Source organism: Mucilaginibacter flavus, from assembly GCF_030409315.1.
GTDB classification, from domain to species: Bacteria; Bacteroidota; Bacteroidia; order Sphingobacteriales; family Sphingobacteriaceae; genus Mucilaginibacter; species Mucilaginibacter flavus.
The window spans coordinates 230,686-288,356 of record NZ_JAUFPS010000026.1 but is presented as its reverse complement, the minus strand read 5'-3'; the positions used below and the strand labels follow the sequence as shown (position 1 = coordinate 288,356).

The 57,671-nt window shown below is 42.0% G+C and carries 42 protein-coding genes and 1 tRNA gene (2 of these 43 only partly in view); 18 read left to right on the top strand and 25 right to left on the bottom strand.

The window, feature by feature from the left end:
• The 10 genes from QWZ17_RS11050 to QWZ17_RS11005 form a co-directional block, all read left to right on the top strand.
• A protein-coding gene (locus QWZ17_RS11050) for a SusC/RagA family TonB-linked outer membrane protein (protein WP_290305262.1) crosses the window boundary here: on the top strand, positions 1–2,110 show its 3' portion. It extends 1,289 nt beyond the left edge of the window; only the last 2,110 of its 3,399 coding nucleotides appear in the window; its start codon lies off the left edge, out of view; it ends in the stop codon at positions 2,108–2,110.
• 2 nt (positions 2,111–2,112) lie between these two features.
• Positions 2,113–3,483 (top strand): RagB/SusD family nutrient uptake outer membrane protein, encoded by a 1,371-nt coding sequence (locus tag QWZ17_RS11045; RefSeq protein WP_290305261.1) that lies wholly within the window; start codon positions 2,113–2,115, stop codon positions 3,481–3,483.
• 59 nt (positions 3,484–3,542) lie between these two features.
• The gene (locus tag QWZ17_RS11040) at positions 3,543–4,469 is read left to right on the top strand and encodes a glycerophosphodiester phosphodiesterase family protein (protein ID WP_290305260.1); all 927 of its coding nucleotides are present in this window, start codon (positions 3,543–3,545) and stop codon (positions 4,467–4,469) included.
• Positions 4,470–4,891: 422 nt separating this feature from the next.
• Entirely contained in the window at positions 4,892–5,296 is a 405-nt protein-coding gene (locus QWZ17_RS11035) for a winged helix-turn-helix transcriptional regulator (protein ID WP_290305259.1), read from the top strand.
• A gap of 333 nt (positions 5,297–5,629) precedes the next feature.
• Positions 5,630–6,226 (top strand): RNA polymerase sigma factor, encoded by a 597-nt coding sequence (locus tag QWZ17_RS11030; RefSeq protein ID WP_290305258.1) that lies wholly within the window; start codon positions 5,630–5,632, stop codon positions 6,224–6,226.
• 104 nt (positions 6,227–6,330) lie between these two features.
• Positions 6,331–7,515 (top strand): FecR family protein, encoded by a 1,185-nt coding sequence (locus QWZ17_RS11025; RefSeq protein ID WP_290305257.1) that lies wholly within the window; start codon positions 6,331–6,333, stop codon positions 7,513–7,515.
• 253 nt (positions 7,516–7,768) lie between these two features.
• The gene (locus QWZ17_RS11020) at positions 7,769–11,173 is read left to right on the top strand and encodes a SusC/RagA family TonB-linked outer membrane protein (RefSeq protein WP_290305256.1); all 3,405 of its coding nucleotides are present in this window, start codon (positions 7,769–7,771) and stop codon (positions 11,171–11,173) included.
• 12 nt (positions 11,174–11,185) lie between these two features.
• The gene (locus tag QWZ17_RS11015; protein WP_290305255.1) at positions 11,186–12,592 is read left to right on the top strand and encodes a RagB/SusD family nutrient uptake outer membrane protein; all 1,407 of its coding nucleotides are present in this window, start codon (positions 11,186–11,188) and stop codon (positions 12,590–12,592) included.
• An 84-nt stretch (positions 12,593–12,676) separates the two neighbouring features.
• Complete coding sequence (locus tag QWZ17_RS11010) at positions 12,677–13,924, top strand: ComEC/Rec2 family competence protein (RefSeq protein ID WP_290305254.1); 1,248 nt, start codon at positions 12,677–12,679, stop codon at positions 13,922–13,924.
• Between the two features lie 11 nt (positions 13,925–13,935).
• Complete coding sequence (locus QWZ17_RS11005; RefSeq protein WP_290305253.1) at positions 13,936–14,850, top strand: glycerophosphodiester phosphodiesterase family protein; 915 nt, start codon at positions 13,936–13,938, stop codon at positions 14,848–14,850.
• Here QWZ17_RS11005 and QWZ17_RS11000 read toward each other — a convergent pair.
• Positions 14,786–15,286: a hypothetical protein gene (locus QWZ17_RS11000; protein ID WP_290305252.1), complete on the bottom strand. Its 501-nt coding sequence runs from the start codon at positions 15,284–15,286 to the stop codon at positions 14,786–14,788. The genes QWZ17_RS11005 and QWZ17_RS11000 overlap by 65 nt on opposite strands.
• A gap of 346 nt (positions 15,287–15,632) precedes the next feature.
• On the opposite strand from QWZ17_RS11000, the gene QWZ17_RS29645 reads away from it, so the two are divergent.
• Positions 15,633–15,899: a transposase gene (locus QWZ17_RS29645; RefSeq protein WP_353959484.1), complete on the top strand. Its 267-nt coding sequence runs from the start codon at positions 15,633–15,635 to the stop codon at positions 15,897–15,899.
• A gap of 631 nt (positions 15,900–16,530) precedes the next feature.
• Here QWZ17_RS29645 and QWZ17_RS10995 read toward each other — a convergent pair.
• The 7 genes from QWZ17_RS10995 to QWZ17_RS10965 all read right to left on the bottom strand — a co-directional run bounded on the left by QWZ17_RS10995 (position 16,531) and on the right by QWZ17_RS10965 (position 27,778).
• On the bottom strand, positions 16,531–17,028 hold the full coding sequence (locus QWZ17_RS10995) for a hypothetical protein (protein WP_290305251.1): 498 nt from the start codon (positions 17,026–17,028) through the stop codon (positions 16,531–16,533).
• Positions 17,029–17,031: 3 nt separating this feature from the next.
• A complete protein-coding gene (locus QWZ17_RS10990; protein ID WP_290305250.1) occupies positions 17,032–20,757 on the bottom strand; it encodes a DUF6443 domain-containing protein in 3,726 nt (1,241 codons plus the stop codon).
• A 27-nt stretch (positions 20,758–20,784) separates the two neighbouring features.
• Positions 20,785–24,207 (bottom strand): DUF5977 domain-containing protein, encoded by a 3,423-nt coding sequence (locus QWZ17_RS10985; RefSeq protein WP_290305249.1) that lies wholly within the window; start codon positions 24,205–24,207, stop codon positions 20,785–20,787.
• A gap of 80 nt (positions 24,208–24,287) precedes the next feature.
• Positions 24,288–25,202: a hypothetical protein gene (locus tag QWZ17_RS10980; RefSeq protein ID WP_290305248.1), complete on the bottom strand. Its 915-nt coding sequence runs from the start codon at positions 25,200–25,202 to the stop codon at positions 24,288–24,290.
• Between the two features lie 42 nt (positions 25,203–25,244).
• A complete protein-coding gene (locus QWZ17_RS10975) occupies positions 25,245–26,162 on the bottom strand; it encodes a hypothetical protein (RefSeq protein ID WP_290305247.1) in 918 nt (305 codons plus the stop codon).
• 4 nt (positions 26,163–26,166) lie between these two features.
• Complete coding sequence (locus QWZ17_RS10970; RefSeq protein WP_290305246.1) at positions 26,167–27,075, bottom strand: hypothetical protein; 909 nt, start codon at positions 27,073–27,075, stop codon at positions 26,167–26,169.
• Positions 27,076–27,091: 16 nt separating this feature from the next.
• On the bottom strand, positions 27,092–27,778 hold the full coding sequence (locus QWZ17_RS10965) for a hypothetical protein (protein ID WP_290305245.1): 687 nt from the start codon (positions 27,776–27,778) through the stop codon (positions 27,092–27,094).
• 1,227 nt (positions 27,779–29,005) lie between these two features.
• Between QWZ17_RS10965 and QWZ17_RS29640 the strand changes: the two genes are divergently transcribed.
• On the top strand, positions 29,006–29,422 hold the full coding sequence (locus tag QWZ17_RS29640; RefSeq protein WP_353959483.1) for an RNA polymerase sigma factor: 417 nt from the start codon (positions 29,006–29,008) through the stop codon (positions 29,420–29,422).
• Here the strand turns inward: QWZ17_RS29640 and QWZ17_RS10960 are convergent.
• The 3 genes from QWZ17_RS10960 to QWZ17_RS10950 form a co-directional block, all read right to left on the bottom strand.
• The gene (locus QWZ17_RS10960) at positions 29,350–30,576 is read right to left on the bottom strand and encodes a site-specific integrase (RefSeq protein ID WP_290305244.1); all 1,227 of its coding nucleotides are present in this window, start codon (positions 30,574–30,576) and stop codon (positions 29,350–29,352) included. The genes QWZ17_RS29640 and QWZ17_RS10960 overlap by 73 nt on opposite strands.
• 276 nt (positions 30,577–30,852) lie before the next feature.
• Positions 30,853–30,929: transfer RNA gene (locus QWZ17_RS10955), tRNA-Arg, on the bottom strand.
• A gap of 276 nt (positions 30,930–31,205) precedes the next feature.
• A complete protein-coding gene (locus tag QWZ17_RS10950; RefSeq protein ID WP_290305282.1) occupies positions 31,206–31,910 on the bottom strand; it encodes a DUF4184 family protein in 705 nt (234 codons plus the stop codon).
• Positions 31,911–32,173: 263 nt separating this feature from the next.
• Here QWZ17_RS10950 and QWZ17_RS10945 point away from each other — a divergent pair, with 263 nt between their 5' ends.
• Entirely contained in the window at positions 32,174–33,103 is a 930-nt protein-coding gene (locus QWZ17_RS10945; protein WP_290305243.1) for a Nif3-like dinuclear metal center hexameric protein, read from the top strand.
• 322 nt (positions 33,104–33,425) lie between these two features.
• The gene (locus QWZ17_RS10940; RefSeq protein WP_290305242.1) at positions 33,426–34,286 is read left to right on the top strand and encodes an N-acetylglucosamine kinase; all 861 of its coding nucleotides are present in this window, start codon (positions 33,426–33,428) and stop codon (positions 34,284–34,286) included.
• Between the two features lie 212 nt (positions 34,287–34,498).
• Here QWZ17_RS10940 and QWZ17_RS10935 read toward each other — a convergent pair whose 3' ends face one another.
• Entirely contained in the window at positions 34,499–35,191 is a 693-nt protein-coding gene (locus tag QWZ17_RS10935; RefSeq protein ID WP_435404578.1) for an NUDIX hydrolase, read from the bottom strand.
• A 128-nt stretch (positions 35,192–35,319) separates the two neighbouring features.
• Between QWZ17_RS10935 and pfkA the strand changes: the two genes are divergently transcribed.
• From pfkA to gap, 3 genes are read left to right on the top strand one after another with little or no spacing between them, the layout of a single operon-like run.
• Positions 35,320–36,306: a 6-phosphofructokinase gene (gene pfkA, locus QWZ17_RS10930; protein ID WP_290305240.1), complete on the top strand. Its 987-nt coding sequence runs from the start codon at positions 35,320–35,322 to the stop codon at positions 36,304–36,306.
• 3 nt (positions 36,307–36,309) lie between these two features.
• On the top strand, positions 36,310–37,158 hold the full coding sequence (locus QWZ17_RS10925) for a hypothetical protein (protein WP_290305239.1): 849 nt from the start codon (positions 36,310–36,312) through the stop codon (positions 37,156–37,158).
• 6 nt (positions 37,159–37,164) lie between these two features.
• Positions 37,165–38,160 (top strand): type I glyceraldehyde-3-phosphate dehydrogenase, encoded by a 996-nt coding sequence (gap, locus tag QWZ17_RS10920; RefSeq protein WP_290305238.1) that lies wholly within the window; start codon positions 37,165–37,167, stop codon positions 38,158–38,160.
• A 117-nt stretch (positions 38,161–38,277) separates the two neighbouring features.
• Here gap and QWZ17_RS10915 read toward each other — a convergent pair whose 3' ends face one another.
• Positions 38,278–38,565: a hypothetical protein gene (locus QWZ17_RS10915; protein ID WP_290305237.1), complete on the bottom strand. Its 288-nt coding sequence runs from the start codon at positions 38,563–38,565 to the stop codon at positions 38,278–38,280.
• 467 nt (positions 38,566–39,032) lie between these two features.
• Positions 39,033–39,653 carry a hypothetical protein gene (locus tag QWZ17_RS10910; protein ID WP_290305236.1) on the bottom strand — a complete coding sequence of 207 codons (621 nt, stop codon included), beginning with the start codon at positions 39,651–39,653 and terminating at the stop codon, positions 39,033–39,035.
• A gap of 391 nt (positions 39,654–40,044) precedes the next feature.
• Between QWZ17_RS10910 and QWZ17_RS10905 the strand changes: the two genes are divergently transcribed.
• Positions 40,045–41,280, top strand: coding sequence for a hypothetical protein (locus QWZ17_RS10905; RefSeq protein ID WP_290305235.1), 1,236 nt, complete (start codon positions 40,045–40,047; stop codon positions 41,278–41,280).
• Between the two features lie 509 nt (positions 41,281–41,789).
• Here QWZ17_RS10905 and QWZ17_RS10900 read toward each other — a convergent pair.
• The 11 genes from QWZ17_RS10900 to QWZ17_RS10850 all read right to left on the bottom strand — a co-directional run.
• Positions 41,790–42,230, bottom strand: a complete 441-nt coding sequence (locus QWZ17_RS10900) for a type II toxin-antitoxin system VapC family toxin (protein ID WP_290305234.1) — start codon at positions 42,228–42,230, stop codon at positions 41,790–41,792.
• 322 nt (positions 42,231–42,552) lie between these two features.
• Positions 42,553–43,641, bottom strand: a complete 1,089-nt coding sequence (locus tag QWZ17_RS10895) for an AAA family ATPase (protein WP_290305233.1) — start codon at positions 43,639–43,641, stop codon at positions 42,553–42,555.
• Between the two features lie 396 nt (positions 43,642–44,037).
• Positions 44,038–44,349 carry a DUF3784 domain-containing protein gene (locus tag QWZ17_RS10890; protein WP_290305232.1) on the bottom strand — a complete coding sequence of 104 codons (312 nt, stop codon included), beginning with the start codon at positions 44,347–44,349 and terminating at the stop codon, positions 44,038–44,040.
• 9 nt (positions 44,350–44,358) lie between these two features.
• On the bottom strand, positions 44,359–44,550 hold the full coding sequence (locus tag QWZ17_RS10885; RefSeq protein WP_290305231.1) for a hypothetical protein: 192 nt from the start codon (positions 44,548–44,550) through the stop codon (positions 44,359–44,361).
• 87 nt (positions 44,551–44,637) lie between these two features.
• Positions 44,638–46,860 (bottom strand): 1,4-alpha-glucan branching protein GlgB, encoded by a 2,223-nt coding sequence (gene glgB / locus QWZ17_RS10880; protein ID WP_290305230.1) that lies wholly within the window; start codon positions 46,858–46,860, stop codon positions 44,638–44,640.
• A 228-nt stretch (positions 46,861–47,088) separates the two neighbouring features.
• Complete coding sequence (locus QWZ17_RS10875; protein WP_290305229.1) at positions 47,089–49,563, bottom strand: glycoside hydrolase family 31 protein; 2,475 nt, start codon at positions 49,561–49,563, stop codon at positions 47,089–47,091.
• Positions 49,564–49,674: 111 nt separating this feature from the next.
• Positions 49,675–51,036 (bottom strand): MFS transporter, encoded by a 1,362-nt coding sequence (locus QWZ17_RS10870; RefSeq protein WP_290305228.1) that lies wholly within the window; start codon positions 51,034–51,036, stop codon positions 49,675–49,677.
• A gap of 216 nt (positions 51,037–51,252) precedes the next feature.
• Positions 51,253–53,061, bottom strand: coding sequence for an alpha-amylase family glycosyl hydrolase (locus tag QWZ17_RS10865; protein ID WP_290305227.1), 1,809 nt, complete (start codon positions 53,059–53,061; stop codon positions 51,253–51,255).
• Between the two features lie 270 nt (positions 53,062–53,331).
• Positions 53,332–55,641 (bottom strand): glycoside hydrolase family 65 protein, encoded by a 2,310-nt coding sequence (locus QWZ17_RS10860; RefSeq protein ID WP_290305226.1) that lies wholly within the window; start codon positions 55,639–55,641, stop codon positions 53,332–53,334.
• Positions 55,642–55,726: 85 nt separating this feature from the next.
• Positions 55,727–56,374 carry a beta-phosphoglucomutase gene (pgmB, locus tag QWZ17_RS10855; protein ID WP_290305225.1) on the bottom strand — a complete coding sequence of 216 codons (648 nt, stop codon included), beginning with the start codon at positions 56,372–56,374 and terminating at the stop codon, positions 55,727–55,729.
• 45 nt (positions 56,375–56,419) lie between these two features.
• Positions 56,420–57,671: the 3' portion of a glycoside hydrolase family 13 protein gene (locus tag QWZ17_RS10850; protein ID WP_290305224.1), read on the bottom strand. Its footprint extends 611 nt past the window's final position; only the last 1,252 of its 1,863 coding nucleotides appear in the window; the start codon falls outside the window, past its right edge; it ends in the stop codon at positions 56,420–56,422.

The window sequence follows — 57,671 nt, the reverse complement described above, 5'->3', positions numbered from 1 at the left end:
ATACAATTACCGTTTAAACCTAAACCATACCATTAGCAGGTATTTCACTTTACATACTAATTTGTCCGGCTCCTATACCAGTCAGCGGTTATTGGAAGAGGGAAACTCCGGACTTAAAGTATTATATACAGCAAGGGAAGAACAGCCCTGGTATGGCCCATATAATGCAGATGGCAGTGACGCTGTAAATGGGGTAAACGGTATTATCCGTCATAACCCTGTAATGCTCATCAATGAAGAGATCTGGAAAACGAATACTACTGAAGGAATAGGAAGGATCAGCCTGGATTTTACCCCAATCAAAGGGTTAACCTTTACACCCTCTGTCAGCGCGTATGGTTCATTATTCAATAACAATAAAAAGTTAACCGATAAAATGGTGGCCAGGAATGTAACAGCAGGTAACGGCGCCATTTTGCAGGACAGGAACATTGCCTACCGCTTTGTGCTGGATAACGTGCTGAGCTATAAAAACAACGCAGGCAAATTAGACTATAACGTACTGGCAGGGCATTCCTTTGAAAAGTACACCAATGATCAATTGGGCGTATACAGCAGCAATTATGCGAACGCCGCCTATCCGTCAACAAACCTGAATGCTGTTAACGCGGGCACCAATATTTACCCGGATGTGATCGGTTATGATTCATACGCTTTAGAAAGCTATTTTGGGCGATTGACACTGGATTATGATAACCGTTATATTCTGAACACGAGTTTACGTTCCGATGGTTCTTCACGATTTTCGTCAAATAAAAGATACGGCACATTTCCTTCGGTTTCTTTGGGCTGGCAGGTAATGAATGAATCTTTTATGAAAGAAACCTCCGTGGCCAACACACTTTCACAGCTTAAATTAAGAACAAGTTATGGTGTAACGGGGAGTTTGGCAGGCATTGGTAACTACGCCAATCAGTCGTTAGTTTCGGGTGGTAATTCATACAATAACCAGGGCGGTCTGGTCATTACACAAAATGCCCAGAACCTTACATGGGAAAAAGCCGCTCAGTTTGATATTGGGCTTGATGCCGAATTGTGGAACGGGCGTATCGGGTTTACAACAGATTTTTTCTATCAGAAAACAACTAACCTGCTATATAATAAACCGGTTTATGCCACAACCGGCTTTACTTCGGTAGCTGCCAATATCGGGGCATTAAACAACAAGGGTATAGAGCTTGCCTTAAACGCCAAAATACTTACCGGCGAATTTAAATGGGATGCATCAGCCAATATCACCTTTGTTAAAAACAAACTGCTTTCGTTATATGATGGCAGCAGTCAATACATAATCCCAGCTACGGGCAGCAATTTATTAGGAGGTGGAACAGGGATTCATGCCCTGATCAACGGCCAATCTATCAGCGCTTTTTATTTATTAAAGCAAACCGGTATTTACCAGCAGGACAGTGAGGTACCGGCCAAATTATACGCTAAGGGTATAAGGGCCGGGGATATGAAATATGATGATGCAAACAGAGATGGGGATATCACCGCTGCCGACAGGCAATATGCAGGAAAAGCAACCCCGGATTATTACGGTGGCTTTACCACTAACCTGAGCTATAAAGGTTTTGACCTGAGCTTATTTGCGCAATATTCTGTAGGAGCCAAGGTATATGCATCTTATAAAGGCGGCAGCCCTGAGGGAATTGAGTCGTTAGGTAACGCTTTTTCAACCGCGACATTAAATGATGGCAGCAAAACGGAACAGTTTTATAACGTAGACGCATATGCTGCAACTCATTATTGGACAGGCCCGGGCACGAGTAATTTTATGCCGAGAGCAGTAAGGGGCGGCGTGTTTACGGGTTACACCAATGGTTACAATGAAGAACCCTCTACTCACTTTTTAGAAAACGGATCATACCTGCGGTTAAAAACATTAACCCTGGGCTACGACCTCACTCCTGCCGTTTTAAAGCGATACCATATCAACGCACTCAGGATCTTCGCTTCGGTCGATAACCTGTATACGTTTACTAAATATGACGGCTACGATCCTGAACAATCCTATGTCACCAACCCCGGAGACCCTAATTACGGCGTTGATTTTGGCTTACAATCGTCTCTGAGAACCATCCTTTTTGGATTTAATTTAAAATTTTAATCATGCATAAATATAAGATGATGAAAAACTTAAAAAGATTTATGATGCTATCGTGTATCAGTTTGATGCTATGCGGTTGCTCAAAGCAGTTAGACCTGGCGCCACAGAATGCTATACCCGTAAGTTCACTGAGTGTAAATGATATACCACAGCTAAGGACTGGCATGTATGCAACTATGGAGGATGTGCTGTTCAATTTTTGGTTCGATTTTGATAAAAGAGGCGAAAACCTGACAGGCGGCCCCGGATATAATGTAGTTGACCCGGTAAGTATGAACGCCTCTGATGCTGATATAACCAGTTACTGGCGGGGGGCCTATAAAGGGATTAACACCGCCAATATTTTAATCCAGAATGTTGATAATTTAGGTACAACTGCTACCACAGCACAGCTATCTTATAAAGGCGAGGCATTGTACTTCAGGGCACTTATCTACTATAATTTGGCAGCCAGGTATGGCGGTGTACCTATCCTTTTGAAAAGCACAACCGATGCCGTTCAACGTTCAACCGAGGCACAGGTTTGGGCACAGATAAAAAGCGACCTGGTAGCTGCCCGGTCACTCATAGGAACTTTCAGCAATAATCTTTATGTATCCGAACAGGCGGTGAAAGCGTTAATGGCAAGGGTTTACCTCGCTACAGGCGATAATGCCAATGCCATAACTTATGCTGATTCTCTCATCAATTACAGCAGCAGTAAATTTGCCTTATCAACAGACTCCATCTCTTATTCTACCATGTTTACTGCCGGCTCAGCAAGCAAAGAGATCATATTTGCGCTGGCTAACAACAGCACAGCCAATACACATTCTTTTTTGAGCCAGGTGAACGATACCAAGGCAACCTGGCCATACTCGCCCAGTACCTTTACTTATAAAAATTTATATAGTGATGCGGTTACACCATTAATTAAAACGGGAGACAAAAGAAAAGCTGCGGTATTTTCATCTGATCCTACCCGGATCATTAAATTTCCGAATGGCAAAGCCGGGCAGCAGCTGGCTGTATCCTCCAACCCTATCGCTACCCCAATCATCATATCACGATTGGCGGAAATGTACCTGATCAAAGCTGAAGCACAGGGTGTATCAGCAGGCGCAGTTACACTTACTTCTTACCTTAACAACCGGTATAAAGCTGCACCCAGCGCAGCCTCAGTTGCAGCATTAACAACCTCACAATACCAGGACCTGATCCTGAATGAATTACGCCGTGAGTTTTTTGCTGAGGGGCATTGGTGGTATGATATCAAAAGAACAGGCCGCACAGATTTGTTGACGACCTTAAACGGGCGTACATATCTTTTATACTATCCAATCCCCCAAACAGAAAAAGACCTGGCAGGATACACACAAAATCCCGGCTATTAAAACTATCCGTTAACCTATATCAGATGTCGGTCACGACATCTGATACTTAAAAACTTACTATGAGTACTATTAAAAATCTGCTGTATATATTCTGCGGACTGATGCCGCTCGCGGGGTTTTGCCAGTTAAAAGGCAACAGCAATATTGAACAGCATTATCAATGGGCTATTCATCAGCTTAATAATAAAAATTCAAAATCTGTTTTAGTTACCGCGCATCGCTGCGACTGGAGAAATTCGCCCGAAAACTCTGTACAAGCTCTACAGAATTGTATTTCTATGGGCGTTGATATTACCGAATTTGACCTGGGTAAAACAAAGGATGGGCAGCTGATCATTATGCATGATAAAACCATCGACCGCAGTACTAACGGAAAAGGAAAACCTGAAGATTATACCTTGGCAGAGATCAGGAAATTCAAATTAAAAAGCGGCACTGGGCACCCCACTATACATACTATCCCTACATTTAATGAAATGCTCGAAACCGCTAAGGGAAAGATCATTATAGATATAGACAAGGGCTATGATTATTATGATGAGATCATTGAAAAACTTGACTCAGCTAAAATGTTTGATCAGGCTATTTTTAATATCTATGGACTGCCTTTGGACAGTGTGAAAGCACACCATCAAAACATCCCGGAAGACTTGACCTTACAGGTAATCGTAAACCCTAAAGATCCAAATTCGGAAAATATCATCAACTCCTATAAAAACCACCCTAAAACCATTATACAGATCATTTTTAGCAATGACACAGATACTATCCTGGGCAAAGTACCTGCCTTAAAGAAAAGCTACCCGATCTGGTTCAATGCTTTATGGCCCGAACAAAATGGCGGGCATGATGACGATAAAGCTGTTGAAGAAAACAAACCCGATGAAACATGGGGTTGGCTGGCACAGCATGGCGCTAATATTATACAAACAGACAGGCCCAAAGATTTACTTAATTACTTAGCATCAAGAAAACTGCGCCCTTAAAGCCAATTACCCTGCGCCCGATTTTGACTTCAATACAGTAACTATCCCCTTGATTTCAGTTCGAAGGTTCTGACCAGCTAAAAAGGATCAGCCAATTGGCAGGGCAAATTAATAGAAGAAATATAGTTAAAGTCAAAAACCGCCCGCTGTTACCAAGCAACAGCGGGCGGTGCCGTCTAAGGACTTTTTTAAGTGATAATAATATCAAGCTTTTCCGAAATCCTTTTCTCATCACCTAAATAGGCGTAGTCATCAATTAAATTCCTTAACGCTTCTTTCGTTTTTAAAATTTCTGCTGTCATTTTATCGTTTTTAATAATTAAATAATATTTTAACTATGACGCTAAAACCAGGCTATATTCGCTTACATTTTATTATTTGTTACCTAAAGGTTAGTGACTAATAATTTGGGACTTAAACGAATGGCAAAAGAAAAAGGGCAACCGGAAATCAATAAAGCGTTTACCGAGGAATGTAACAAGGTTTTAACGGCGGTGAGCGATGCTTTATATGTTATTGGCGGCAAATGGAAGCTGATGATCATTATCGCTATGGCTAGAGGCAATAACAGGTTTACTGAACTTCAAAGGCAGATTACGGGGATTTCCGCCAGGGTACTTTCCAGTGAACTCAAGGAACTGGAAATAAATGGCTTTATTGAAAAAAAGGTCACAGTAGGATATCCTGTAACGATTGAATATCAATTGTTACCCTATAGCCATATGCTTGAAGAACTTGTGGGCGCGATGACTAAATGGGGAATACAGCACCGGGAGAAAATCAAAAGCGAGCGGGCTTCGGGCGGGGCAACTTCAGTTAGGGTTTAACTTACACAGGAAATTTGCCGAAAAAGTTTTTGCGCGGTTATGATGGGTTCCGAATCTTTTTGTTGCCTGTCTGCTCATCAAAAGATAGGTGCCAAGGACCACCGGGATTGTAAAGTTTTGAGGTCTTAAAATGCGACTTTAAAACTTAAGAAGACAATTTGCGACCTTGCAAATAAAATTCAAAGGCGATGGTAAACCGGCCAACAGGCCTTTCTCAATAACCTCGCAATAGCAAACAGTGCCTGGACATATTATTCTCATCTTTTTGCGTCTTTTATTAAACAAATTTTCAAATTAATAACAAATTAACTTAAGACGCCTAACTTTGTTGCTGTGGACAATTTACCAGATCATATCCTGCTTGATTTAATGCGTAATAACGACGAGCAGGCATTTGCAGTGGTTGTACATCGCTATCGGAAACAATTATACCGGCAGATCTATAAACGGCTGGGTTCTGAGGATGACACCAAGGACCTGCTTCAGGATATTTATTTGTCTTTATGGAATAACAGGTCGTCCATCGTCATCAAGGAGTCCTTCCTGCCGTATTTATCACGCGCAGCACATTATACCATCGTAGATCAATACCTTTTCAGAAAGAAAAGAACCGCACTCGAAGTTTCACTGGCCCTGTTGGATGAGCCTTCTTATTTACCTGTGGAAGATAGCATCCTGGCAGACGATTTAAAGCAAGAGTTCGAACGTGAGCTACTGAAAATGCCCGCTACAGTGCAACAGGTTTTCAGGCTCAGCAGAACCGAAGGTCTATCTATAAAAGAGATTGCCGCAACACTCAACCTTTCCGAACAGACCGTCAAAAATTATATTTCATCAGCTCTTCAAGTCCTCCGCGGGTATTTGGTGAAGGATAATCTGTCATTCGTATGGGCTATAGCTTCCGCTTGTTTATTCAAACAAATTAAGTAACCAAAGGCTCAGTTCACATCTATGCGCGGGTTAATATTCTATTAACAATTTAATGGCATTTATTTAATAGTACCAGTAAGCTGTTTTAAGGATTATACTGGTGAATGGCAATACAAGACAATATACTGAAGCAACTGGCTGAAAAATATAAAGCCGGTTTATGTACAGCTGAAGAGGTTGAACAAATTAAAGCATGGTACGATGATTTTGAAGAGAACGGTTACCCGCTGCCACCGGCAGAAGAAATAGACAGGGCATCCCTTGAAGCTGCTGTTCAGGCTATCAAAGTAGTTGCAGAACAACAAAACAGCAGCATTAATGTACCCCGCCGGGAAGCATTGATTACCCCAATGCGTAAAACGTACAGATCCACCATCCGCTATGCTGCTGCGGCGGCTCTGTTGATATGCGCCTTCATAGGGGCTTACCGCTATCTCAGGCCCCAGAAACTCCAGCCTCTACTGTCTCAGGCAACAAAAAAAGATTTCGCTCCTGGCAGTAATAAAGCCGTACTAACACTGAGTAACGGCAAGCAGATCATTTTAAATAATGCGCACAACGGTAATCTCGCCCGGCAAGGTTCCACCGCCATACATAAATCCAACAACGGCCTGGTTGCGTACTACATCGGCTCAGGTAATTATACCGCAGGAATCCATGTCCCGGATAGTTTCAATACCGTAACCACACCACGTGGCGGTGAGTATCAAATCATCCTTCCTGACGGTACAAAGGTTTGGCTTAACTCCGTTTCTTCTATCCGTTTTCCGGTCGCTTTCAATGGTAATCGCCGCGAGGTGGAAACCACCGGAGAAGTTTATTTTGAGGTAGCTAAAGACAAGCGTAAACCATTTATCGTAACATCCGGGGACCAAAAAGTAACTGTGCTGGGCACGCACTTTAACATCATGGCCTATCCGGACGAAGACCATATGGTTACCACGCTACTGGAAGGTTCTGTAAAAGTTACCCGGGGTAATCAAAGTAAAATGATAAAACCTGGTGAACAGGCCTTAGTCAATGACGGCATTAAAGTAGTCAATGCCGACATTAACGATGCGGTAGCCTGGAAAAATGGGGTAACATCCTTCAACGATGCTGATATTAAAACCATTATGCGCAAGGTTTCCAGGTGGTATGATGTCGATGTGGAGTACCAGGGCGCTGTGCCTGACCGCTTATTTACCGGTGCCTTATCACGACAGTCTAATCTTTCCGCCCTGTTAAAAATATTGGCCCTTAACCATATTCAATTTGCTATAGCGGGCAATAAACTGATTGTGAAATAATAACCTAATGATTAACCACTAAATGATTTGATATGAAACAGTAAAATCTTTATTCAAGGCTATCCATAAAAAAGCCGGAAGTGGTGGAACACTGCCGGCAATGCTGGGCAAACCTTCCCGATCAGATCGGAACAAAAAATCTTGCGACAGAAATTAACACGTTTAACCCTAACAAAACAAAAGTATGAATTTTTATACGCTCCTCCGTCTTTGGCGTATCAATCGAAGACAATTAATTAAAACATTTCTGGTTATGAAGATCACCGTATTTTTAATAGCTATCCTGTGCCTGAATTCGTCGGCAGCTACTTATGCGCAGAATATCACGCTGTCTGAGAAGAATGTTTCTATGGAAAAGGTGATCGGCCAGATCAAAAAGCAAAGCAACTTCTTATTCTGGTACGAAAGCAAATTATTGAAGCAGGCCTCCATAGAAAGTATCAACCTGCAAAACGGTACGATTAAACAAGCGCTTGACTTATTGGTCAAAGATCAGCCGTTCGTTTACAGTATTGTGGATAATACGGTAGTGATCAATGAAAAACAGGCTATCTCAAAGCCAATCCAATTACTGCTCACAATCACGGGTAAGGTGACGGATGATAAAGGAATCCCGCTTCCGGGCGTAAGCGTATTGATCAAAGGAACTCAAAAAGGCACGGTAACAGATAAAAACGGGGCATATAGCTTAGCCGTGGAAAAAGACCAGGTTATTGTGTTTTCCTTTATCGGTTTTAAAAGAAAAGAAATCACTGTCGGTGATCAGCAGGAAATCAGCGTCTCGCTCGAACTTGGTCAATCACAGCTCAATGATGTGGTGGTTATCGGTTATGGCAATCAATCCAGGGAAAAACTAACCAGTGCTATATCTAAAGTAAAGTCGGCTGATCTTAACCGTTACTCGGGCGCAAGTTTTGCACAGCAGATTGCAGGTAAAGCAGCCGGCGTGGTAATTAATGATGCTTCGGCACAACCGGGAACAGATCCCCAGATCGTTATCCGTGGCATAGGGACATTAACGGCGGGGCGCTCACCCCTTGTCGTCGTAGACGGTTTTCCGCTCTCAGAGGGGAGTAGCTTTAACTCCATCAATCCACAGGATATAGAATCCATTGACGTATTGAAGGACGCAGCAGCCGGTGCGATCTACGGATCAAGGGCCGCGAACGGTGTGATCCTGATCACCACGAAGAAAGGCAGTTCAGATAAAGTAAAAGTTTCATTTGATGCCTATACCGGTTTCCAGGAAAGAAACGATAACCTCAAATATGTAGATGCTTACCAGGCTGCCATATATTTTACCGAAGCCAGGGATAACGCATATATCTCCAAAGATCCTGCCAACAGAAGTATTACGGACGACCGCGCGACACGTGTTGCTAAAGGCGCCAGTTTACGTGAATTGCGATTAAATTACTTACAACCTTATCTAAATAACCAACCGGGTCTCACGAATACCAATTGGCTTAACGAGGTTTTCCGCAAAGCACCAATGAGCAGCTATAATTTTTCTGTTTCAGGCGGCTCGGGTAAAACTAATTATTATGTTTCGGCTAACTACTTTAAACAGGACGGTATTGTGATCAATAATGGCCTGGAGCGGTTTAGCGGTACGGTAAAACTGGAATCCAAATTATCCAAAATGTTCACTTATGGCGTTTCTGTTAATCCTTCTTATTCAAAAGATAGGTACTTTAACAACAACAGCAACAATTCTAATGACATTGTAAGCGATATCACGATCAATTACCCCTTCTTTACTACTTACAACGCGGATGGTTCTCCAACAATCAGTCAGCAGATCAAAGCCAATACTCCCGAGGATGGTGCATTGGCTGAAAGCCCGGTTGCATTAGCTAAGCTGATCAAGAATAACCGCAATGATTTCCGCACGTTTGGTAATACCTACCTGACCTTTGAGCCGGTGACAGGACTGAAATTTAAAACCCTGGCAGGAGCAGATGTAAGAACTAACTTTTACGACTATTATAATCCATCAACAGTTGGGGCATATCGCCAAGCGGCACCCAAACCGGCTGTGGCCGTTGAGAACGACGGTAATATTTACAATTATATCAGCGAGAACACCGTCAATTACAACAAGAGTATTGGCAACCATACTTTAGATGTCCTTGCAGGTTATACCTTCCAATCTGAAACCGGTTCAGCTACATCGATTACAGGTTCCGGCATACCTGACGATAATATCGCCAATATCGGAGGTGCCAGTGCTTTTGCCGTCACAGCAGACCGATATAAATGGACGCAGATTTCTTATCTCGCACGTATACAGTATAGCTATCTCGATAAATATTTATTGTCCGGTACTTTACGCCGGGACGGCTCATCGCGTTTTGGAGATAACAACAAGTGGGGCAATTTCCCTTCGGTTACTGCCGGTTACGTGCTCAGTAAGGAATCCTTTTTTCCGGAGAATAATGTGGTAACCTTTGCCAAATTAAGGGCAAGCTGGGGTTCAGCCGGTAACAACCAGATCGGTTCGTACAGTTCCAAAGCACTGGTCGGTTCTACTTCTTCAAATGGTGGTGTCAATGAATACAATTACAATTATGTCTTTGGCAGCACGCTTTCACCAGGCTTCGCCGCAACAACAACTGCTAATAATAATCTCACCTGGGAAACTAAGACGTCTACAGACCTCGGTGTTGATTTAGGCTTATTCCAGAACATTAGCCTCGCGGTGGATTATTACAACGCAACGACCAAAAACCTGCTACTGAATGTACCTATTCCGGAGCAATCGGGATTTGTATCGGCTATCCAAAATATTGGAAAGGTAAACAACAAAGGCTTTGAACTGGAACTAACCGGGAACAATTTTACAGCAGGTGCAGTTAAACTGGGCTTTAACGCCAATATAGCCACCAACGTCAACAAGGTTCTGGCACTTGCGCCGGGGCAAACACAAATTATCCAGGGTGCGGAAAGCAATTTTGTAACTAAGGTAGGTGGCCCCGTAGCGGAAATGTATGGCTACAATATTACCGGTGTTTATAAAAACCAGGCAGCCATCAATAACACCCCGCATCTGGCCGGCACGCTTGTCGGTGATTATATCGTCGAGGATGTCAATCATGATGGGATCATCGACAGCCGCGATCAAAAAGCGTTCGGTACCTACAATCCTAAATTCAGCTATGGGTTTGGGGGTAATGTAAACTACAAAAGGTTCGAATTAAATTTCTCCTTCAACGGTGTCTACGGGCGCAAAATATTTGACCGGGGACTAGCCACCCTGGATGATTCAGGAGAAGGGTTTGCCATGCCAAGCCAGTATTATTTTGATAACCGTTATGATCCCGTTGCAAACCCTAACGGTTTTTACGCCGCGCCAAACCTGGGCAACTTATCCTCAGCACGCCGTTTAACCAGGGCTTCCAGTATCTTTTATTATGACGGCAGTTATTTAAGGTTACGCAATCTCCAGATAGCCTATAATCTGCCCGATGCCTGGACGTCGAAAATAAGAATCAGCCATATCCGCTTATACACCACAGCCAACAACCTGTTTACCTGGACGAAATACAGGGGTTATAACCCGGATGCCACCAGCAGCAGTGTGTTGACCGACGGTCTTGCCAATACCAACTATCCCGTAGCGCGCTCATTTATATTTGGCGCAAATGTTACATTTTAAGCGATTATAAACATGAAAAACAAACTCATTATTATCATAGCCTTTTTTTGTTTTACTACGATGTCCTGCAAAAAGGAGCTTTATCAAAGTCCGTCTACGGCAAAGGATATCGGTAAATTCCTGACCAATCAAACCGAGACCGAAGAATATATCAATGCCGTTTACGGCAACTTGCAATCAACAGGCCTCTATGGTTTATACCTTCCGGCATTTGCCGAAATACCATCAGATAATACGTTCGATCAGGTACCCTCTAATGATAACGGAAATTTTGGTCAGTTGGACCAGTTTACAACCATACCATCTAACGACATCATTGAAACGACCTGGCGTGATTCGTACCAGGCTATACAAAAAGCTAATGTGGTGTTAAATCGTATAGATGGCATTACCTATACCAATGCCACGCTCAAACAGGCCAGAAAAGGGGAAATGTTATTTATAAGGGCCCTAATGTATTTTAACCTGGTCAGGCTTTATGGTGATGTGCCATTAGTTACTACCGAAACAACCGACCCGAATCAGGCATTTGGTCAGGGCCGTCAGTCAGCCACCCAGGTTTATGCCCAGATCAAAACCGATTTAACAGCGGCTGTTGGCTTTTTGCCCGATGTGCCATCACAACCCGGACGGGTGATGAAAACGGCAGCCGAGACATTGTTAGGAAAGGTTTACCTGACACTAAAAGATTATGCCGGTGCCGAGACGCAATTATTGACTGTAGTAAATTCAGGGAAACATGCATTACTACCGCGGGTACAGGATGTTTTCGCTGTAAGCAATGAGAACAATAAAGAAATCATCTTTAGTGTGCAGTTTACATCCGGCATCAATGGTAATTCAGAAGGCAGCCCAATGTATCAGCAGTTTAGTCCATCAGCTACGATAAGTGGAGCCAAAGGCCATAACCTGCCCACCTTAAGTTTGTATAACCTTTATGCTGCTAACGATTTGCGTAAAGGTGTTTATGTAAGTTTGGCAGCTACAGGTGCTCCATTTGATAATAAACTCAGCCCGCCGCCAAGTACCGTACTGGCAGACGGGCCAAGTGATTTTGTGGTCTTGCGTTATGCAGATGTGATTTTAATGCTGGCTGAAATTGAAAATGAGCTGGGTAACGTAAGCCAGTCAGTTACTTATTTAAATGCGATCAGGACACGGGCCGGTTTGGCAGGTACCGCTGCTGCAAACCAGGCCACCCTGCGCGATGCCATTGCGCTGGAGCGAAGGCTGGAATTAATTGGCGAAGGCCATCGCTGGTTCGACTTGTTACGCACAGGAACGGCAGTTACCGTAATGAACCAATGGTTTAAAGACAACAATATCCTGATCACTATCGACCAGCATAATTTACTGATGCCGGTTCCACAATCTCAGGTGAATACCGACCCTGCCATCAAGCAAAATCCGGGTTATTAATTTTTGAGCGGGGGCTTCTTTTCAGAAGATCCCCGCTTTTTACTTCAAATGATGATGAAATTACTATTTGTTTTTCTTTTAGTCTTGAGTCTCCATCCGGTGTTTGGGCAAAACAAAACCCATCAACAAGCGCTCCCCCCATGGGAAGAAGGTATGCTGGACATCCATTTTATAAATACAGGGCGAGGCAATGCCAGCTTCATGGTCTTTCCGGATGGCACGACGCTGTTATTGGATGCGGGCGATATGAATGCTGCCGAATTCGAAAAAATGAATTACCCGCTGAAGGTTTCACCGGCATTTCCGAATGGTTCTTTAAGACCAGGGGAATGGATCGCTGCCTACATTAAGCAAACCATGCCTGCAAGCCGGAAACCGGCCATTGATTATGCCTTAATCACACATTTTCACGGCGATCATTATGGGAACATTGAAGTAGGAAGTCCGGTAGCAAATAACGGTGCCTATCGCTTGTCCGGCTTAACAGATGTAGGCGATCAGATCCCGATAACCAACATGCTGGACAGGGGTTACCCAAACTACAGTTATCCCCTCGATCTGAAAAAGTATTACAAAAACAACTTAACTTTCGCCAATTACCTGGCTTTTTTAAATTATCAGCAAAGCCATAGTGGGTTAAAAGCGGCCGCCTTAATTGCAGGGAGTGACCAGCAGATCAAGTTACTGTTTAACCGCAACCGGTACCCTGATTTTTCCGTTCGCAATATTAAATCCAATGGTACCATCTGGTCAGGCCAGGGCGATCAAACGGTGAATTGTTTCACAGAAAGCCAGGTATTGGAAAAAGGCAAGTTCAATGAAAACCCTTTAAGCAATGCTATTAAAATAACTTATGGACCTTTCACCTATTATGCAGGCGGCGATAACACAGGTTATGAAGGCGATTTTTACCCGGGTAGAAAAGATGTGGAAACGCCTATGTCCAAAATAATCGGCAAAGTAGAAGCAATGACCCTCAACCATCATGGTAACAGGGATGCCAATAACAATACTTTCCTTAAAGCCTTATCCCCTAAAATAATAGTAGTGCAAAGCTGGTGCTCCGACCAGCCGGGGCAGGAACTCGCTTTTCGCCTCACACAAAGAAATACTTCAGGCGACAGCATCCTGGTATTTGATACTTATATGCAACCGGAAACCAATACCTATCTTGGTTTTTGGATCGCCAAAGCGTTTAAAAGTTTTGACGGCAACGTTTTAATCCGAGTAATGCCAGGCGGTGAAAAGTATTTTGTTTACCTGCTGGATGATCGCAGCACGTCCTTAAAAGTGATCAATATATTTGGCCCCTATACCGTACATGAAAATTAATAAATCAAAAAATGAAGAATCATCAAAATATCGTTTTCGCCATCCTTTCTATGCTATGCAGTCAGGTGGCAATGGCGCAAAACCTGACACGGGCGGACAGTCTGATCAAACAGCTGCATAATTCCTTAGACAAGCACATCATGGTAACTGCTCACCGGGGCGACTGGCGCAATGCGCCTGAAAACTCCTTACAGGCTTTTAAAAATGCGATCCGAATGGGCGTGGATATTGTTGAACTTGATTTAGCTAAAACTAAAGATGGTGTCATTGTGATCATACATGATCCGACCATCGACCGTACGACCAATGGTAAAGGTAACCCAGGTGATTATACCTTAAACGAGCTCAAGCAATTTCACCTGAAGGACGGTATCGGACGCGTGGGTAACCACACCATACCCACGCTCGAGGAGGTGATGCTGCTGGTTAAAGGCAAAGTGCTCATCAACCTGGATAAAAGTTATCCTTACTACAATGAAGCTTATGCCATATTGGAAAAAACGGGTACACTTAAACAGGCGATCTTCAAAACGGATCAACTTTTTCAAGAAGTGAAGAAACGTTACCCGTCTATCTTAGATAACATCACTTTCATGGCTGTGGTAGATCTAGATAAACCCGGGGCCATGCAAATAATCACAGATTACCAGCAACATATAAAACCCATAGCCTTTGAGCTTAATTTCCATACGGATACTTCCGCTGTTTTAGCAAATCATGCTTTCATTAACCGTAACGGATCAAGAATATGGATTAATTCACTGTGGGCAAGTTTGAATGCCGGTCATGATGATGATGCCGCTGTTGAGAAAGAAAACACGAAGGATAGCTGGGATTGGCTGATTAATCATGGCGCGACGATCATTCAGACAGACAGGCCTGAAAAGTTATTACTTTATCTAAAGCACAGGGGCCTACATCAATAGCTTTTTCATTAAAGGTATAAGCTTTTAAAGTTACTATATTGAGAAACACAACAATACATTGATATTCATCGCTCCCCATATATAGTGACAGGATTTGATCAGAGCAAGTGGTGTAATTGCTCACCGGCTTGAGGCAATCACTAATAGTGACGGGGAATTTACATTCCCTGACATGCTTCCTGGGAAGTATTTCCTGCAGGGATTGCTGGACTATACTTATAAGGGAACCTACAATGCCTATACGGGTACCGGCTACAACAGCTAAGGCGGACAGACGGATTATTATCAGCAAAAACAATACTCCAACGATATGCAGGATCAAATTGAAGAATTCATGGAGGTAAAGGAGAACGGTAAAATCGTAAAGGTAAAGCTGCATTAAGTTACCCGCTTTTTGTGTTTTTAAAAACTGACTACCCCTATTACTGCGTTTCATTAGCGCTTAAATCACTTATAAATTATTAAAATTTACGTCATGAAACGGCAATTGTTACTGTAGTATTTAACCAGTTGCAGTTTAGCAAAAGCACAAAAAGTTTTTCAGCCTGATTTGAAATATGAAAAGCCTTAAAGACCGGCCATTCTTGTCGCTATTCCAGCGCTTGTAATCCGGAATAAACTTATAGCCATACACTGGAATGAATGTGACCAATTTATGAAAAAAGTCACGATACAATTTTGCTTTATTCTTTTTCTGTACATCGTTGTTGGATGTACGGACAGAGCAGATTTTACAAAACAGGTCAGGAAATCTGAACTTAAGAATTCCGCTGTTTGACGATATGCACAAACGATTAAACGATGCGTATGGCAAACAAATGATGATCATAAGAAAAAGCACAGTGGAGCCTGTCATTGGAACGTTGATAGAATACCTCGGAATGAGAAAAGTAAATACAATTGGGATAACATTGGCCAATAAATGCATGTTGATGGCAGGAATCGCTTACAATCTTAAAAAGTTAATTAAATATGGAAGGAAGTCGCTTCTGCGCATTATAATAAGCCTGTTGGAACCTTTTAAAGGGCACTTTTTCAACTACGCTTAAATTAAGCTTTTTCTGAAATGTTTAGACAATGAATACTTATTTGTTTATTATAGGTATTCGTTGTGCAACGGCCACGTAACGGGTGCGCCAGCTGAGGAATATTCAGTCAAATAACTAACCTGTTGTTTTTTGCCTTTTGATTTTTTTACACAATAATTAATCTTTAGGGTGTTCAAGATAGCTACGCAGTTTTGACTTTTGAATTAATCATGGCGTACACCGCTGGTATAAGCGGTGCCAGGCTATCCACTCCTACTACACAAGGCCTTATTCACAGGCCGGTACCGGTTTCTGTCCTTTACGCGAAGCGGCCGCTTAACAAAAATAACCGAATGTTTTGAGACATCCGGGTATTCAAGTCACAAGTCTGCCATCGCTCTTACCTTCAACACATGACTTGCGCTAAAGAGGGGTAATTATTCTTTAAAACCTATGACGGGCACATAATAACAAAGCCCGGCACTCTTTGGCCAGGCTTCGTCTATTTTGCAACTTTACGTTCATCTAAAAGCACTTACTTTGCACGCGGGATACCTAACGCGGGCCACAAGGCACAGCCTTGCGGCAGCGAAACACGCTTGCGGTAGCTGGACGAAACTAAACAACCTGTGCTTTATCCCTCCCATTTCTGTCAACTAATTTCATATATCCCACCGCCGCCCGAGGATGTACACGATCCTGAAATTGTTGGAATTATCAATGCAAAATCAGTAATATTAAACCCCTTAATCAGCGATTGCCAAAAAGATTCATTTATCAAGCTTTCATCCGAATCAACTAAAGTATCGTAATCAAAACTTTCTATAAAATCCCAAAACACGGGCTTGTTTACAAATAACAACAGTCCTGTGTCTGTACTCACCACGTTCTTTTTAGCCCTAAGAGACTTATCATATGTTATCTTTTTTATTCTACTTACATCGAAAAGTTCTACATCGGCAACAAACTCGCCTAAAGCCAGTTCATTATAGGGAAATACGATTGGTTGAATTTCTTCAATTGAAACGTCCCTTTCAAAAGCCTTAACAGATTTTTTTATATCGCTTATATAAAGGCCGTCAATAATAATGTAAGTTGAGCCAGCAGTCACTCTTACTGATTCTTGATTTACCGAAATGTTATTCATCATTTATTAATATTTAACATAAGGTAAGTGTTCTAATCCGTATTCCTTTAATAAACTTTCTGCATGATAGAAAACTTCAGAAGGATTGGCGCTGGGATTTACTTTGATAAATTCCGCCCATCTTTGATTCCATTTTCCAGGTAAATTGCCTAGACCTTTTCCATGCACTCCTTTCAAGTGAGTATCTCTACTAATTTCAACTGTATAATCATCAATATTGTTTATTCCCTGTTTTTCGAACCATGTTCTGAAATTTTGAGGTAATACATGGTGCTTATGAATATTTTCCGCACCATTTAAGAGAAGCTGTTCACTTTCTTTAGCACTAGTTTCCGTCAGCTCCTTAACACCTTGTTCTGCTAACTCTTTAGTCCCAACCTCAGCGAGTTCTTTAATGCCCGTTTTTATTCCTCCCTCGATCAAGGAAGAACTTCCGAGTGTAGCCACATCCAGCACTAAGCCTCCTACTCCCAAGCCTGCCTGCAGCCAGTTACCATCGCGAATACCCTGATAAATATCTTTAGATGAGCCTACAACAGGTATAAAATTAGTCCCGATATCTAAAGCTTGCTCTGCAAGCGAGGGGCCTGGTTTGGCATCAACTACCTTTACTTCTGCCAGGTTGTAACGCGACAATGATATTGTGCCATCGGGATTAAACCACTCCACTTGCCCGGTTGCCTCTTGTATTCCCCAACCCGATGGCCCGATATTAGTATAGCCTGCATGAGCCCCACTTCCCGGAAACCAAACCGCCTTGGTTTTGTCTGTTTCGCCGTCAGGTAAGTACCAGTCGAACCAGAGCCCATCCGGATCTATCCGATTAACCGGGTTATTATTCACATAGTTGTAAGGAGAAAGTGCAGCATCATTTTCTGCTAACGGGTCGGTAGTATTCCACCTCCCAATTACCGGATCATAAAAACGCCAGCCGAAATCATCCTGGTTTGTTAAATCATATTGTATTTCTTTACCGTTATAAAGGTTCCGGTTACCGTTAGAGAGGTCATATACCCCGGGAAGTTTCCTTAAGCCAAAAGTATAGTAATCATCTTCTTGTATTTGCCTTACTTGCTGAGTGGACGGATCTTTATCAAAACTGCTGCGTACATTGCCTAAATGATCTGTTAAATTATACTGATAGTTATAAGTTCCGCCGTTGGGCACTGCGCGGCCTTCACTTGTTTCAACAAAAGCAATATTATTATTATAATAAACGATGCCATCAACATAATCCCATGTATTTCCATCGCTACCTGTATTACGCAATTTAACCCCGGTTGCATCATAGGTGTATGTTGCAAGGGGAACGCTACCCTGATCAACTTCTTTGGGAAGGTTTAATAAATTATATCCTATTTGTTTACTGCCGCCATCTGACGTTGCATTACCATTGGCATCGTAACTATAACTTCGGTAAGCGGTATTGTTATTTTTTACCGATGCCAGCTGATTGCTCAAGCCACTATTTTGATAGGCATAAGTTAACTGGGCTGCACTTCCACCTCCACGTGTTAAACTGCTGATATTACCGTTAACGTCATAACTAATCGTTTCATTAAGCAATCCACCTGTAGATGCAGCACCAAGCACTCTGTTTAACTGGTCATAACTATAACTGAAAGCTTTACTACCGCCATTTGGTGCTTTATACAACATCTGAGCAATAGATCCATTATATTGTTTTGTTATACCTGCATCAGGAGCGTTGTATCTTAAATCGATATTCAACAGGTTGCTGCTACTGATTAAAGTTCGCAACCAGCCACGCTCATTATATGTGTAGTTAACATCCTGCAAAAACGGGGCGCCTCCTGTTTCGCTGTGTAAATGTTTGGTTATTAACTGGCCTGCTTCATTATAATCGCCTTGGGCAAGTAGTACATTTTTCCCTCCGTTTATCTGTTCATAAACCTGTTTTAAATTTCCTGTATGATCATATGCAAAGTTATTGGCAACAGTAACAACAGGTACTGTACTTGTGGTATTATAATGGCTGCGTGTGACATCCGTTGCCTGTCCGGTGAAATCATAATTGATAGCATAACTATCGTAGTTGGCATAATTTGTTGCGCCGGCACCCAGGTAATGTTGCTGATAAGCTTTGCTTAATTGCCCCTTATCATCGTAATAATTAACAGCGAGCAAAAGTTTTGTTGGATTGCCATTGTTATCCAGGATTGCAGTTTTTGTAGCGGTAAGTAAACCGGATGTCATTTTACTGGCGGCTGCAACATTATTATAAGCAGCCGGAAGATTAGGTATGCTGTAGTTATCAAAATAACTAATACCTAAAGTGTAGGTTAATGCCGGATAACTACTGACAACGTACCCTGTAGGAAATTGGGATACATTATTGGTGTTGTCTTTGGCATCCCACTGCGGGGCAGCATATATACTTGCTTGCAAAGTATTTAATGCGATAGCCGAACCTGCATTCCAAATTCCAGACATAATCTGGCGGCCTAATGCATCATATTTGAAAACGAACCACTGATTGCCAGACCTTTGGCTACCATCCTGGCTCAATACCAATTGGTTTAGTTTATTATAAACAAAGTATTCCCAGTCTTTCCCCGGAATTTTCTTCCTTACCAAACGATGCCATTCATCATATTGATACTGATAGCATAAGTTATCAAGTATATTTTGCGAAGGCAGGCCGGTATCGGGACTGGCGGCCGGAGGGAGTACAAATGCAAGGTTTCCGAAATCGTCATAAACATAATAAGTTGACAATATTTTTAACCCTCCGTTGTAAATGTACTTTCGCGTTAGCACCACTCTACCTATTTTATCGGTGTAGGTTTCAACACTCCCCCCCCTGCCGCTCTTCCAATTTTCGTCAGTTTGAACTGTTACGGTTAATGTGCTTGAGGCGTACGTTGCGGTGTTGTTTTGTCTGCCAATTGTGCTGCTTTGGTCGGCATTGGTAGTAGCTGTAAATAATGCTGCCTGGTAGCTGTGCGCGGTATCTGTTGCCCAGCTGGTATTGTTATTAGTGCCATAAGTTATCCTGGTGGTATGGCCCGGGCTGCTGGCACCTATTGTATTAGTTAGCTGCCAGGCATCGCCAGTAGCACCCTGTTCTGCTATACGGCTTAATGGCGACGGCTCGAAACCCGACCGGGAGAACGGAAACAAAGTGGTTGCAATATTAGGAGCACCCGGCGATGACGGGTTGTAAAAACTTGCTTGCTCGGTAAGTGCCGAAGAATGATAACTCCCGCCATTTACCGTGCTGCCATAGGCCAGAAAATTAATGGAATCCCGGCCAAACTGATCGTAAAGGATTGGTTGTACAATATCTTTATCCGATACCGAACTTTGTATTCCCACATATTGTAAAGCCCTGCCGAGCCCGTCGGAATATTGTATTACCTGCTTTACTTCGCAGGTATTGCGGTTTACCAGCTGCGATACATCTGTGATGCCCCCTACCCGGGGAATTGAAACCAATATATAATTGAGGCCATTAGTTTGACTTGATACTATGGGCACGCAATCCGGGGCTGTAATATACGCGTGAAAGCTTTGACCGGCCACTGGGGCCGACGAAAAGCCATCCAACAATGTGATACTGTTGTTATTGTAATACTCGCCGGTAGTACCGGTGCTGCTTAATGAGCTCACATAAGTTTGTGCCTGTATACTGTAGCCAGCAAATAACAAACAGATGCAAATCAACAGCTGGGTTAAAGCTTTGCTTGCAGGGATAGGTTTAGTGATCATTATGTTAATAATAACTGGTTGATAGTTTTAATGAGTTAATCTGCATCCGCCAATATTGTTTGCATTGGCCTGTCCCTCGGCAATAAGTTCATTATATGCCTGTTGATCTGCATCAGCCTGCGAGATAATAGAAGTGTATTTATTTGCCGGGATGGTATAAGTTACAACCATGGGATTGGGCGTGGCATCGGTTCCGCAATTATTCTTCGAATACCCTCCGGATACAGCCTGGCTATAATACGTTATGGTACCAACAGCGCCGGGCTGTTGTACAACGTAGTTATACTTTAAATTCTTTACAATATTTCCGTACTGATCTTTGGTATTCTTCAATTGCGAAAGCTGATCATACTCAAAATATGTAGCTTCATTTTTAATATCCGTTGATCCCGTTAAACCGTTTAAAGCTGTATATGTATTGGTTGACATTTGCGCATCAACAGGATAAAATCGCACATCATCTATTTGTCCGCCGGCAATATTTATGGTGTAACTATTACCGATAACCGGTACCGTACTACTTTGAAGGGTCCATGTACTTCCTGTTTTAAGCCAATAGCTTAGCGTATAATTACCATTATCAAGGCCGGTGAGATTCCTGGAATAACTGCCGCTAAAACTAACGCTACCCGTTTTAGCCGATGTACTTGTATTGCCGGCTCCCTCCTCAAAGCCTTCATAAAATACATCATTATCGGCCGCATTGAAAGCTTTTGCTACCGCATACAGTTTGTTATATCCAAATATCGTGGATTGTTTAGGTCCCGATTTAGCATTTGAGCAAAGCAAATTACCATACTGATCATAATTAAAATATTGAATAGCCGGAGTGAATGTGATGCCGTTATTTTCGTAACCCGTCTCGGGCAAAGTGAGCGCTTGGCTATTAATTATCCAGTTTTTATACCCCACCCGGCTACCTTTTAACACCTTATTATTGGTCTTGATTATTTGATCGAGCAGAATTCCGTATTTACCATCCGCATATAGTTTATTAACTGCATCTGTTTCTGACTGCTTTGCATACGTTATCAAATCTTTATTCAATACATATTTATAATCAATAGTATTAGTACTATTGTCGCTGTTTTGAATGGTTACATTTGTTAATAGCGATGGATAGGGAGAATTATACGTATATGATTTTACGGTAGATACAGGCAAAGCATTGCCGGTAATAAAATCCTCTTCGATAGTTTGGCTTAACAATAATTGCTTTGCTATGTAATAGTAGTTGCCGATATTATAAAATTCGGTATTTACGCTTTGGTATTGCCCCGTTCCAGAGATATTGACCTTTCCGATAGCCACCCGAACACCTTTAACACTATCCATAACCGAATTAAAAACATATTTATTGGTCACTCTTTTAAGTAAATTATTGTTAGCATCATACACCAGTGACTGCTTAATACGACCGCGTGCAAACGCATAAGATGTTGCCGGGGTATATGGACTCATGTTGGGACTGATTCGTTCCAGGGTTTTAAACGAGCCATCTACTTTTAATTGATTGGTATAATCAGGATAATCTTCTCTATCTGTAAAAAAGTTCACTGTTTTTCCTTCATTACTGTTGTTAACAGTAACCTGACTGTACCCAATAACACTTCCATCAATATCAAACATATTGTTAAAAGAAGTGGAATTTATTACAATGAAAGGTGAATAAAATTGCGTAGTTGTTGTATGGCTTTTAAACAGATCTATTACGGCCACAACAATCGCTGCATATATAGAATTGTTGACATTTACAGGTGGGGCACCACTGCCAGAGCCGCTGTAAATTGGTATGCTGGGATTGAAAGTGCTGTATTGCGGAAGAAACTGACTTTGTGTATGTTCTATATATCTGACATATATTGGTGCCGCGTTTATAAGCTTCCCGGTTGAATGGCCCAGATCATCATTATAATTATAACTTGTAATAACAGGTATTGTGTTCGGGTCTCCCGCTGATTTAATTCTTGCTATCCTGAGGCCGCCGGCATAACTATTATATGAAATAGCCTGGTTGTAATAGGTATTTGCCTCAAACACAAATTCTTTGTATCCGCCGGTTGGCAAATATATCTTTTTTAACACATTGGCCGTCATCATTACAGGAGAGGGTTCACGGTCCATATTTGCCTGTAATTCGGGAATCAGGTTTTCGTTATCACTATTGGATCCGGTATTGTTATAATAACCCCAATGATCGAATTTATTTGAAGCACGCGGGGGCAAATTAATATCCTGTACGTATTCGAAGCTAAACAACGGCAATGTTACAACGGGCGCTAAGCCAGAAGTAACTGTTACATTATTTAACTTGAGCCTGTAATTATCGGCCGTCATACCCCTTACGGTTACATCATTGGGATCGTTGTAAAATGAATAAAAATAATCATGCAGAAGCGAGAACGATTTGATCACTTCACCTTTATAATCTTTAACATCTATTTTACTCAGTATTTTTCCATTTGCAAGGTCTTTTCTTGCTTGAGTATCGTACGTAAAATATGCACTTTGATTTGATGTAGCGATTGAACTAAGGTATTTAGGACTTTGAATAAGTTCTTCAATATTGCTATCCCATTCGGATTTATCTGTGATCGAAAAATCGATTGACGAGCTCGGTGGCGACAACGGAATTCCCAAAAAGTTGATGCCTTTATCGTACGTGGATGTTATTTTATCCCTAAATTTTTCCGTTTTGCGATAATTGGTTGTTTTGATGGGATCACCGGCAACATAACTGAAAGTAATAGTTTCTGTATTGTTTGAGGTTGTTATTTTATTTAGAAACCAGGTAGAGGCGTAGTTTTGTACCAGATTTGAAGTTTCACCATAAAGTGTTAACTGCGTGTTTTCGATGCTGGAGGCATCTGAGCCGAGGTAAAAAAAATTACCACCCATATCTTCAAACACCCAACCGCTTAGCCCTAATTCCTGCTTAAAAGGCGTATTTAAAATACGAATGCTCTTATCTGTGAGCATAACAGGTACACCATCTTTGTTAAATACAAATTTCCCAAACCTGCCATTAAGATTATAATAAAACAAATCAGGCTCGGCATCTAAGGTGGCGCTAAGGATACCGCCCATTGTAGAAACATCCAGCGGTTGTGTTACTTTAAGCCCCATCGAACTACCAAAATATCCGTTTGTGCCTTCATCCGGCAATCCTCTCATATATCTCGATACCATGCAATTGGTCGATATCGTCCATCCCAGGCCTATCGGGCTCGACATGTCTTGTACCTTATTGCCCGATCCGTTGTAAAGCAAGGCGATAGGAATATTATACCCCCTGGCAGCAAGTGTATGTAGATCGGCGCTAATACTAGGCACACCAGTATACATATTGACAGTTGTATTAGCATATTTTGCTGTTGCAGAAACATTGGGCGATGCAGGTGCAGTCGAACTATGATCATCAAATTGGCAATATCCGTTTTGCCAGATCATCAAACAACATATAATTAGGGCCGTCTTTATTAGGGCCGTCTTTACAAAACAGGCATAAATTCTTTTTTGCATCGCTATGATTATTTATTAAGATTGGTTGTTTTTTGTTTTTCCAAATTATCAAGACGGTCTTTGAACGCCGTCAGTTGTACCTCCTGTGATCGATTAAGTTCTTTTTCTGTTGTCAGTTCCTTATCTTTTTCAATCAGATACAAAGTCAACTCCTCCACTTTTTTCATCAGCAGTTTATTCATCTCGCCCAGATTAACGCCGTTCTTGGCAACTTCAGCTGCAGACGGTACTTCGGGAAGGTGATGGTTTTGATCGATGTAAGTTTTTATGTCGGCAAGTAATGGCAATTCATAGCCTTTATCAAAAACAAAATCAGCCCAGCTGGTTTCTACCCTGATCTCCTTTGCCCTAATCTTCCCATTGACTGATAAGCGATATGCCGGATCGGGTGATAGGGTATTTAATCCGATATTACCGTTGAGGTCGGTGATCAGCACGGGGGTAACCGTTATCGTAGAAGTGATGTCTGTACCGGTTGGCGCGGCTGTCTGTGTAGTTATACTCACCTGTTGGGCTGTGGTTGCATAGCCGAACAAATAAGCTTTCACTGCAAATGCCAGATAGTCGGACGCGCTATTGACCGCAAGATAAAAGCTGGTTGTCGATCCGTTTTGGTAGATCTTTAGACTACTTGCCGAAAAAGAAGAGCCGCCCTGAGTAACCTGATTGACTGAAAGCCCTCCCCGGTTGGCGATGTAAAATGTCGTTGTTCCCTTATCATTAGCACCCCAACCTCCGCCAATGATATCAACCTGCAACTTTTGGCTGTTGGCGGCATTATCCTGTGGAAATCCCAAGCTTCCTAAAAAAACATAGTTTACTGCAGGGCTAATATTAGGGCCACAGGCGATAACCGTATACTGCGCCTTGCAAAAGGACAATAAGGCCATGTTTAAGAAAATAGTTAAATAAATTTTTTTCATGTTTTAATAGAGTTTTTTTGTTATTAATCCGGGCATCTATGCTCACTTCCGGTTTTTAATAATCCTTTCTAATTTTTCGATGCGGCTCTCTTGTTCCTTGTCTTTTTTATCTTTCTCAATGAGATACAATGTCAGCTCCTCAACCTTCTTCATCAACAGTTTATTCATCTCGCCCAGGTTTAACCCGCTCGTTTCTATCTCCTGCGCCGAAGGGGTTTCCGGCAGATGATGATTTTGGTCGATGTAGGTTTCCACGTCTCTTAATGAAAGTAATTGATAGTCTTTTTGAAACACATAATCTGGCCAGTTGGCAAGCTCAACTTTTACTTGCTTTGACCGGATATTGCCATTTACAGACAATGCTTCGCGCGGCGAAGTGGTACCTATCCCCACATTCCCACTTACATATAATTTATCTGGCGATGACCATGCAGGCGGGTCATATCCTATGCCTACTCCCGTACCGTTTACCTGCAGTACTTTTCCGCTTTCCGTGCTGTTAATATCAATAAACCTAAAACTACTGGCGTAAGCCGGTGTGCCCCAAGTACCCTGGTAAAACATTTTCAGTGCAGTTGGCTGATTGACATCGTATTGGTTAAAAATGTGCAATTTGGCCGTAGGGGCATTTATGCCGATACCTACATTGCCGGCAAAATAACCCTGGCCATCTGCCCGAACACTGAAATTCGTGGTACCATTCGTTACTCCATCGTAATAATAATTTGCTGAACCTAATGGCTGATCAGTCCATGCTCTGAAAATTCCCGCCGACTGGTATGCATAAGTAGATCCAAGCTGGTGACCGACAAAAAATGATTGCCCTATGGAGGTCTGTGCAACGATTTTGGTATTGTTATTCAAGGCATCGTTAGCATCAACCGTAACTGTTTTGGTTTGGGCGTTGGCAAAATGTAAACCGGTTAAGCCGGCCAGCAGTAGCACTAAAACTTTTTTCATATAGCTATTTTACTTTTGTCTTTAAATCTTTTACTTGCTTTTTTAATTCGTTAATCTCCTCTTTCGCTTCTACCATATATAGGGTCATTTCCTCCATTTTTTTAAGCAGTAACCGGTTCATCTCGCCCAGATTAAGGCCGTTTTGGGCAACTTCCTGTTCGGACGGTATTTCGGGCAGGTGATGATTTTGGTCGATATAGGTTTTTATGTCCGTTAAGGCGGGCAATTCATAATCGGGTTTAAACACAAAGTCGGGCCAGTTGGCATAAAGTTTAACGGTCATAGAAGTGGCGATGGCGTTCCCGTTTACAGCAAATTTATAGCCTTTAGTATCGATAGTATTGATGCCAACGTTACCCATGTTAACTACCAATGGATAAAGCCCCCCGGCGTTGGCCGATGTAGGCAATGTGCCGCCCCATTGGGGCGGATAAACACCGGTACCGTTAAAAATGGCGGTAACCAGTGTTCCGCCATTCCTGTTTGATATGTCAAAAACAAGGTAAACTGTCGTATTATCAGCACTAAATACAAAGCGAAAATTTGACATCACTACTGTATTGTTATAGTAGGAATTGCTGAGTACAGACAAAGAGCTATTGTAATCATACTGTGTAGCGTTAGCAAGCAAAACTACGGTCTGTAGCCGGTTCCCCGCTTCGAATGTCAAAGTATAAGTCCCCCGAATTCGTGCGCCGCTTGCGACTACAACAGTGCCGTCAGAAGCCGTCGTGATGGGTTTTGACTCATATGCCGTTACTCCCTTGAGCGCAATGGCCCCATTAACATCCAGCGCAGATGCCGGTGATGTTGTTCCGATACCTACATTGCCACTTGAGGGAAATGTATTTTGGGCGTACGATGAATACCCGGTAAACATTAAAGCTAATGTGATAAGATAGAGATGTTTCATTATTGAAATTTTACGATTATTTTGTTTCAGGCCTTGTTGCTAACTCTTGAAGCTGCGTTTTTAAAAGCGCTATTTCAGCAGAATTTTTTTGACCAGTCGCTTCAAGTGCTTTTTCCTTGTTGTCCTTTTCAATTAAATACAAAGTGAGTTCTTTCACCTTCTTAAGCAATAGCCGGTTCATCTCGCCCAGGTTAAGGCCGTTTTGGGCAACTTCCTGTTCGGACGGAATTTCGGGCAAATGATGATTTTGGTCGATGTAGGTTTTTACGTCCGATAGTGACGGCAATTGGTAGTCATTTTTGAAAACATAGTCTGCCCCGGGATAAAGCTTAACAATTACCGAGTTGGCGATCACACTGCCGTTAACAGCAAATTTGTAGCCCTTGGTATCCGTAGCGCCTATACCAACAAATCCTGTAGCAAACAGGTTGCCTGTTCCATAGTTCTGGTTGTTTGATTGATATCCTACTAATAAACTAGCATTATATATTTTAACAGGCTGAACATTGGTTCCGCAAATATTTAATCCCCAAAGTTCCTGAATTGCAGTTGGATAAGTAGGAGGTCCTCCGGATGTGAAAGTTATTAAGGAATTGGTTGGCCCCAGGGGACCGCTGCCCGAAGTTTGTATAGGCACATTCATCTTAGCCCGGCACAAAATGCCATTTAAAATAACGAAAAATAGAAGTGCTGTTTTTTTCATTTCGATATTTAGATAGGATGGAGTATCTTATTTTGTTTTTAATTATTCGCCTGGCACAGCATAGCGATTGTCAACACATTCATCGAATAGGATAGAAAGTATAATAAAACTATACTGACTGAACGATCTCAGCATACTGCTACAGCACAACATGTTTAATCAAAAGGTGGAACTAATACTTAGGGCAGTTAATTATATGCAGAATAATAAAAGAATATGTACCATCCGCTGTAGCCTAAAAGTAATATAACGCAATCACCCAAATAATGCGATAAGAGTAATACCGGGAAAAAGATTCAGGTGTGTTTTATGAAAAAAACATCTATAAAATGCAATACTATACATACAAGTTTTAGATAAGTGCAATAGGTAATATTATTTAGCTAATATATATAATACATAATAATTAAAGATGCAATACACGAACATATAACATTAAATTAATATTTCATTAATAACAACCATGATCAAATCAATTTAGTCGTTATTATTGACGCTCCCTGGTAAGATTTTATAAATTAATTAATACTATGATTATCACGAATATTTTCAAACCGTCTCTTAAAATTGCTAACGTGAGTTTTTTTAAACATTTTAATTGATTTTTAGTCAGGAAATTCACTTCATTTTTTTTAATACTCCGTTAGGTAAATTCAGTTAATCGTAGTTGATCAAACCGGGCTATATATCACCTCTATAGGACAAAATCGGTGTTTAACGTTTTGTTTTATTTGATGATAAATTCGATATTGACATAATAAGCGTTGACGATAACTGGACTATTTTCAAGGTGACTTATTCAGTGACCTGAATAGATTTATAAAATGTAACGTATTGATTTAAAGGAAATAGATTAATAGATTTTAGTCCTTAGTTCTCTTCCATAAGACAAGACAATAGAAACTGTATCATTCGTAACGCAGTTTTGAAATATAAGTAAAAACCCCTTGAGTAAAGCTTAGAGGCGCATAGTTCTGCCCCCTAACTCTCTGCTAAAAGCATCTAAAAAATGATTTAAGTATATAATTAAACCGGTTACTACGTGAAAACATGGCCAATTCCTGAACGCGTAAATGACCGCTTGCAAGATTTATGATTGTTCACAAACATAGATACCTCACCTACCATAAAGCTAAAATCCTGATTTGTTCGACGACAGCAAGACAAAACAGCAAACCGAATTTACAAAATGAATATATTTTTGTAAATTCGGTTTGCCTTTGAAATATGAAGTCAGGTACAGAGATAAATATCGATTTATTGCTTCGTCAATTAAAACAAGGTAGTGAGCCTGCTTTTAACACGCTTTATTTACAACATAGCAGAATCTTACTGAGTAACATAAGGAACCTGGTAAAAGACAATGAGGTCGCAAAAGAACTGCTTCAGGACCTTTATCTGGAGGTTTGGGAAAACCGAGGGTCAATCGATCCTGAAAAGTCTTTCAAATCCTTTCTTTTTGTCATGGCCCGAAATATGGTTTATGATGACTTCCGCAGGGTTTCATTAGATAAGAGAGCTAAAATCAGCCTGATGAACATTGCTTTACAAAAAGCATACGCCGATTGTAATCATCTGGAAGCCAGCCTTTGTTTAAGCGTATTCATGTCGTCCTTGAGTTTCCGTTCTACCACCCGTGCATAAATTTGTGTAGTGGCAACCTTTGCATGCCCCAGTATTTTACTGACCGTTTCAATCGGCACCCCATTGGACAATGTGACCGTTGTCGCAAAAGTGTGCCTGGCCATATGAAAGGTCAGGTTTTTATGGATACCACAGCAATCGGCTATTTCTTTAAGGTAACTATTGACCTTTTGGTTCGACATCACCGGAAATAAGCTGCCATCATACAAAGCCCTTTCGTTCGTTTTGTATTTGTTAATGATGTCTATTGCTTTCGGCAAGAGCGGGATATTTACCGGCTCCAATGTTTTTTCACGTGCAGTCCTGACCCACAGGTCTCCGTCTTCAGCCATTACCACCTGATTGGGTTTAAGCGACATTAAATCTCCGTAAGCTAGCCCGGTGTAACAACTGAAAATAAAGAGATCTTTAATAAGCGCAAGTCTCGCCAACTCAAAAGTCTTTTTCTCTATTGCGCTTAACTCCGCATCGGTGAGATAATCCCGGGCAACTTTTTTCATCCTGATTCTGAATGTCGCAAAAGGGTCTCCATCCAGCCATTTCATATCCTGGGCGAGATGTACCATCTTTTTCAGCCTTTTGAGATGAACCTTGATTCCATTATCGCTTAAGGGCTTACGATGGTCTTTTGGCCTTAAAACCCGTAGAAAGGCATCAAAGCCCTGGATAAAACCATGATCAATATCCCTGAGCAGGATATCATCTGCACGATAATTGGCTGCAAGATAAAATGATAAGTACCGTTGTGTTACCAGGTAATGCCGCATGGTTGCCGGATTTAAACTTTTCCCTGCTGTCTCGTTATGATAGGCCATCATCCGGTTCATGGTATAGGTTACATCCGCTTCGCCTAAAAACAGGTTTTTGATGATTGCCGGGGTGATCAGTTTACCTTTTAGAAGCAAGTCCTTGTAACAGTTGCCAAGGGATAGCCGCACCTCGTCAAGGTAGGTATTGATTTTACGGGACTCTTCCCGCGTTCCCTTTGCAGCCCCCTTGCCAAAATCCCATATAGCCATGCTGATTTGTTGTTTAAGCGCAACGAATGCCTTTTCCTTGTTGACGGTAATTGCGGCATAAAGCGGCGCTTTTCCATCTTTAGCCTTGTCGGATTTAATCGTGAAATAAACCCTGAACGTTTGTGAAGTTTTCATGCTGAATAAAAATTAAGTTTAAATGCTTCATTTACTCTGGGGCAGTATTAAATCATGGGTTCGAATGCAGGAGGATCATTCCCCTGGTAAAATGATTAATTAACTAATTATCAATTAATTAAAATGCATTTGAAATACCAAAATTAAAAACTAACCAGAGGTGTTCAGTAATGTGTTCAGAAATCCGGGTTTAGAAAGGGTTGTTGAGGGGATAATTAATGTAAAAACCCTCCAAATAAGCTATTTAGAGGGTTTTTACAAGTAGACAATGCCTACTGGTGATCCCATTTGGATTCGAACCAAAGACCTACAGATTAGAAATCTGTTGCTCTATCCAGCTGAGCTATAGGACCATCTGCAAATAACTTTCAGACACGCGTCTTTTGCTTTTTTGCGGTTGCAAAGATGCACAATTATGCCGAAACTATCAATATAAAATTACGATTTGATTTGTGATTAGCAAAATTAAGGAAAAAATAAAAGCCCCTTGCACTCGCTGCTTGGGGCTTTAAACCTAAACCTTATCACAATTAATAAGTGAGAATCACTTACCTTATGAACTGCAAATATACCCCACTTTGCTATATATTGCAACTCATTAGTGTGAATTAGACACAATGATTATAAATCTATGACATAGTTTTTTGACCTTTTTGGGCAACGAGAATAAAAAACGAACTGATAATCAAGCCAATTAAAAAGCCACTAATACCTGTAACAATTAAATTACCGTAGGCCTTAAGGGTAACCCCGCCCAAAAAACGGGCGATAATAGTGAGTACAACAATTATCAGTATAGTTACCCAATACCACCGTATATGAACCACCTTGGTTTGCTTTTCTTTTGGCAATTTGTAGACCAGATAGGCTATGAACGCCAATCCGACTAAAGTACTCCCGTGCTGTAATAGTTTATAAACGTAGATATAGTGGCCACCAGCATGAACACCTATTGAAAGTATGGGCATCAATTGTACAAAGTATCCATGCGGGTGCGTAAAAGCATCCCACAACAAATGCGAAGCCGCACCAATCAAAACCGATAAAACTATGGGGGCAGTGTATGCCAAAGTTTTCTTTACCGGTATTCCACCATATTTTGAAAACCGACGATTAAACCGCGAGGGTAAATGCGCTATCAGCCCATCTCTGATAAATGCTAAATAAACAAAGGTGAGCAATATCCCTAAAGGCACATCAAACCAAAATAATCCGGGTAAAGTATGGCTGTATACACTTTTTACCCTCATCCTGATAAAGTATTCAAAATCGGGCGTAATACTGCCTATGATTAAACCTGTTAAGGAGAACCAACGTTTGGATAGTTCGCTAATGGTAAAACAATGGCGGGGTGGGCAAAGGTAAAGGGCATGGATCAGTTACTTCTCAAGCAGTTTTTGAATGTCAATAGCCAAAACTTATACACACCGTTAGATACTTCATCATAAGTTAATTTCCAACCTGCTATTATTTCAATATAGTCTTTCGTCATTATTATGCAGGTTTACTAAGGTAGCATAAATCCTAATTCTGTCATCTATGCACTATCCAATTCGGCCCCTATTCTCTATATTTGATTGATCCGAATACAAAAACCATGACTACAAAACATCTTTTCGCCCTGAGTGAAGACCATACCCGGCGCAAATTCATATTCAATATAACCAAAGCAGCTGTAGCTACCACTTTTTTAACTACGCCTTTTGCGGGCAAGGCCGCGAGCTTTTTTGAGGTAGACAGCGATGTAACCGTTGGGCAAATCATCGATAAATTTATCAGCCAGATTCCAGGCGCTCCTTTTGCATCCACTATAGATACCTTAAAAAGCGGAGATCGCGATATTAAAGTGACCGGGGTAGTGACCACCATGTTTGCCACTATTGATGTAATTAAACAAGCCATCGCCCTCAACGCCAATTTCATTATAGCCCACGAACCTACTTTTTATAACCATGCCGATGAAACCGAATGGCTGGCTAATGATGATGTTTATCAGTATAAAGCCGCCCTGCTTAAAGAGCATAATATAGCCGTTTGGCGTAACCATGATTATATACACAGCCTTAAACCCGATGGCGTGGGCCAGGGCTTACTAAAGCAATTAAACTGGGCACAGTATTACCAACCCGATCCGGGTATTTTAACGCTCCCTCCTACCACTCTAAGCGCGTTGATTGATTATCTTAAAATCAAGCTATCCATTGATAAGGTACGCTATATTGGCAATCTCCATCAAAACTGCCAGAAGATATTGTTTATACCCGGCGCTGCAGGTGGTAAAAGGCAAATAACCGGAGCCGGCAAAATAAAGCCGGATGTATTGATTGTTGGCGAAATATCTGAATGGGAAACTGCCGAGTATGTGCGCGACGCCCAGGCTAAAGGCGATAAGCTATCCCTGATAGTGTTGGGCCACATCGCCAGCGAAGAGCCCGGGTCTGAATTTATGCTGGGCTGGTTAAAAGAAAAGTTCCCGGCTGTAAAATCAGTTCATATATCGCCCAAAAACTCACTCTCGTTCATGTAATCTAAATGGGTTTAGTATAATTATACGCAAGTATTGTTGCCAGGTGTTGATAAATTATGCAACATTACGTACAATTGCAAAAAAAACGCGCTGCAATGTCCTTAACCTCAGTTATATGTTAAGTTAACATTTATTATAATACCATAATTTTATAATAATGTGTTACCAATAATGATACCTAAGGCCGTTAACGTTAGATTTTGTGTAAAAAGAAGGTGTGATTGACGTGAAAATGGCAATTTTTCTCTTTTAAATTCCAAAGTGTTTTTTTTACAATAAGTTAATCATACTTTTAACCAATTTTTCTACTAAAACCAAATTTATGATCATAATTGCTGACGGTGGCTCAACTAAAACAAACTGGTGTTTGGTTACCGAAGAAGGTAAAAAAGTTTATTTCAATACCGAAGGATATAACCCCTATTTTTCGAGCACAGAGTACATCATACAATCGCTAAACGAAAGTTTGCCTACCGACCTGCAGAAAGATGAAATTACCGAGGTTAATTACTACGGTGCAGGCTGTTCAACACCAGATATGCGCAACCTTGTAAAAGTGGCTATGGAAGCTGTTTTCACAAAATCGAAAGTATACATTGGTCACGATTTACTTGCGGCGGCCCGCGCGCTTTTAGGCAACACCGAAGGCTTCGCGGCTATTTTAGGTACTGGTACCAATAGCTGCATTTACGATGGCAAAGAAGTGGTACACAACATCGATTCTGGCGCTTACATCCTTGGCGACGAAGGTAGCGGCTGCTACATCGGCAAAAAATTACTAACCGATTACCTGCGCGGCTACATGCCAGAGCCTGTGCGTAACCTGTTTTGGGAAACCTATAAACTTACTCCCGATGATATCAACGAGCAGGTTTATACCCAGCCACGTGCCAACCGCTTTTGCGCAAGCTTCAGCAAATTTGTTTATGATAACAATGTGCACCTGGAGTACTCACGTAATTTAGTGCGCACCTCGTTCGAGGACTTTTTCCGCAACCTGGTTACTCACTATCCTGACTATCAAAAATATACCTTTAACTGTATCGGCTCTGTTGGTTACAACTTCCGCAACGTGTTAGAAGAAGTAGTTACCGAAAACGGAATGGTTGTAGGTAACATCATCCGCTCGCCTATAGATAACCTGGTAAAATTCCATTTGGAGTTATCGCCGAGTTCTTTGTAAGAAGAGTCAAGAATTAAGAGTCAAGAATCAAGACATAAAAAAGGGTTAGTAATTTGCATTACTAACCCTTTTATATTTCCATCAATCTTGTTTCCTATTTTTTAAAATACCAATGAAAAAGAAACGGGCCGAATTAAACTACGACCCGTTTTTTATTATCACCTGCCCAGTGCAGCTGTCTTGATTCTTGACTCTTAATTCTTGACTCTCTTTTACCCCAGGCTCATTTCTCCCTGGAAAATCTTCCCGTACTTGCGTTTATCGAATTTGTAGAGTTTGGCGGCGCGGTATGATACGCCTTTTTGTTTTTCGTCCAATTCTTTCAGGAAACCGTAGCTCAGCATCTTTTTGCGGAAGTTACGTTTATCCAGCTTTTTATTTAGTACAGCCTCGTACAATGATTGCAGTTGGGTTAACGTAAATTTCTCGGGCAGTAATTCAAATGCTATTGGCTGATAGTGCAGCCTGCGGCGAATTTTGTTAAAACCGGTGTTAAAAATTTCGCTGTGATCAAATGCCAGTTTGGGCAAATCGTTTACAGAATACCAAATGGCCTTTTTGGCAAACTGCGTAACCGGGCGCAGTTCCTTTTGCCCATTAATACGAATCAGCGCGTAATAAGCCACCGTAATTACCCTACCTTGCGGGTGGCGGTTAACCTCGCCAAAGGTATGAAACTGCTGCATGTGCAAGTCGCGCAGACCGGTAAGCTCATACAGGATACGCTCGGCGGCATCGTCGATACTTTCGTCTTGCTCAACTAAATAGCCGGGTAGTGCAAACCAGTCCTTATATGGCTCTTCGTTTCGCTCAATCAGTAAAATCTTAAGCTCGCCGGCTTCAAAACCAAAAATTACGCAATCTATAGAGAATACGGAATCGAACTTGGGTAGCATTAGTTCCAAAATAGTTATCGAAATTTAGTTTATAGGTTAAATATATAATGTTAATTCCTAATCCAAAAAAAAACAAATAAATTTAATGGTGTAATTTACACACTGTATCTTCGTAGCACAAATTTAGTGGTGTAAAAATGCATAAAATTTCAAAAATAGCTGTTTTAACCTCTGGTGGCGATGCACCGGGCATGAACCCCTGCATCCGCGCGGTAGTACGTACAGCGTTATATAACGGCCTCGAAGTAGTGGGTGTCCGTCAGGGTTATAAAGGCCTTATCGAGAACGACATGTATGACATGAGCAAACGTTCGGTAAGTAATATCCTTAACCTGGGCGGTACCATTTTAAAAACCGCCCGTTGCCTGCCTTTTAAAGAAGACGAAGGCATGGCTACAGCCTACAAGCACCTTAAAGAACGCGGCATTGATGCCCTGGTAGTAATTGGTGGCGATGGTACCTTTACCGGCGCTTTACGTTTTTCACGCAAATACCCCGATATAGCCGTTATGGGCGTACCGGGCACTATTGATAATGATCTATGCGGCTCAACCTACACTTTAGGTTTTGATACCGCCACCAACACCGTTATCCAGGCTATTGATAAAATACGTGATACGGCCGATGCGCATGACCGTTTGTTCTTTATTGAAGTAATGGGTCGCGACTCTGGCGCTATTGCCCTGCGTGCAGGCATATCATGCGGTGCCGAGGCTATTTTACTGCCCGAAAAACAAACCGCTATTGAAGACCTGATCAAGAATTTGAAGGAAGGTCATATGAATAAAAAGTCATCAAGCATTGTAATTGTGGCCGAAGGCGACAAGAACGGCGGCGTGTATGATGTGGCAAAAGCGGTACAAAAAGAAGTTAATAACTACGACATTAAAGTTACTATCTTAGGCCACTTGCAAAGAGGGGGCAGCCCATCCAGTTTTGACCGGATTTTGGGTAGCCGTTTAGGCTTTGCAGCAGTTAACGCTTTAATAGCCGGCGAAACACAAAAAATGGTAGGTTTGCAAGCCAACCACATTTTGTTAACCAGTTTAGAAGAAGCGCTTAATCACCATGAGTTTAAGCTCGAATCAGATCTTTTGCAAATGGTTGATATATTATCAATATAATTAATGATTGCAGTTGTTTATAGTGGATCGTACTTTGCCCATTGGCGTTTAGCCGATAAGGGCCGAACTGTTGCTTCTTTCAAAACCAATGGCATCAATCCCTATTTTAACGACGAAAAACATATACTGCAACTGCTCAACAAAAACATCAACCTTATTCACCACGCCGAAGAAATAAAACGCATTTACTTTTTTGGCGCGGGTGCATCATCAGATGAGCGTAAGGCAGTTGTTTACAACGCCCTATCTGCCTTTTTTAAGTTTGGTAAGGTAACTGTTGATCATGATATTACCGCGGCGGCTATCGCCTGCTGTAAAAACTCGCCAGGCATAGTAAGCATTTGCGGCAGCGGCTCAAACGCGGCCTGGTACGATGGTAAAAAGGTGGCGCCCAACAATTACGGCATGGGCTATATTTTGGCCGACGAAGGCAGCAGCAACTGGCTTGGCCGGCAGCTCATTAAAGGCTTTATGAATGATACCCTGCCCGCAAACCTGCGCAAAAAGTTTATCCATAAATACGATGCCGACCGTAAAACGCTTTTAGAGAAAGTTTATCGCCAAAAACAACCGGCGCTTTTCCTGAGTTCCTTTGCCGATTTTTACCTCGAAAACCGTACAGACGTTCATCTACAAAGCGTCATAAAAAAAGGTTTTAGCACGCTCATTTCCACATATTTGGTACCTTTACATCAGCAACATCCAGATGCCTCCATACATTTTGTGGGTACGGTTGCTGCCAATTTTCAGGAACTTTTATATGAAAGCGCTGCCGAAGCCAATCTTCAAATAGCTAACGTAATTAAAGAACCCATAAACAATTTATTAACCTACTATTCTAATAAAAATTAAAAAATCATGAAAATAGGAATTAACGGTTTCGGCCGTATTGGACGCCTGGCATTCAGAGCCGCAATTGAAAGATCTGACATTGAAGTTGTTGGTATTAATGACCTTGTTGAGCCAGATTACATGGCTTACATGTTAAAATACGATTCAACTCACGGTCAGTTCAAAGGCACTATTGCTGTTGAAGGTGGCCATTTGGTTGTAAACGGTAAAACCATCCGTGTAACTGCCGAAAAAGACCCTGCTAACCTTAAATGGAACGAAGTAGGTGCTGAAGTTGTTATTGAGTCTACAGGTTTATTCTTAACACAAGAAACCGCTCAAAAACACATCGACGCAGGTGCTAAAAAAGTAGTAATGAGCGCGCCGGCAAAAGATGATACCCCTACATTTGTAATGGGTGTTAACCATAAAGAATTGAAAGCCGATCAAACCATCGTTTCAAACGCTTCATGTACCACCAACTGTTTAGCGCCTATCGCTAAAGTATTGGATGATAGCTTTGGTATCGAAGAAGGCTTAATGACTACTGTACACGCTGTTACAGCTACTCAAAAAACAGTTGACGGCCCATCGGCCAAAGACTGGAGAGGTGGCCGTGGTGCTTACCAAAACATCATCCCTTCATCAACAGGTGCTGCTAAAGCGGTTGGTTTAGTTTTACCTCAGTTAAAAGGTAAATTAACAGGTATGTCATTACGCGTACCAGTTGCCGACGTATCTGTAGTTGACTTAACTGTACGTTTGAAAAAAGGTGCATCTTACGAAGCCATCAAAGCAGCTATGAAAGCGGCATCAGAAGGCGAATTAAAAGGTATTTTAGGTTACACTGAAGACGAAGTAGTATCTGAAGATTTCAAAGGCGACGCACGCACATCAATTTTTGATGCAAAAGCAGGTATCGGCCTGAATGATAACTTTGTAAAAGTAGTATCATGGTACGATAACGAGTGGGGTTACTCAAACAAACTGATCGACCTTGTTCAGGAATTAGGTAAATTCTAATTTTAGGATCACTCTGATTTTAAATACAAAAGCCCTGGCAATAGCCGGGGCTTTTAACGTTATATACGGGCATTTAAGCACGCGTTTCAATTTCTTCGCCCTTCAGCCCCTCCCCTCTCAGCAGCAATATTTATAAATCACATACAAAGCCAGCTGCACATGAAAATCAGTTTCAAAAGGGAAAATAGTACCCAGCAGCTGCCCTTGGGGGTTCACTACAAACCTATTGATCCTGTACAACCTTAAAAAGCGTTCCACATTATCCCAATGCTGGGCCAACACCGCGAAATCCTCAATATAAAACTCCTGAATAGCATCTCTGATCCCCTCAAAAAAGCCTGGGTAATTCAGTAACCTTTCATTTATAATCGCTATTATCTCGCTTGCCGGTTCGTTTACTAACATTGCCATGTGTAATTTATACACTACTTAACCTGCTATTCTCCCAAATGTTCTGATTTATCGCCACCGTTTATTATACAATTTATTATACAGTTTTGTGAAATGGTAAAAAAGCTTAGCTGTAACGATAATTTTTTGAAGCACCGAACTGACAAACAAGAAATTACTTTTAAATATAGCCGAAGAGGCCACCAGTAAATTTAAAGCACCCGGGTAGGTATTAAATTAATTCCAATGGCAATGCCTGCGGCCCGGGCTGTACGCTCATACTACACAGGCCTTAGCCACGTTGGCGGGTATCCGCTGCCATCCCTATTGTGGGGTGATGTTAGTCAAAAACTATCGCTGGCGCACGCGTGTCGTGGCTGTCAAAATCGCATTCCTAATAATGCTTTGTCTCTCGAATGAATTTTCAACTCAATAAATAATCTTGACCAATCGCTGTCGGATATGACAAAATCGATTACTAATTATTCCATAAAGGAACTTTCAATAAATGAAAGCAATGTTTGATTTGCTTTATCATAACTGGAAAACAAACAAGTCCGCGCAGTTTTATAGCCCCACATATTGGATTTAGACGTAACTTCATTAATCTCTTTGTTATATTTTTTCCTTTCTACTTTACGATTATCAAAAATTTGAACAAAATAACTGGTCAAACCATTCCATTCTCCTTTGGGAAAAATACCGTAAGAGAACTTTCCCCCTACGCTTCCAATTCCTACACTAATGTCCGTTCCGAAACCTGCTTGATAAGCAGCAATACCAATTTTAATCGTAATTTTTCCAGCTTCCGATTTCTTGTAATAATCAGACTCATTAAGAGTAGTTATTTTGCAAGAAGGATAAGCTTTTTTAATATACTCCACTAAAGCCTGATCTACACTCGAACTTTCACATTCAATTTTGCTGTTTTTGGGAATGATTCGGCCGTCAAAAACAACAATGTTTACGTTCTCGTTTTCTAAAAAGTCAGTTCGTGGTTTTGCATCTTGTTCTGTAGGACACCAGATATACAATTTTTGTGCTTTGCAAAAGCTGTTCAGGAACAAAAATGCAAACAACACAATAAGAAATGATTTAGACATAATAATAAGTATAGGTATATCAAACATACAGAAAACATCCCTATCGCTGGCGCACGCGTGTCGCGTGTGTCAAATTCGCTATCCCAAATGCCTGTCCTTTACAAAAAGTCGATATCAATTAGCCCTTTACCAATCATATGAAAAGATAGCAGATGTTAGTTAAGCCTAATTAATTTGAGTTAAATTTGGGTTAACCAAAATCATAATGCCTCGAATTTATTTAGATACCAACGTATTTAGCAAACTAAAATCCGATAAGGAGGCTAGATTTCAAGTGCTGAATGAATTACTAAAAACATATCAAAAAAAAATCAGCTTCTATTTTTCAATTGCTCACATCAGAGACAAGTGGAAAGATAAGACAGACTTCAAGTTCGACGATTTTAAACATATGGAAACATTAGTAGGTGATAACTATTTGGCCTATGATCCCATTGAGAAAAATACATCATTCTACTTAGCTACTCCCTTAATGGTATTTGAGGATAATTCTGAAGATGACTTGAGCATTCTTGAGAACTTTTTCGAACCAAAGGATGGTGATGATCCAATGATCAAAATCTTAAAATCAACCATAAAAAACATGCTTACAACTATGCCGTTAAACGACATAGTTGGCTCTATGGATACAGGTCATGAAGGACAACGAAAAATAATTGCCGAGCTTTTTCCTATGGATAAGGATAATCCAACGTTTTTCGACATGGTTAAAACAATGTCTGAGTTCACCCTAAAAATATTCGCGGATAGCAACTTATACAAAGACTTGCGAAATATGATTTATACAGGAGTCAATAATGGCAAAATGACACTTGATGAAAACCTGGACTTTAATGAAGCATTGAAAGAAACCATTATACAAAAAAGCTATCTTGAATTTGTTAGTGAGAGTATAAAAGTACGGGGGCAAGGTGAAGTCCCTTATTATGATTTATACCTGATGGCTTATAATATGCTTGATATATTTGGAATAAAAAAGGACAAGATCACCGCGAAAAACTCTCTTGTTAATCTCCACAACGACGGCATGCATACATTTTTCGCACAATACTGTGATTACTATGTTACCGATGATGCTACTACTACCCTTAAATGCCAGGCCTTATATAAACTTTTTGGGATTGAAACTAAGGTTATATCTGTTGACGCTTTTATTCGATTATTACCAGAAATATTTAGCGATTTCGATGAGGATAGAGAATGGTTCAGCAGGAAATTAATCTTCGATCTGCAAAATTCTTCTTACAGGGCACCAGAATTTTTAGACAATAAATCAGTACAACGCATGGAGAAGCATTGTATGTACCTTGATTTTTTTGACGCCATAGTTAAGATAGACGATGGATCAAGAACAGAATTAGTAATTTTTAAAGGTTACTCACACCAATTGTCCAACCCAAGTTGGAGCGAACAAGCGCAAATCATTGACAGAGCACTGGCAATATTTGGCGGAGATATTGATTCAAAGGGACGCTTTGAATACAAAGACCATAATCGAAACCTAAGCGATGAGTTGGTCAGCCGAAAATGGGAGCAAGGGAATTTAACATTTGAACTTCGCCCTTATGAAATGATCAACAATAACTATGCATTAATAATTACCTTTCCTCAATCAATTGGTGAATAATAGCGCCCGACTAACACATGCGCCAGCGGAGGGGACGAAAACAACAATCATAATCTTATGTAATTTAAGATGTTATATTTAATTTAAAATAAAAAAATGAAAAGTTGGCGAGATCCAGTACCTAACGAATGGGAAATAAAAATGCTTTATGATCGCTTTCCTAAGGGTTGTTCTAAAGGTTGCCATTGCGTTCATCCGGCAGATGATTGTGGTTGCGATGATTGTGAATTTCGACATTGTTATCGTACTTTACGTAGTAGAACATTAAATAAATATATTACTATAAGATTAAATTGATTGTTTCGTTGCCACAAGCTGGCGTACCCGTATCGCGCTTCATGTGTTCCGCGTTTAAGTCCAAGCCAGATAAGTAAACGCAAAACAGGATTTATCAACTAAATTGTAAATCCGGCTTGGCGTAAAACAATTCGACCTGCATGGTAGGGCACATGCTATGCGCGTGTGCCAGCCTAGGTTGACAATCTGTGCAAATGGACATAACAAATTATTTATATCGTTATACTATTCTTTAATTGTTCTAGACTCATCACTCTCCCCCCTAGATTCTCTACTCTTTTCCGAAAAGTTAAATCATTTGTTATTAGTATCAGATTATTTTTAATGGCCGTTTCACCGATTAGGGCATCATTGGTATGTTTTAGATTTCCACCTCTTAAAGTTTCAATGATATTACCATCACTTAGCTTGGCAGAGCCTAATCTGGACGTACCGATAATAAATGATTCGGTTGCAATTTTCTTCGGATTTAATTCGATCATAAACAAAAATAATTTCGCCCTCTTTTCAACATCTTTGCAATTGTTTATTTCATCTATCTGAATGTGTGTTAAGTAAATTCTAACATTCTCGGAGTTGAATAAATCTGTAGATATCTTACCTGAAACAAGACCGTCGAAAATATTAGAGTCGAACATTACTTGCAATATCATAATAATTGTAAATTTAAACAGAGGGATAAATTGAAAGTTCTACTTGGCGCTTACATCACCGCATTCATGTTAAGTAATGACGATTTTTATAAATATAGTAATTGTCAAGACATGCAACGTTTAGTTTCCTCCGCTGACGCACTTGGCCACGTGTGTCTCCCGTTTAAGTTCAAGCCAAATAAGTAAACATGAAACAAGACTTATCAAATAAATTGTAAATCCGTCTTAGCATAAAGTAATTCGACCTGTATGATGGGACACACGCGACACGCGTGCACCAACGGAACTATAGATATATAAAATAGCTCAGCGAAAAGTGCTACTAAACTACTGGCGCTGCCTCACCTTCCTTCTCCTCTGCCTTAATCTTTTTCACCACCCTGTGCACGGCCGAAAAATGCATACCCAATTGCAGGGCCATATCACGCAGTGACATGCCCTGCCGGTGCAACTGCCTAATCTGTTGAATATGGGCCTGGCGTTGGGGACTTTGAGGGTGCAGATGTTCGTATTCGGCGGCATAGCCTTCAAATTTGTAGCCTAAAAAGCTCAGCTGCTTTTCGGGGCGGATGAGCACAACGTTGTCTTCGCCGTATTGTTCCTGCTGGTTGCGTTGCTTTATTTGTTTAAGGTAACGCAGGTTAGGGTCGAGGTGGCTTTGGCCAATGGCAAAGGCGCTATCGGCAAAGTTGATGAGCATTTTACTGCCTTGCAGGTCGTTTATGGTAAGGGGTTTGCGGTTGTCGCGTTTGGGCGTATGGGCCAGCACCAGTACGCTGATATTGAATTTGATTTTAAGCGCCTTAAGCGTTTTCATGAGCGGCTGGGCATCGCTGGCTTTTTCGGTGCCGCGGCGCATGTAGGTGATGTTATCAATAATGAGCACACGGGCTTCGGTTACTTTGATGGCGTTGATGATGGAATCTTCTATATATTTTTCGTAAGTGGTGTACAGTACAGGGTCGTCGGCACCTGGGTTAAACTCGGCCCGGTAAAACAAATCGCTAAACAGGTGACTGCCATATTGCGGATGGGAGTACCGCGCTTCAAACTGTTTGGCGCTCAGCTCAAAATCAATATAGAGCACCGGCAGCCCTTCATCGCATTTGTTGTAAAATGGTTCGTAAGTGGTGGCAGTAGTGAGGTTGGCGGCAATTTGCACGGCCAAAATTGATTTGCCCAGGTTGGTATCGGCAAACATAATACACAGCTCATGCTCAAACCAGAAACTGCCAAACAGCATGCGCACGGCCGGCTTGCCGTATTGCTGTTTCATCCACTCGTTGGCCCGCCGGGTGGTAAACAGTTCAACGCCTATAAAATTTCGGCTGTACTGCCCGGCCTTAACCTTGCGGTCGGTAAAAGCAGCCGTTTCCCGCCGAATGGATTCGATGTAAGGATGACGTTCCATAAAAATATTGGGATTTGCCCACTAATTTACGGAGACACAGCTTCATAGATGGTGACAGCGTTTTGTCAGTGGAGGCTGGGAAAGTATCAAGTAGCTGGTATCAGGTATCAAGACTTTTTTGTAAACCTTCATATTCTAAATTGTCAAAAAAAACAATTCAGAGCCACGCAAAAAGCCAGTGCTGTTAACAAAATCTGAACACATAGCTGACCAACTGTTGCGATTTTGTTGCGGTTTGCATTTTATGACAATTCACAAAACACTCAATATCAATAAAATACAATTAAAACCAGTGACATCTGTTGCGAACGCAACACTTTTGAAAAATATTTAAGAAGCTCTATTGCAACATCAAAAGGCACGACGTAATCCCCTACCCCATCATTTACAATTTGCTTACACTTTCATAAACTTCTTTTTACCCGCACCCGCGGCAATAGTTGTAGCCAAAATACCAATCACAAAAAACGCCAGGCAAAAATTTAGCTTGGCGGGGAAGCAGGTCATCAAAATACCTGTAGAAAAGGCAATAGCGGCGTTGATTAGCATTAAGCCACCAACGTAATTGCAGAGGCCATTTACATCGGCAACCATATCTTCATTAAAACCCGATATAAGGCTCGACTTTTTTTTATACTTAATCTGATAGCCCAGCACAAGCAACATAAGGGCAATGGTACCGAAAACGATGAGGTTGAAAAAGTTCATGGAGCAAATTTACATCAACTCACTGTCTTTATGCTCATGATAGGTTTTATAGGCCAAAAAATAAAGGAATAAGGCGGGCAGGGCGTTAAGCAGTACATTTTTGGCATCAATATCGGGATAGGTAACTGTTACCTGTATAATAAGCCCAAGCAAGGCGATGGTGCCGCCGATGATGAAAAGGTTGCGAAATTTAGGGTTCATAGGTAACGTTTATCTATTTAACTGTTTAACCACTCTTTTAACGTAAAGCATCAAAAATGGTTAAACAGTTTTACAGATATTTTAATATTATCGCTTCAACTCATATTTGGCAGGCGCATCAGTTAATTTTTTGAATACGATGGCTGCCAAAGGCGGTATAGTGATGTTGATGGAGTTATCTTTTCCATGCCATTTTTCGGCATCGGTTTTTACCGCATCGTAATTGATGATGCCGGTACCCCATAGCTTGGTAGCATCGGAGTTAAAAATTTCTTTCCAGCTACCTGCCGCAGGTACGCCGATACGGTAGTTGTAGCGTGGCACCGGTGTCATGTTCAGGATAATCACCAAATCATCCTTGCTGTTATGACCCATGCGGCGATAAACCAGTATCGAATCATTGGCATTACCACCATCTATCCATTCAAAACCGCTAAAATCAAAGGCTTTTTCATATAAGGCTGGTTCATCGCGGTATAAATGGTTCAAAGCTTTCACGGTTTCTGACATGCCTACATGGTTTGGATATTCCAAAACGTGCCATTGTAACGACTGGCTGAAATTCCACTCATCACCCTGACCAAACTCCGCCCCCTGGAACAACAATTTGGTACCGGGATGTGTAAACATGTAGCTGTACATCAGGCGCAGGTTGGCAAATTGCTGCCACTCATCGCCCGGCATTTTACGCAACATGCTGCCTTTACCATAAACCACCTCATCGTGCGAGAAAGGCAGCATAAAGTTTTCTGTAAAGGCGTATATGGTACTAAAGGTAATTTCGTTGTGATGATATTTCCTGTTGATAGGATCTTCTTTGAAGTAGTTAATGGTATCATGCATCCAGCCCATCATCCATTTCATACCAAAACCCAATCCGCCCAAATACACCGGGCGACTAACACCTGTAAACGAGGTTGACTCTTCGGCAATGGTTTGTACCGATGGGAAATGACTGTAAACGGCTTCGTTAAACTCTTTCAGGAATGAAATGGCTTCCAGGTTTTCGTTACCGCCATAAATGTTTGGCTCCCATTCGCCGTGCTTGCGCGAGTAATCAAGGTACAGCATCGATGCCACGGCATCAACACGTAAGCCATCGGCATGGTACCTATCTAACCAAAACAAAGCATTACTGATCAGGAATGCCCTAACCTCGTTACGGCCGTAGTTAAATATGTATGATTTCCAATCCGGATGGAAGCCTTTGCGCATGTCTTCATGCTCATAAAGGTGCGTACCGTCAAATTTATACAGCGCGTGAATATCCCCCGGGAAATGCGATGGTACCCAGTCAAGGATAACACCTATGCCCGCTTTATGGAACTCCTCTATCAAAAACATCAGCTCCTGTGGCGAACCATAACGTGAGGCCGCCGCGAAGTAACCCGAAATCTGGTAACCCCAGCTTGGGTAAAACGGGTGCTCCATAATTGGCATAAACTCTACGTGGGTAAAGCCCATTTCCTTTACGTAAGGCACCAATTTGTGTGCTAACTGGGTATAGGTTAAAAACTCATCCGGGCTTTCTAAACTGCGTGCCCATGAGCCTAAATGCACTTCGTAAACGCTGTATGGTTTATCAAGCGCGTTGTGCTCATGGCGGTTGGTCATCCAGTCGGCATCGCGCCATTCGTAATAAGTATCGGCAACTATGGATGCTGTGCTTGGTGGTACTTCCCAACGTAAAGCAAACGGGTCGGCTTTTTCAAGGTCTTCCCCGGTTGATGATTTAATATAATATTTATAGGTTTCGCCCACACCGATATTGGGAATAAAACCTTCCCAAATACCTGATGAATCCCAGCGGGCATTCAAGCTGTGCGAACCTCGGTTCCAGCCATTAAAGTTGGCTATAACGGCTACATACTGCGCGTTGGGTGCCCAAACGGCAAAATATGTACCCACCACACCATTGTACTCCACCACATGCGAACCAAATTTTTCATAAAGCTTAAAATGCTTGCCAGATTTAAACAGGCTGATATCAAAATCGGTAAAACGGCTATAGGGTTCAACGGCTTTCAGTACCGGTGCAGGTGCAGCTACAACCGGTTCGGCTGCTTTTGCTTTAACAGCTTTGGGCTTGTTGGTTGTGGCGGCCTTTTCTGCCGGCGCAGCTTTTGCCTTAACGGCTTTGGGCGTGGCGGTTGCAGCTTTTTCGGCAGGGGCAGGTTTTGCTTTCACGGCTTTTTTGGCGGGTGCAGCAACTTCCGGTTTAGCCTTTTCAGTTTTAGCCTTTGGGGCTTTTTCTTTTACAGGCTTTGCTTCCGGTATCGGGGTTTCGGTTGTCTTAGTTTTTTTGGCCATGATATAGATAACCTGTTGGGGCTTGTAAAAGATAACCCAAATAACAGGATTGAGTTTTGGTTTATGTAATCAAATATAACAGGATTTACTTTAATAGAGTCAAGAAACAAGAATCACGAGGTAAGACTCCTTTTTATAGCCTGCCGCACTAAAATAGAGTTTATTTTATATGCTGTGGTGTTTATTATTAAATAAAAAAGCCGCCCTTTTGGGGCGGCTTGCAAGCTGTTATTTTGAAATTTCTATCTGTACAAACTTCTTACTGTATTTAAACTCCATGGTACCATCGGTATTGATGGCAAAATCTGTTACCGCTTTACCATCAACTGTTATTTTGGTTGGCTTAAACGGCAAGCCGATAATGTTGAAGTGGTAACCTTCGTAACGCGGTGTGTATAAACCTTCCATACTTTGGCCAATGGTTAAGTTTTTTGAGCTTCCGTTTACTACAAACTTTTTCTCCAGGTAAATATCCTGCTCATAAGCAAAGGTTTCACCGTAATCTTCAAAAAGGAAGGAGTTTACTTCGTAATCGGTATAGTAAACATTAAGTTTTACCTCTTCAATTTCGTGCTGACCAACGTATTGCATTACCGGATACTCCGGTATAACCGATCCGGCTTTTACAAACAGCGGGATGGTATCCAAAGGTGTAGCTACAGTTACTTCTTTGCCGCCGTCTATAATCTCGTAAGTCCAGTAGTTAAACCATTTGCCTTTAGGCAGGTATACGTTACGTTTGGTTTGACCAGGCTCCATAACCGGACAAACCAGGATTTTATCGCCATAAGTAAACTCATCCTGGCGGAAATGATTTAGCAGCACATCCTGCTCGTGCATTACCACCGGCCTTAAAATTGGGAAACCATAACGGTGATGCTCCCAAAACGTTGAGTATAAATAAGGAATTAAGCGGTAACGTAGTTCAATAAATTTACGGTTGATAGCAGTAAATGGCTCACCAAAGCTCCAGGGCTCACGCTCCTTGGTATCACCGGCAGAGTGCGCGCGCATAAATGGCGAGAAGGTGCCTAACTGAATCCAACGGGTAAATAATTCGCCATCAGGCTCGCCGCTAAAACCGCCAATATCTGTACCGCAGAACGGGATACCTGATACCGATAAGCGCTGGCATTGGATATTGCCTAATTTCAGGTGTTCCCATGAAGCCACGTTGTCACCGGTCCAAACCGATGAAAAACGCTGCACGCCCGAGTAACCTGCCCTGGTAATGGTAAAAGGGCGTTTGTTTTTCATGATCTTACGCAAACCTTCATAGGTTGAGCGTACCATTTGCATACCGTAAACGTTGTGCGCTTTACGGTGCGATCCGCGGTGGCCATCATATTGGTGACGGACATCATCTGGAAAAGTACCTGCACCAAATACGGCAGGTTCGTTCATATCGTTCCAAACACCGGCAACGCCCATTTCAACTAACTCATCAAACAAGCCTCCCCACCATTCACGTACCTCGGGATTGGTAAAATCGGGAAACTGGCAACGGCCCGGCCATACGTGGCCTTCCATAAAGTAGTCATCGCTGCGGCGGCAAAAATATCTTTTCTCTTTACCTTCTTTAAATACCCAGTAGTTATCATCCACACGAATACCCGGATCAATTATTACTACTGTTTTGAAACCATCGGCAGCCAACTCGCTGATCATTTTCTTTGGATCTGGAAAATATTTGCGATTCCAGGTAAAACAACGATAACCGTCCATATAATCGATATCTAAGTAGATACCATCGCAAGGAATTTGGTTATCACGGAAACCACGGGCTATTTTACGCACCTTAGCCTCGGGGTAATAGCTCCAGCGGCATTGGTGGTAACCTAACGCCCAAAGCGGTGGCATTGGGTGTGTACCGGTTAAAATGTGGTAGTTTTTTACCACATCCATCATATGCGGACCGTGGATATAATAGTATTGCAGTTCGCCGCCATCGGCCCAAAAGCTGGTTTTGGTTTTATCTTCTCCACCAAAATCAAACTGCGCTTTAAAAGTATTATCGAAGAAAATACCATGTGCTATACCCTCGTTTACGCTGATGTAAAAAGGGATGCTGCGATATAAAGGGTCCTGGTTCCAGCCAAAAGAGTAGGCATCTGTATTCCAGTTTTTGAGGCGTTTACCCCGCAGGTTAAGCTCGGTAGGTTTATCGCCTAAACCAAAGAAGCTTTCGTCGGGCGCGCATGTTTTGGTACAAAACACGTAGTAGCCGCCAAACTGTACGTTCTCTTCCCAGTGCATCGGCACCGCATCGGTACTGGTAACGTGGTTGTTGCTATCGGAAAATGAAATGAAGAAATCCTTTTTACGGATATGGCAATTTATCGATTTAGTTGCAACCCGAAATTCATCCTCATTCTCATATAAAGTAAAATCAGCCGTTTTTTGCACCAGCTTAGGCACGGCGTATGAAAACTCTTCGAGGAAAACTCCATGTGGTGCAAGCCTTACACGAATAATATCATCGGTAACAACTACTACCTCCACCTTGGCATCGCCATCGGTAAAGTAGAATTTATTACCCAATTGATCGGCATGATTGGGGATTCCCAGGTATTTTTTGATGATTGGTTTTATACCATCGGCAGGGTTATTAAGGTGATGAAACTCTTCTTCCTCTTCCAACAAGTTCTCTACTTCTACTATCTTACTGGTTATCAGCTCTGGATTTGGTGTATTACTTTCCATTCAAATTATTTATCGGGGTTTCTGCAAATATGTATAATGTGTACTTACTACGCAATATACAACAATTGAATTAACGAAAAATCATTAACTGTGCCAGTTTTTGAATTTTCTTCAATCAGCTACCTCAATTATTTGGATTTTTTTGCCATCCTGCACAAAAAACACGGTTATCGCGGCAATAAACATAAATACGCCACCCATTATAAGACCATAAATTGACTGGCTGTTAAACAGATTTTTGATGATAAGGCTGCTAAACAAGCTACTTACTATTTGAGGGAAGGTTATAAAAAAATTAAACAGGCCCATATAAACGCCAATCTTTTTTGCCGGTATCGAACTTGATAAAATGGCGTAAGGCATAGCTAAAATACTACCCCATGCTAAACCTATACCCACCATTGATAGGTATAAAAGGTTATGATTTTCTATAAAAAACACAGATACCAGGCCAATGCCCCCCATAGCCAGCGAAAAAGCATGGGTACCTTTACGGCTGATGCGTTTTACTATTGATGGTAATAATAATGCATACACTGCCGAAACAGCGTTATAAACGCTAAACAATTTACCCACAAAATCGCCTGCGTCATTGTATGCTTGCGAGGAGGTGTCGCCGGCAGGCAAATGAAAAACATGGGTTGCGATAGCTGGTGTTGTCCACACCCACATAGAAAACAAGGCGAACCACGAAAAAAACTGTACAAGGCCTAACTGCTTCATGGTTTTCGGCATTTTCACCAGGTCATCTATAAACTCTGCGATACCAGTCTTTTTAGCGGTTTCTACATCAGGTTCATGAAATTTGGCATATTCTTCAGGTGGATATTCACGGGTTTTTACAACCGTCCAAACAATACAGGCTATTAAGATGAGGCCTCCCAAGTAAAAAGAATAAAGTAAGTTGTTGGGAACTATGCCAGGCGCAGCTGTTGATTTTACGCCAACCCATTCATGCAAAATAGAAGGCAGTAACGAACCCGCAATTGCACCTACACCAATTAAACAAGTTTGCATGGAGAAACCAGCGGTATGCTGACTATCGGGCAAATTATCGGCCACCAAGGCACGAAATGGCTCCATGGCCACATTGAAAGATGCATCCATCAGCATTAACATGCCCGCACCAACGATTATCGGGGGCAGCAAAAAAGCCAGACCCGATGAGTTGGGCAAAAAGCACAGCGCTAAGCCGGACAGTAAAGCGCCTGTTAAAAAGTACGGACGGCGACGGCCCAAACGGTTCCAGGTTCTGTCGCTATAATGGCCAATTATTGGCTGAATAATCATACCTGTTAAAGGCGCTGCCAGCCAAAACAATGATAAGTTGCCTACATCGGCACCAAAGGTTTGCAAAATACGACTGGCGTAACCTGTTTGTAAGGCAAAGCCAAACTGAATGCCTAAAAAGCCAAAGCTCATGTTCCAGATTTGCCAAAAGCTTAATCGTGGTTTTTGTAGTACTTTATTCATTGTTGGTTAATTGGTTCAATAGTCTGAATCAGGATTTGCAGAATTTTAGAATGTCCAGAATTTGATCGTTCCAGATTTCATTATTAAAACCAACATTTTGCGCTTTCAAATTGCAAGTTGTAGATTCCAGACTTACGAAGTTTTAAAAACTTCGTAAGTCTTTCACCGCGTTATTCTGTTAATTCTAAAATTCTGTAAATTCTGATTCTGACATCTTTAAAACGCCAGCATCAATCCATTGCTTGCGCCCACTGTAACTTCAACACCGTTTTTAATATCATTGGTGTTATAGTTTACGCCGGTGAGCAGGTCTTTGAATTGCTTGCTGCCGCTGATGTTTAATTTATGTAACAGGTCGTCCGGGAGTTTTACGCTGATTGTGCGGGCGTCCCGGTTAAAATTGGTTATTACTAATATACGCTGATTGTTGGTATAACGCAGGTATATGTACATTTTTGTATCGAAACCCGGTTGATGCTCATTGGCCATCATCAACTCATAAAAAGCACCGGTTTTTATCGCTTCGCTTCGGTTTACGGCATTAAGCAAGGTGCTGTAGAAGCCACGCAGCTTCTTTTGATCGTCAGATAATTTGCCGCCGTCGTATGCCCCGCCGTTAATCCATTTTTGATGCTCGGGCACGCCCCAGTAATCAAATATGGAGGTGCGACCATCATTACCGCTAAAGCCTTCGCTGCCTGCTCCCGGTTCGCCAACTTCCTGACCGAAGTAGATCATTACCGGACCGGTGTTCAGCGTGGCGGTAACAATCATGCCCGGTACGGCCAGCCATGCATTGCCTACAAAATCGGGCGAAGCAATACGCTGCTCGTCGTGATTTTCCATAAAGCGCAGCATATGCTCGTCGATGCCTTTACTATCGTGATTCCAAACGGCGTTGATGCCCCAGGTATTGGTATGGTAATCGTTACGGGTTAGGTTGCGCACGGTATCGTACAAACCCACCTTATCATACAGATAGTCAAAGTGACCTTTAAAAATGTAGTCGCTGTATTTGCCTTTATCGTAAGCCTCGCCTATGAAAACTATACCCGGATGCTCGGCTTTCATTTTAGGGATCACCCAACCCCAAAACTCGATTGGAACCATTTCCACCATATCGCAACGGAATCCGTCGACACCTTTGGCAGTCCAGTATTTTAAAATATCATAAACCTTGTTCCACAGTGGTGGGATGGGATCGAAATGACCGCGGCGGTGATCCATGTAGTCAACACCGTAATTGAGCTTCATGGTCTCGAACCAGTCATTGATAGATGGCGATGCGCTGAACACATCATTTCCGGTTGCTTTGGCCGGGTTTTCATCAAACTTGCCGTCCTTCAGCGGGCTTTTAAACTCATCGCCGCCGGGGTTATATCCACCGGGAACGGTAAAGGGCTGGCCAGGCATGTAGTAAAAATCATTAGTGGCGCTAAAAGCTTTGGAGTGATCATCATCCTGCCCAAAATCGCGCACGCCGGCAGGTTTTACATCAGATGCATAGGTGCGGGCAACGTGGTTAGGCACCAGGTCCATCAGTACCTTAAGGCCATTGTTATGGGTCCGTTTGATGAGATCTTCGTACTCACCTATCCGGTTTTTAACATCTATAGCCAAATCGGGGTCGATATCGTAGTAATCCTTGATAGCATAAGGCGAACCTGCACGGCCTTTTACAATATCAGGATCATCAACCTTGATACCCTGAGCCGAGTAATCTGTCATGGTAGCATGCTCAATTACACCGGTATACCAAACGTAGGTAAAGCCCATTTTTTTAATTTCATGCAGGGCTTTATCGTTGATATCATTCAGTTTACCAACGCCATTTTCTTCAATAGAACCGTTTGTTTTGTTAAGCGTTTTAGTGTTGCCAAACAAACGCGGCAACAACTGGTATATGATTAATTTATGATCTGTGACTGTTTGCTCCATAGTATTTTTGGGATGACGTTTTACCTGCGCGTAACCAGCATTGGCAAGCAGTAAGATAGTTAAAACAAGTACCGGTTTATGTTTCATGTAGATACTTTATTTTACTTTAATTGGGATTTAATTTCTCTCCTATCTGGAAACTGGAAAAGAAAAGGAAGCCAAAAAGCTATGGCCTGTGCGATTCCCCTCTTGAGAGGGGTGGAGGGGTGTGTTAATAACGCGGTAATGAACGCTGGCAAACACACCCCTGCAGCCACACTTACCATCGCGCCCCCTCTCAAGAGGGGAACCCGTGACGGCAATGAGTGTATTGTTGAGTATCCTATAGTTGTTATAACCAACATTTCAAATTTTTAATTATGCCTCTACCAATAATTCGTCGTTAGCTTTCACCAACTGATCTTTCCCATATACAGAAACCGTAGCCTCGACATTTGATAGGTTTTTGATCTGCACCCCTTCCCTGCTTGCTTTGATATTGAGCAGCGCGCCGCGGAAACCGATGTGGAACGAGAATGACGCCCATTTTTCGGGGATGAACGGTTGAAACAGCAATTTACCATCCCTTACACGCATGCCACCAAAACCTTCTACAACAGCCATCCAGGTGCCGGCCATCGATGTAATGTGGCAGCCATCTTCGGTATCGTTGTTATAATCATCTAAATCCAAACGGGCGGTGCGTAAGTAAAATTCATAAGCACGGGCTTCATCGCCCAACTTGGCGGCTAATATGGCATGCACGCATGGCGATAATGATGATTCATGCACCGTGCGCGGTTCATAATAATCAAAGTTTCTGCGGATGGTATCGATATCAAAATCATCCTCAAAAAAGTAGATCCCCTGTAGTACATCGGCCTGTTTGATGTAGCACGAACGCAATATCCTGTCCCAGCTCCATTTTTGATTCAAAGGGCGATCTGTTGCCGGCAGGTCTTTAACCAGGATCTGTTCTTTATCAAGGTAGCCGTCCTGTTGTAAAAAGATGCCTTGCTTTTCATCATGACCCAAGTACATGTTTTCGACAATGTGACCAAAACGACTAAACTCAGTCGCTTCGTCAAGGCTGATCCTGTCCGTAAGCGCATCATATTTTGCAGCATCGACAGCTTTAACCTTTGCAGCCACTTCCATGGTATATTTCATACACCAAACAGCCAGCATACTGGTATACCAGTTGTTATTTACGTTATTCTCATACTCGTTTGGCCCGGTTACCCCCAGCATTACATACTGATGCTTATCCTGCGACCAGCTAACCCTCTGCGACCAGAACCTGGCGATGGCCAGTAAAACTTCCAAGCCATAATCGGCCAGGTAGGTTTCATCGGCGGTATAACGTACGTAGTTAAAAATAGCGTAGGCGATGGCGCCGTTACGGTGAATTTCTTCAAAAGTGATTTCCCACTCGTTATGGCATTCGGTACCATCCATGGTAACCATGGGATAAAGCGCAGCGCCGTTTTTAAAGCCCAAAGAGACAGCGTTTTCAATGGCCTTGCCCAATTGTTTATAGCGATATAAAAGCAGGTTACGGGTGACCTTTTGGGGAGCTGTTGACAGGTAGAAAGGCACGCAATACGCCTCGGTATCCCAATAGGTACTGCCTCCGTATTTTTCGCCGGTAAAGCCTTTGGGCCCAATATTCAGGCGGTCATCCTCGCCTGTATACGTTTGGTTAAGCTGGAAAATATTGAAACGGATAGCCTGCTGTGCCGATGCATCCCCTTCAATAATGATATCATTATGTTTCCATTTTTCGGCCCAGGCGGCGGCTTGTTCGGCAAGCATGGTATCAAATCCTTTAGCGCTGATGCGGCTTAAAGTAGCGTCGGTTTGTTCCACAAGGCTATCGGGATTATGATTTTGCGACGATAAGTTAGTTACATATTTTGTAATGCTGATTGCCTGTCCCTGTTGTGCCTGAAAATGATTTTTTGTGGCAACGTATTTTTCTTTAAGGATAGATTCTGTTTGAGGATGGATAACTTTTCCGTCCTGCTCAATTATAAATTTCATCCCAGTTGCCACTTCAAAACCGGTCTTTTTGGTACGCATTACCACATAGCCACAATCAGTATCATTGGCTTTACTTACTTCATCCCAAAACTTTTCGTCGTAGTTAGAATCCTTGTTCATCACATCGCCGTCAATAGCCGGGGTGATGGTAATGTTGCCGCTAAAGTTTAAAGGAATAATGGTATATTTTATGGCTGCGGTTTCGTCATCAACCATACTGCAAAAACGAATGGCTTCAACCTCAACCTGTTTACCTGAGGCCGTTTTGGCAGTAAAATTCCTTTTCAGGTAGCCTTCCTTCATGTTCAGTTCCCGGCGAAAGTTACTTACTTCGCATTTAGCAAGATCGAGCTGTTCGCCATCAAGCACAACGTCGATGATAGTCCAGTTGGCGGCGTTGAGTACTTTGGCAAAATATTCGGGGTAGCCGTTTTTCCACCACCCTACGCGGGTTTTATCGGGATAATAAACACCGGCAACATAGTTACCCAACAATGATTCGCCGCTATAGGCTTCCTCAAAGTTGGCGCGCTGGCCCATACGGCCATTACCCAAACTAAATATGCTTTCAGATACCTGGTGATGATGCGGATTGAAACCTTCTTCGATTACTTTCCACTCATCAACTTTAATATAATTTTTCATATCAATTCCTTTAGCCCCTCTAAATCTCCCTTAAAGGGGCGACTTTAAAGCCCTACCCTTTAGGGGAGGGTTTGGGTGGGGCTTTTTATAATTTAAACAATTTATCTAAGGTCATTTGATCTAAACCACTGATCACCAGGTCGGCGTCCAGTACGCCCGGCTCACCTATGCCAACTACTTTCATGTTGCCGGCTTTTGCGGCTTCAACCCCCGCAATGGCATCTTCAAATACCACGCACTCTTCGGGTTCAACACTCAGGGCTTTAGCACCTTCCAAAAACACTTCAGGATCGGGTTTGGCTTTACTTACTTTGTTGCCATCAATAACGGCATCAAACAAGTTGGTAATGCCAATTTTGTTAAGGATAGTCATGGAGTTTTTACTGGCCGAGCCTAAAGCTATTTTGATACCGGCCTTACGGCATACTTCCACAAATTCTTTTGCGCCCGGCAAAATTTCATCAGGCTGCATCTGGTTCACCATTTCCATGTACCAGGTATTTTTTTGTGTGGCCAGGGCTTCCTGTTCTGCCTCGGTTTTGGTTACACCGCCCCACCCAAGGATAAGTTGTAACGAGCGTACACGACTTACGCCTTTCAGCTGCTCGTTTTGATGTTCGGTAAAATCGAACCCTAAACTATTGGCCAGCCTTTTCCAGGCTTTGTAGTGATAAACGGCCGTATCGACAATTACACCATCCAGGTCGAAAATACAGGCTTTGATATTGTTCATTGTAACGTTTTAGATACGTGGCTTAGAGCCACTAAGATATAATTTTTAATGGGTAACAGCAGGTAAAATTTCCAGTACAAGTGTGGTTTTACCCGGCAATGTTAAACTACCCAAATCAACAGTCTCATCGGTAATTACATTCCTTGCTTTCTTGGCATCACCAAGGCGCTCAAAATACCTGTCGGTAGTGGGGATTTGCTCTTTATCGCTGCTATTGAATATGATCATCACCGTTTTTTGAGCATCGTACCTAAAGTATACATAGATGCCTTTTTCGGGCACAAACTGCATCATTTTACCGGTTTGCAAGGCCGTTGTGCCCTTGCGGTAATTGGCCAGCTTGCTCACATAGTTAAAAGCCTCATTTTCTTTTTTTGAACGACCATCGGCGGTAAACTTATTGTCCTTGTCGCCTTTCCAGCCGCCGGGAAAATCTTCACGTACCAAACCATCAGGATCGCTATAGTTTTTCATCAGGATCTCATCACCGTAATACAGCTGCGGTACGCCACGCATAGTTAACAACATAGCCATCGCCGATTTGTATTTGGTAAAATCCTCCTTCACCATTGATAGCAAACGGCTCATATCGTGATTATCCATAAAAATGGTGTTGCGGGTAGCATCCTGGTATAAAAAGTCCTGCGCCAATACGGAGTATAAGCGGCCAACACCATCTGTCCAGCCATCGTTGCCATTTATTGCCTCGTAAATGGCGTCTTTTAATACGCCATCGGTTACGCCAGGTAAATGAGTATCCATACCGCGGTTAACGGTGTTACCCTGCGTAAAAAAGGCCTGGTTTGCCGCCGACCATACCAACGTTTCCCCGAAAATGGAAAGTTTAGGAAATTCCGCCTTCACATCCTGCGCCCATTTAGCCATGTAAGCCGGATCATTATAGGGATAGGTATCCAGGCGGAAACCATCAATACCGGCATACTCCACCCACCAAATGTGGTTTTGGGTAAGGTAATTTTGTACATAAACGTTATTCTGGTTCATATCGGCCATCCGGTGATCAAACCAACCATCAGACATCAGTTTACGATCCATCGGCGAGGCGTGTGGGTCCATCACGGCAGCGTCCCTGAAGTTTGATTTGGTGTAGGTAGGCCATTGGTGTACCCAGCTTTTCATCGGCATATCTAAAATAGTATAGCCTTCTGTACCTGCATGGTTATGCACTAAATCCTTAATAACTTTTAAGCCCATGGCATGGCACTTCTCCACAAACTTTTTGTAAAGCTCGTTGGTGCCATAACGTGGGTCTATTTTATAATAGTCGGTAACGGCA

Excerpts from the sequence above, each read along its gene's own strand:
- QWZ17_RS10960 (WP_290305244.1), bottom strand. The coding sequence starts at position 30,576 with ATGAAAACTTCACAAACGTTCAGGGTTTATTTCACGATTAAATCCGAC.
- pfkA (WP_290305240.1), top strand. The coding sequence starts at position 35,320 with ATGCATAAAATTTCAAAAATAGCTGTTTTAACCTCTGGTGGCGATGCA.
- QWZ17_RS10900 (WP_290305234.1), bottom strand. The coding sequence starts at position 42,230 with ATGATATTGCAAGTAATGTTCGACTCTAATATTTTCGACGGTCTTGTT.
- QWZ17_RS10995 (WP_290305251.1), bottom strand. The coding sequence starts at position 17,028 with ATGATGAATAACATTTCGGTAAATCAAGAATCAGTAAGAGTGACTGCT.
- QWZ17_RS11040 (WP_290305260.1), top strand. The coding sequence starts at position 3,543 with ATGAGTACTATTAAAAATCTGCTGTATATATTCTGCGGACTGATGCCG.
- QWZ17_RS11005 (WP_290305253.1), top strand. The coding sequence starts at position 13,936 with ATGAAGAATCATCAAAATATCGTTTTCGCCATCCTTTCTATGCTATGC.
- QWZ17_RS10910 (WP_290305236.1), bottom strand. The coding sequence starts at position 39,653 with ATGTCTAAATCATTTCTTATTGTGTTGTTTGCATTTTTGTTCCTGAAC.
- QWZ17_RS29645 (WP_353959484.1), top strand. The coding sequence starts at position 15,633 with ATGCACAAACGATTAAACGATGCGTATGGCAAACAAATGATGATCATA.
- QWZ17_RS10980 (WP_290305248.1), bottom strand. The coding sequence starts at position 25,202 with ATGAAAAAAATTTATTTAACTATTTTCTTAAACATGGCCTTATTGTCC.
- QWZ17_RS11045 (WP_290305261.1), top strand. The coding sequence starts at position 2,113 with ATGCATAAATATAAGATGATGAAAAACTTAAAAAGATTTATGATGCTA.
- QWZ17_RS10865 (WP_290305227.1), bottom strand. The coding sequence starts at position 53,061 with ATGAAACATAAACCGGTACTTGTTTTAACTATCTTACTGCTTGCCAAT.
- QWZ17_RS10875 (WP_290305229.1), bottom strand. The coding sequence starts at position 49,563 with ATGGAAAGTAATACACCAAATCCAGAGCTGATAACCAGTAAGATAGTA.
- QWZ17_RS11015 (WP_290305255.1), top strand. The coding sequence starts at position 11,186 with ATGAAAAACAAACTCATTATTATCATAGCCTTTTTTTGTTTTACTACG.
- QWZ17_RS10870 (WP_290305228.1), bottom strand. The coding sequence starts at position 51,036 with ATGAATAAAGTACTACAAAAACCACGATTAAGCTTTTGGCAAATCTGG.
- QWZ17_RS10965 (WP_290305245.1), bottom strand. The coding sequence starts at position 27,778 with ATGAAAAAAACAGCACTTCTATTTTTCGTTATTTTAAATGGCATTTTG.
- QWZ17_RS29640 (WP_353959483.1), top strand. The coding sequence starts at position 29,006 with ATGAAGTCAGGTACAGAGATAAATATCGATTTATTGCTTCGTCAATTA.
- glgB (WP_290305230.1), bottom strand. The coding sequence starts at position 46,860 with ATGGCCAAAAAAACTAAGACAACCGAAACCCCGATACCGGAAGCAAAG.
- QWZ17_RS10905 (WP_290305235.1), top strand. The coding sequence starts at position 40,045 with ATGGAAACATTAGTAGGTGATAACTATTTGGCCTATGATCCCATTGAG.
- QWZ17_RS11020 (WP_290305256.1), top strand. The coding sequence starts at position 7,769 with ATGAAGATCACCGTATTTTTAATAGCTATCCTGTGCCTGAATTCGTCG.
- QWZ17_RS10975 (WP_290305247.1), bottom strand. The coding sequence starts at position 26,162 with ATGAAAAAAGTTTTAGTGCTACTGCTGGCCGGCTTAACCGGTTTACAT.
- pgmB (WP_290305225.1), bottom strand. The coding sequence starts at position 56,374 with ATGAACAATATCAAAGCCTGTATTTTCGACCTGGATGGTGTAATTGTC.
- gap (WP_290305238.1), top strand. The coding sequence starts at position 37,165 with ATGAAAATAGGAATTAACGGTTTCGGCCGTATTGGACGCCTGGCATTC.
- QWZ17_RS10970 (WP_290305246.1), bottom strand. The coding sequence starts at position 27,075 with ATGAAACATCTCTATCTTATCACATTAGCTTTAATGTTTACCGGGTAT.
- QWZ17_RS10940 (WP_290305242.1), top strand. The coding sequence starts at position 33,426 with ATGATCATAATTGCTGACGGTGGCTCAACTAAAACAAACTGGTGTTTG.
- QWZ17_RS10890 (WP_290305232.1), bottom strand. The coding sequence starts at position 44,349 with ATGAACTTTTTCAACCTCATCGTTTTCGGTACCATTGCCCTTATGTTG.
- QWZ17_RS10915 (WP_290305237.1), bottom strand. The coding sequence starts at position 38,565 with ATGTTAGTAAACGAACCGGCAAGCGAGATAATAGCGATTATAAATGAA.
- QWZ17_RS10885 (WP_290305231.1), bottom strand. The coding sequence starts at position 44,550 with ATGAACCCTAAATTTCGCAACCTTTTCATCATCGGCGGCACCATCGCC.
- QWZ17_RS10985 (WP_290305249.1), bottom strand. The coding sequence starts at position 24,207 with ATGATCTGGCAAAACGGATATTGCCAATTTGATGATCATAGTTCGACT.
- QWZ17_RS10990 (WP_290305250.1), bottom strand. The coding sequence starts at position 20,757 with ATGATCACTAAACCTATCCCTGCAAGCAAAGCTTTAACCCAGCTGTTG.
- QWZ17_RS10945 (WP_290305243.1), top strand. The coding sequence starts at position 32,174 with ATGACTACAAAACATCTTTTCGCCCTGAGTGAAGACCATACCCGGCGC.
- QWZ17_RS10925 (WP_290305239.1), top strand. The coding sequence starts at position 36,310 with ATGATTGCAGTTGTTTATAGTGGATCGTACTTTGCCCATTGGCGTTTA.
- QWZ17_RS11035 (WP_290305259.1), top strand. The coding sequence starts at position 4,892 with ATGGCAAAAGAAAAAGGGCAACCGGAAATCAATAAAGCGTTTACCGAG.
- QWZ17_RS10860 (WP_290305226.1), bottom strand. The coding sequence starts at position 55,641 with ATGAAAAATTATATTAAAGTTGATGAGTGGAAAGTAATCGAAGAAGGT.
- QWZ17_RS10895 (WP_290305233.1), bottom strand. The coding sequence starts at position 43,641 with ATGGAACGTCATCCTTACATCGAATCCATTCGGCGGGAAACGGCTGCT.
- QWZ17_RS11025 (WP_290305257.1), top strand. The coding sequence starts at position 6,331 with ATGGCAATACAAGACAATATACTGAAGCAACTGGCTGAAAAATATAAA.
- QWZ17_RS11000 (WP_290305252.1), bottom strand. The coding sequence starts at position 15,286 with ATGAAACGCAGTAATAGGGGTAGTCAGTTTTTAAAAACACAAAAAGCG.